Here is a 57,371-nt window from a genome sequence, read left to right on the forward strand (position 1 = left end):
GCGGCGCACCACGATCAGGTGCAGTGGCTTGTCGTGCACGATCGCGAAGTCGGTGACCGGCCGCTGCCCGCTGTCGACGATCCGGAAGGCGAGCTCACCGGCCCGGCCCGGGGTGAAGGTGGTGGCCTCCGGCACCAGCGTGTACCCGTTCGCGCTGATCTCCAGGCCGCCCGCGGCGGCCCCGCTCCCGCCCCCGGTCGAGTGGGTGTGCGCCCCGGTGCCGGGTGAATGGGTGTGGTCGGCGGTGGCGGTCGGCGCCGCGACGGCCGCGGTGGGCCGGGCCGTGTCTCCGCCGGTCAGCCGGCCGAGCCCGAAGCCACCGATCACCGCGACAACCAACCCGGCGACGATGAAGGCGACCCGGCTGTTGTTCACGCGTACCAGTATTGCGGTTCGATGTGATCCAATGCCTCTGGCGTATTTCGCCCCATTTGCCGGCCGCCGCTTCCTCCCCGCTGCCCGTGATCAAAGCTCCCTTGAAGTCGTTCTAGCGACTTGGAGGGAGCTTTGATCATGGGCGGGCACCCTGCTAGCCGCTCACGGCCAGTGCCAGCGGGAGGACCAGCGGGGCGCCGGCCAGGCGGAGCTGGCGGGCGGCCATCGTCATCGTCCAGCCGGAGTCGACCAGGTCGTCGACGAGCAGCACCGGACCGTCGAGTGTGGCCAGCCGCGCGGCCAGGTCGTCCGGCGGGGCGAACGCACCGTGCAGCGCGCGCACCCGCTGGGCGCTGTTTCCCCGCGCCCCACCAGCGTCGCCGGCCGGCGGGAGCAGGCCGAGCAGCGGCAGCCGGCCGACCGTCGCGATGTGCTCGGCCAGGCCGCGAACCAGCTCCGGATGCCGGCGCGAGCCGATCGCCACGATGCCGACCGGGCGGGCCGGCCACGGGTCGTCGCCGCGGGCCCAGGTCTTGAGCACCTCCACCACCGCGCCGGCGACGTCGGCGGGGAGCGGGGCGTCGGGCGAGTCGGCGCTGGCGACGGTGCGCAGCCGCGAGCCCCAGCCGAGGTCGGAGAGGCGCCCGACCGCGCGCCCGCCCGCCGCCTGCTCGCCCGGCGGGATCTTGCCGCGCAGGGAGACGCCGACCTGCTCCAGGCCGGTGGGCCAGAGCTTCTTCGGCGGGATCTCGACGCCCGCCCGCCCCAGGAACGCCTGCGCCGCTCTCATCGCGGCTTCGGAGACCGCCGTGTCGTACCGCCGGCCGGCGCAGTTGTCGCACCGTCCACAGGGGACCGCACCGGGGTCGTCGAGGCACCGGCGCAGGAACTCCATCCGGCACTCACCGGTGGCCGTGTAGTCGCGCATCGACTGCTGCTCGGCCGTACGCGCCTCGGCGACGCGGCGCAGCCTGGTCGCGTCGTACGTCCACGGGTCGCCGGTCGCGAGCCAGCCCCCGCGCACCCGGCGCACCGCACCGTCGACGTCGAGCACCTTGAGCATCAGCTCCAGCCGGGTGCGTCGCAGATCGACGATCGGCTCCAGCGCGGGCGTCGAGAGTGGACGGTCGGTGGAGAGGGCGGCCAGCACGGCGCGCACCTGGTCTTCCGGCGGAAACGCGAGCGAGGCGAAGTAGCGCCAGATCGCCGCGTCCTCCGGGCCGGGCAGCAGCAGTACCTCCGCCTGCTCGACCGCCCGGCCCGCGCGCCCCACCTGCTGGTAGTACGCGATCGGCGAGGGCGGCGCGCCCAGGTGGACCACGAAGCCGAGGTCGGGCTTGTCGAAGCCCATGCCCAGCGCCGACGTGGCCACCAGCGCCTTGACCTTGTTGTCCAGCAGGTCCTGCTCGGCCGAGCGGCGGTCGGCGTCGTCGGACTGCCCGGTGTACGACGCGACCGCGTACCCCCGGGAGCGGAGGAACTCGGCCGTCTCGCCCGCCGCCGCGACCGTGAGCGTGTAGACGATCCCCGAGCCGGGGAGCCGGTCGAGGTGGTCGGCGAGCCAGGCGAGGCGGTGTGCCGGCGTACCGAGGTCGAGCACGGCCAGGCGCAGCGAGTCGCGGTCGAGCGCCCCGCGCAGCACGAGCGCGTCGCCAAGCTGCTCGGCCACGTCGGCGGTGACCCGGGCGTTGGCGGTAGCGGTGGTGGCCAGTACCGGCGTGCGCTCGGGCAGCCCGGCCAGGAACGTGCGCAGCCGCCGGTAGTCGGGCCGGAAGTCGTGCCCCCAGTCGGATACGCAGTGTGCCTCGTCGACCACGAGCAGCCCGGTGGTCGCGGCCAACCGGGGCAGTACCGAGTCACGGAAGTCGGGGTTGTTGAGCCGCTCGGGGCTGATCAGCAGCACGTCGACCGCGCCGGAACGGATCTCGTCGGTGATCTGGTCCCACTCGTCGAGGTTGGCCGAGTTGATCGTGCGGGCGTGGATGCCGGCCCGGGCCGCCGCCTCGACCTGGTTGCGCATCAGCGCCAGCAGCGGCGACACGATGACGGTGGGACCGGTGGTGCCCTGCTGGCGCAGGAGCGCTGTGGCCACGAAGTACACCGCGGACTTGCCCCACCCGGTGCGCTGCACACAGAGCACCCGCCGCCTCCCGGCGACCAGCGCCTCGATCGCCCGCCACTGGTCGTCGCGCAGCTTGGCGTGATCGCCGGCCAGGCGCTGGAGGATGGCTTCCGCTCGTTCCCGCATCGCCCCTTCCTATCAGCCGCACCCGACACCGGCAGCCCGCCGCACGCCGATCAAGGCCCACCGCCCGGTCAAGGATGGGCGTGCTCGGCCGGCGTCCGGGTGGGCAGGCCGCGTAGCAGCACGTCGAGGAAGAGGTCGAAGCGCGGCTCGGTCGGCCCCATGTCGTGCGGGGCCTGCCGCGCGCCGAGCCACTGCACGACGCCGAGCCCGAAGACCAGCCAGCTCTGCTGCGCCATCGCGGGCGTCGCCCCGGCGGCCCGGAACGCCTCGATCACCCGGTCGCGCAGCCGCCCGAAGGACTCCGGGTTGTGCCGGTGCGGCCGGGCCACGTGTGCCGCGTACCCCGGCACCGCGAGGAACTCGTCGTGCATCGCCCAGGCGAGCCGGGCCAGCCAGTCTCGCCAGCCCTCGGCGGTCGGGGTGGTCGTGGGGAGGATGCGCTCGACCATCACCTCGCTGATCAGGTCGAACAGCTCGTCGCGGTCGGCGACCCACCGGTACAGCGCCGAGTGGGACACCTCCAGCCGGGCGGCGAGGTCGCGCATGGTCAGCGTGCCGAGGTCGGACTCCAGCGCGGCGGACACGATCAGCTCGCGGCTGAGCCGGGCCGGCCGGCCGAGCTTTGATCGCTGGTCAGGCATCCCGGCGAGCCTAATCCACCACAGAGATAGTGACCGGTGGTCACAAATGCTGTTAGGGTCACCTTACCTAGTCCGTCCGAGGTGAGGACCGATGTGTTGATCGCCGCTGTCACGACCGCCGCGCTGGCCACCGGCACCCGTCGCCAGGCCACCCCGACCCTGCTGCTGGCCGCCCTCGCGGTCGCGGTCTGCCAGACCATCGTGGTCGCCGCGCTACCCGTCTTCGGCCGCGAGCTCGGCGTCAGCGCCACCGCGGCGACCTGGCTGCTGACCGCGTTCATGCTGGCCGCGGCGGTGGCCACGCCGATCGCGGGCCGCCTCGGCGACCTGTACGGCCACCGCCGCGTCCTGGTCGCCGGCCTCCTCGCGCTAGCCGCCGGCAGCCTGCTGGCCGCCCTCAGCGACCACGCCGGCTCGTTCACCGGCCTGCTGGTCGGCCGGGCCGTCCAGGGGCTCTCCGCCGGAGTGTTTCCCGTGACGTTCGGCCTGGCCCGGCTCACGGCACCGGCGGAGAAGCTGAACGGGCTGGTCGCCGCCCTGAGCGCGATGTTCGGGATGGGCGGCGCGGTTGGCATGGTCGTCGCGGGCCCGATCGTCGCCGTGAGCGGTACCGCGTGGCTCTTTTGGCTCGGTCTTGTCCTCGCGGGGGCCGCGCTCGCCGGCGCGGCCGGCCTCCCCGCGGGGCGGCCGGCCACCTCGCGCCAGGGACGGCCGGACCTCCTCGGCGCCACGTTGCTCTCCGGGACGCTGGTCGCCCTGCTGCTCGGCATCAGCCAGGGACGCGCGTGGGGCTGGGGCTCGGCGGCAACCGTGTCGACGTTCGCGGGCTGCCTCCTGCTCGGCGCCGCGTTCGTCGCGGTCGAGATGCGGACCGCCGTGCCGATCGTCGACATGCGGCTGCTGCGCCGGCCCGCGCTGGTCGGCACCAACATCGCCACCGTGGTGATCAGCGTCGGCATGTTCGCCGCGGTCACCGTCATCCCGCGGTACTCGCAGACGCCCACCGCGGCCGGCTACGGGTTTGGCGACAGCCCGGCCGAGACCGGCCTGCTCATCGCCCCCACCGCGGTACTGATGGTGGTCGCCGCGCCGGTGGCGGCCCGCCTGTCCCGGCGTACCGGCGGGCGAGCGACGTTCCAGCTGGGCGCCGCGCTCGCCGTGGCCGGGCTCGGCCTGCTCGCGTTCGCGCACAGCCAGCCGTGGCACTTCTACCTGGCCGGGGCGGTCCTCGGCGCGGCGTACGGCTTCGCGTTCGCCTCGCTCGGCGCGCTCGTCATCGGCGCGGTCGACCACACGCAGACCGGTGCGGCCTCCGGCGTCAACACGATCCTCCGCACGATCGGCGGCGCCCTCGGCGCGCAGCTCGCCGCGGTGGTGCTGGCCAGCTCCGCCCGGCCGCCGTCCGCGTTGCCCACGGAGTCCGGGTACGTCGCGGCCTTTCTCGCCTCGGCCGCTGTCGCCGCGCTCGCGTTCGTGGCCGCCCTGACGATCCGCCGACCGGTTCACTACTCTGAGTAGAATCCGCCGCTTTGATCAGCAGAAGACGACAATAATGCGTTCTTTCCGGACAGGTCGGGTGGCACATAGCGTTGAGGCTGTGAGCGGCGGACGGCGCACCATGATGCGTACGGCCGTGGTGGGCCTCGGGCTCGTCGGGCTGGCGCTGACCGTGCCCACGTTCGCGGCGGTCACCGGCGCTGCGGTCACCGGCGCAGAAAAGCCGCCGGCCGCCGACAGGCAGCCGGCCGCCGCCCCAGCCGGGCAGGCCAAGAAGTGCTGCCTCGTTCAGCTGGACGGGCCCGCCCGCACCGTGACCGCCGGCGGCGCGCCCGCCCGCTTCGAGCTGGTCGTGAGCCACTCCGCCAGGGGCTGCACGCAGACCCGGCGCACCATCGCAGTACGGCTGGAGGGCCTCGCCCCCGAGCACGTCCGGCTCGAACGGGTGGTGGCCGGGCAGGCGCTCGCCCTGCACGGCACCCCGGCCGCGGCCAGCACGGTCGAGGTGGTCGACCCGCTCGTCGACTCGAAGCTGATCTGCGGCGCGGACACCGAGGTGGCGGCGAGCTACCGGATCGCGTTCCTGGACGGCGCGCCGCCCGGGCAGGCCGAGCTCGTCGTCTCGGCGCATGCGGTCAACGGAAGGCTGCTCGACAGCGCCCGCGCGACGACCGTGGTGGTCGGGCCGGTCAGCACGACCGCGCCGCCGCCGCAGAGCACGCCGCCGGCGCCACCGGCCACCGAAGCTCCGGCGGAGACCGCCGCGCCGCCGGTCCAGGAGGAGCCCGAACCACCCTCGGCGGCCCAGCCGCCAGCCGCTGCCCGCCCGCCCCTCGACCCCAGCGCCGAGGCCAACCCGCTCTCGACCACGCTGCTGACGTCGAGCATCGTCTTCGCGCTCTCGGCGATGCTGCTGCTCGGCGTGCTGTGGCGGCTGCGCCGCCCCCGGCCCGAGGCGTCGCCGCGGCATGCGGCATCCACGGGGCACGAACCGCAGACCGCGACGCTCCCGCCCGGGGTGGGCGCGGAGCTGGCCATGCTCACCGAAGACCCCATGAGGCCAGGGTCGTGATCAAGGCTCCCCCGACGTCGTTGGAACGACTTCAAGGGAGCCTTGATCACAGACGAAAGGGCGGAAGCTACTTCGCGAAGCCCACCCGGGCGGCCACGGCCGTGTCCGGGTGGTCGCTGAAGACGCCGTCCAGGCCCAGGCCGTAGAAGAGCGCGAACTCGGCGAAGATGTCACCGCGCGCGTTCGGGTCGGTGCCGATCCGGAAGTCGGCCGGGAGGAACTGGTTTTCCGCCCGGAAGGTCCACGCGTGCACGATCAGGTCGTTACGGTGCGCGTCGCGGATCAGCGTGGTCGGCGCGAGGAGCTTGCCGGTGGCGTCGCGCGGCACGATGAGGTTCTTCTCCACGCCCACACCGTCGGCGTACCGGCTGATCCACTTCAGACCCTCGGGCTTGACCAGGTCGGCGTAGGTGCGCGGGTCGTTCGCCACGACGAAGTCGTACGGCTTGCCGGAGGAGTTGATCAGCTGGGCGAGCTTGACGTCGATCAACTTGTCGAGCTTGCGGAGGTTGGCCGTCTCGAAGGACTGGACGATCACCGCGTCCTTCTTCTCGGTGAGCCGGTTGCGCTTGAGGATCCGGACCAGCGGCTCCTCCAGCGGCAGCCCGATGCCCTGGAAGTACGTCGGGTGCTTGGTCTCCGGGTACACGCCGATCGTCCGGCCGTGCCGGCGGCTCTCGGCCCGGGCCAGGTCGATGACCTCCTGGAAGGTCGGGATCTCGAGCGTGCCGTCGAACGCGGTGTTCGTCGGGCGCACCTGCGGCAGCCGCTCCTTGGCCCGCAGCGTCTTCAGCTCGGCCAGCGTGAAGTCCTCGGTGAACCACCCGGTCACCGCCACGCCGTCGATCGTCTTGGTCGCCTTGCGGCTGGCAAACTCGGGCTTGGTGGAGACGTCCGTGGTGCCGGAGATCTCGTTTTCGTGGCGCGCCACCAGGACACCGTCCTTGGTGGAGACCAGGTCGGGCTCGATGTAGTCGGCTCCGGCCGCGATCGCCAGCCGGTACGCCTCGAGCGTGTGCTCGGGGCGGTAGCCGCTGGCTCCGCGGTGTCCGATGACGGTCGGCTCTTCGTCGCGGTGTGCGACGGCGCCGGAAGGTACGGCAACGATGGCCGCCAGCATAGCGCCGGCCAAGACCACTACTGGAAGTTTGGTTCGCACGGCCAGAGTCAAGCCGCCCTGGACGAAGGCAGACTTTCCAATGATCGGCCGTGATATGAACATGCCTGATGCGCCGGACCCTGCAGCACCCCGCTCGGATCGTGCCGCTCGCGTTCCTGGGCGTGATCGCGATCGGCACCGTCCTGCTCCTGCTGCCCGTCTCCACCCGCGGGCCGGGGTCGGCGTCGTTCATGACCGCGCTCTTCACCGCGGCCTCGGCGATCTGCACGACCGGACTGTCCCCGGTGGACGCGGCCACCTACTGGTCGGACTTCGGGCACGTCATGATCGCGCTGCTCACCCAGGTGGGCGGCTACGGCATCGCCACGATGGCGACGCTGCTCGGCCTGCTCGTCTCCCAGCGCCTGGGCCTGCGCAGCCGGCTGATGGCGCGGGCCGAGACGAGCTCCGGCCTGGCCCTCGGCGAGGTACGCACGGTGCTCGTGCTCGCCGCGGTCGTGATGCTCGCCAGCGAGGCGGTGATCGCGACGATCGTGGCCGGCCGGCTCTGGCTCGCGTACGACATGCCGCTGGGGTCGGCCATCTGGGAGGGTGTGTTCAACGCGATACAGGCGTTCAACAACTCGGGTTTCTCGCTGCGCAGTGACGGCCTCTTCGGGTTCGTCGGCGACTGGTGGATTTGCGTGCCGCTGGCGCTCGGCGTGATCATCGGTGGCCTGGGCGTGCCCGTGCTGTACGAGCTCTTCCACGAGCTGCGCCGCCCGTCCGCCTGGTCGACACATACCCGGCTGACCGTGTGGGGTTCGCTGGTGCTGCTGGCGGCGGGCTTCGCGACCGTGCTGGTCTTCGAGTGGACCAACCCCGGCACCCTCGGTCCGCTCAGCGTCACGCAGAAGATCCTGGCCGCCTTCGTACAGGGCACGATCCCCCGTTCCGGTGGCTTCAACACGGTCGACTACGGCGCGATGGACGCCGACACGACCACGCTCATCACCGGCCTGATGTTCATCGGCGGCGGCAGCGCGAGCACCGCCGGCGGCGTCAAGGTCACCACGTTCTTCCTGCTCGCGTACGTGATCTGGACCGAGGTGCGGGGCGAGCGCGACGTCGTGGTCGGCCGCCGTCGGATCGCCGAGGCCACCCAGCGGCAGGCGACCTCGGTCGCCCTTCTCGGCGTGGCGACGGTCGCCGCCGGTACCTCGGGGCTGCTCGCTCTCAGCGAGGGTGTTTCGATGGACCGGGCCCTGTTCGAGGTGACGTCGGCGTTCAGCACCGCGGGCATCACCGTCGGCCTGACCCCCGAGCTGTCCAGACCGGGACAGCTCGTGCTGATCGTGTTGATGTTCATCGGCCGGGTGGGGCCGATCGCGGTCGCCGCGGCGCTCGCGCTCAACACCCGCCACCGGCTGTACCGATACCCGGAGGAGCGACCCATCGTTGGCTGAGAAGACCAAGGCGCCGACCGCGTACGAAAACGTGGCGGTGATCGGCCTCGGCCGCTTCGGCGGTCAGGTGGCCGAGTCGCTGACCCGGCTCGGTCACGAGGTGCTCGGCGTCGACGAGGACCCCAACCTGGTGCAGCAGTGGTCCGACCGGCTCACCCACGTCGTACAGGCTGACGCCACCGACGAGGAGGTGCTGCGGCAGATCGGCATGACCGAGTTCGCCCGGGCGGTCGTCGGCATCGGCACCGACATCGAGGCGAGCGTGCTGACCGTACTGGCGCTGACCGAGATCGGCGTGCGCGAGATCTGGGCAAAGGCGATCTCGGTAAAGCACGGCAAGATCCTGCGCTCGGTCGGCGCCCACCACGTCATTTACCCCGAAGCGACGATGGGCGAGCGGGTGGCCCACCTGATCACCAGCCGCATGCTCGACTTCATCGAGCTGGACGACGACTTCGCCATCGCCAAGACCCGCGCCCCGCGCCAAGCGGTCGGCCGCACGCTGGCCGAGGTCGCCCTCCGCACGAAGTACGGCGTCACGGTGGTCGGGGTCAAGACGCACGGCGCCGACTTCATCTACGCCACGCCCGACACCGTCGTACCCAGCTCGGCGGTGCTCATCGTGGCCGGCACCACCGAGCAGGTGCAGCGCTTCGCCGCCACGACGTAGCCACCAATGAGCTACCGCGACGTCCGCGGCGGTCCGGACCGTTGCGGTCTACAGCTGCTGCGGACCGGGGCAAGATCCCGTCTGAAGAAACGTCGAACCCCTTGTGCGGGTGATCGCGGTATTTAGGTGCCCCTCCGGGGGCACTCATGTACCACGATCTGATCCTGCGGCTGATCTCGGGCGCCGATCAAGGGAAAGGGGCGGCCTAGCGCGGAGCGCCCGGGTGGTGGCGCGGTGCGGGGTTGGGGTTGTGGACCGCGCCTACGCGCCGGTCGACCCCAGGCTGCGGAATTGGCGGGCGACTACCAACGAAGCCGCGCTCGCCATCGCGCTAAGTGCCGAAACGCGGGCCGAAGCAAGCTCATCGCCAGCCGTGAAGCTTCGCCAGACGGTGCATAAAGATGGCCCTCACCCGAGCCACCGGGGAGGGCCATCAGTGCACCTGAAGCTCGCCCGCGTCAACAGACAATCCGTCAGGTTATTTGGTGCGGGCCCGGCGGCTTCGCCTTAGCCGTGCCCAGGCCGCCAGTATGGCACGCGCCCCCCGGGCAGGGAAAACCCACGGCAATTCCCGTACGCGAGCGATCAGAAATCAGCCCCGCTTTGAATTCGAAACCAGCGCCGACAAGCACATCGGATAAGGCACCACCGGGTAACGAATGGCCACTTGGCTTCTCTCATCAAATCGTTGGCACCAAGGCGACCGGATCGATTTTGGCACCTTCGCGACCAGCCCTTGGCGGCTCACACCCAAGCAAGCGCAGCGTTGGGCACCCTATGCCAAACCCGGTTTGCCTTGGGGTGGTCCCCCCAATCGGCGCGCGTAGGAGGCAAAATTGCAAAGGCGGGCCGAAAGTTGCGCAGGCGACGATTGGTGGGTCACTATGACTGTCGCGCCACACGCTTCCCGCATCTTTCGCCGTCGACGCTTCGGAAGCCACTCCGCGGCTGGATACCACGGGATGACCGATGTGTAGGAGGCCGTGCGGCGTTCGTAGTCCCGCGTCAACCGAAAATCCGGAGGGAGGTGAGGTGGATATGAGCGCGGAGCTTGATGTACGGGTTCGGATCACCAGGACGATCCTGGTCCCGGCCGTCATCCTGATCATTCTGATCATCGTGACGGTTCGGTCCGGCTGGACGCCCGGCTGATCTCGCGCCAGCGCCCGCCGGGGTTTTCCTCGCCTCGGCGGGCGTCACGGACCGGAGTCTGCCGGGCCAACGGCTTGCCGACCACCCCGAGCCGGCGCGGGTGTGGACGCTCACGTCACCCCCTCGCCGCGCGGACAACAACCCGCGCTGACCACCCCAAGACGCGGACGGCAGCCGATGTGCTCTGCCTGACGCGGCGCCGCGTCAGGCAGAAGCACCTACGGGCGGCGCCGCCGCCATGCGAACGCCAGTCCGGCACCCAACGCGCTGAGGCACACACCGGCGCTGGTCGCGAGGACGGCCCAGTAGGGAGCCTGCGCGCCCAGGCCGGCAGCGGCCGGTCCCGTCGCGAGCAACGCCGCTCCGACGCAGATGAGCAGGTAGGTCACGGCGTCGTCGAGCGACTGGTTGGCCTTGAGGCGCAGCCCGAGCCGCCGTTGCTCCAGGTCGGCGTTGAGCGTGAGCTGGTTGGGCTCGGGCGCCCGGACGAAGGTGGGATCGTTCGGACTGTAGCTGTTCGGCTCCCGGGTGAGGTCAATCGACCGGGCGACCTGTCGCTTCCGGGATGTCATCTTGCACCTCGCTCACTGGTTGCTTGCCGGATGTTGAGCGCTCCGGTTCGGGGGTGCCCGGGAGTGTCGGATGCGACCGAAGACCTGACAAACACAGTACGAAAGGCTGTTGTTGTGCAGCTCGTGACTGCTCTTTAGTCACAGTACCTGCACTCGGGCCGGTTGCCTCTAGACGCCGGTCGGCCACGTGGTGAGCAAGTTGCCAACGGCGAATGCGGTCGGCAAGTCAGCCCGACAGCCGCCCTGGCCAGGTCCTTAGGAGATCCGGAAGCCCAGCCGGCTAGGCAGGACAGGGGCGATTTGCCGGATTCGCCAGAGCATCTCGGTCGATGGGGTGACACGAATCACTCCGCCCGTCGCGGCATGTCCCCATCAAGTCGGGCGAGGTTCCGCCTAGCTGGGACTTGACGATCGCTGCGCGCTGGTCGATGGTGGAGTCATGACCGATACATACATCGCTCAGACGATGGGCATCAGCCATTCGTATCATGTCGCTAGCGGCCCCCTGGGCTATGGTGGGCCGTAGCGGTACAAGCTACATGCGAACGCCATGTCAGGTCAGGATGGTCCGCGTACGATGGTGATCGCAGGCACGGATGGCAGGCGCCGGCGCCCCCAGCCCCAGGTGCTGGGTGCCACCGCGTCCGTGTCTCTTTGGCGCCACGGAGGAGTGTGTCCCGAATGGATACCAACAAGAATCGTGCTGTCGCCGTGCGGGAGCAGACCGAGGAAAAGACAGTAGAGCCCGAGACGACCCCGCCGTCCGTGCCTCCGACGGCCGCCAGTGGTAGCCCAGGGGGTCTGGTCCGGGTAACAGTCAACCTGACGCCGAAGTCGGCGGACGCGCTGGAGGCGATCAGCGGCGCGACCGGTCTGTCGAAGACCGATGTGATCAACCGGTCGTTGCAGGTCTACCAGCTGGTCGAGGAGCTGCTCGACCGGGGTGGCGGCAGCATTCTCATCAAGCACCCGAGTGGCGAGCTGGAGCGGGTCTACATCCTGTGAGGATCGGGCGTCTCGCTCTGTCGCCGCACGTGGATATCGGCGAGCGCGGTTAATTCGGCCGGCGGCAGGTCGACGTCGCGCCGGTCCGACGCATTTGTGGATTCCGCGGTGGATGCGGACTCCGTGCCAAATGCGATTCTCGCGTCGGCGTGGTGCGTAGGCATCTGCTCCGACAAGTCCAGCCTGTCGCCTATCATGCCGTGACCCCTCTAGACATGCTGACTCGCCAAAGTCTGCCAGGAACGCCCTTGGAGCAGCTGATCCGTTTGGCGCCACCTCGCGTAACGTTCGGGTGGGGTGCCCAAGTCGGCCGGTGGATTAACGGCGCCCTCGTGTCAGATTGGCGTCAGTCATGACCGGGGCGACGTGATGTACGGCTCAATAGCCGGCCGTCGCTTCGCCCATTAAAATCCGCCTGTGTCCGCATACCTGGAGCGTCTTTTCTCGCTGGATGGGCGCGTGGCGGTCGTGACCGGTGGCAGCTCGGGGATCGGCCGCGCGATCGCGGAGGCCCTCGGTCGCGCGGGCGCCAAGGTGGTGCTGGTCGCGCGGCGCGAGGCGCCGCTGGCCGCGGTCGTCGCCGAGCTCGCCGCCGTCGGGGTGGAGGCGGCGGCGGTCTGCGCCGACCTCGGCGACCGCCAGGCACTGCGGGCGGCGGCCGAGGCGGCCGCCGGGTGGTACGGCGAGCCCGACATCCTGGTCAACTCCGCCGCCATCAACCGGCGCCCGCACCTGTCCGACCTCACCGAAGACGACTGGGACGCGACGATCTCCGCCAACCTCGCCGCGCCCTTCCTGCTCGGCCAGCGCTTCGGCCCGCCGATGGCGGCCCGGGGCTGGGGCCGGATCATCAACATCGCCTCCCAGCAGTCGGTACGGGCGTACGGCAACAGCGGTGCGTACGGGGCGGCGAAGGCGGGGCTGGCCGGGCTGACCCGCGCGCAGGCCGAGGCGTGGTCGCGGCACGGCGTCACGTCCAACGCGATCGCGCCCGGCATCGTGCGCACGCCGCTGACCGCGGAGTTCTTCGCCGACCCGGCGCGGGTGGCGTCGGCGGCCGCCCGCACGATGGTGGGGCGCAATGGCGAGCTGGGCGACTTCGCGGGTGCGGCGGTGTTTCTGGCGAGCGCGTCGAGCGGATACGTGACCGGCCAGACACTCTTCGTGGACGGCGGCTTCTCCGTCGCGTGATCGGTCCGTCCTATACCACAGCGGTGCCTTAATTCTGAGGCTCGTGTGACTAGCGGGGCTGCTGGTTCCGGTAGGCTCTCGCACCGTGCTTCGTCGTCCGCTAGCGGTGCTGCTCGGTCTGGTCCTGGCTTGGATCGCCACGGGGCCCGCGGCGGCAGCGCCAAACACCGACGACGAGGGCGCCTCCAAGACCCTCCGGGTGCAGTTGGAGGCAGCCAACAAGGGGCACATCGAGGCCAAGGCCAAGCTCGCCAATTCTAAAAAGCACCAGCTCGAGCTCAACCTCCAGCTGCGCAAGGTCCAAGAGCAGCTGGCCGTGGTCAGCGGCGAGGTGGCCGTGCTCGCCGCGGAGTCCTACCGGGTCGGCCGGCTCACGCCGATCAACATGATGCTCAACAGCGCCACGCCCAACGAGTTCCTGCAGCGGGCCTCCGGCCTCGAGCTGCTGGCCCAGCGCGACGGCGCGGCGATGCGCCGGCTCACCGAGGCGCGCGAAGAGGTCGCGCGCACCAAGGCCGCGATCGACAACGAGGTCCGCGAGCAGGCCAAGCAGGTCGCCATCATGGCCGCGAAGAAGAAGGACCTGGAGAAGGCGCTCGGCATCGGTACGGCCGGCGGTTTCGTCGACGCCAGCTCGCCGCTCGCCCAGCCGGCGCCGCGCAACTCCGACGGTTCCTGGCCGAGCGAAAAGTGCATCGTCGACGACCCGACCACGAGCGGCTGCATCACCGCGCGCACGCTGCACGCGTACAACCAGGCGCGGGCGGCCGGCTTCAAGCGGTACACGTCCTGCAAGCGCAGCGGGGGCGGTGGTGAGCATCCGTTGGGCCGGGCATGTGACTTCTCGTCAGCGGAGTCGACCTTCAAAGACAGTGACGCGACCGGTGACGACCGCACATATGGCAACCGGTTGGCCGCGTTTTTCGTGAAGAACGCCGACCGTCTGGGCGTGCTCTACGTGATCTGGTTCCGGCAGATCTGGTCGCCGGCGTCGGGCTGGAGGGCGTACAGCGGGAGTGGTAGTGCGGCGGCACGGCACACGAATCACGTGCACCTCTCGATAATCTGATTACCCTTTCTCCTTGATGGAGACAATTCCGCAGACCACCACACCCCTGCCGCCCAAGCTCGCGGCCGCACTCGTCTTCCTGGCGAGCGGCGCCGTCCTCGTGCTGGAGACGGTCGCGTTACGCCTCGTGGGGCCGTACGTCGGCGTGACCCTCCAGGTGACCAGCGCGGTCATCGGCGTCGCGCTGGGCGCCATCGCCTACGGGGCGTGGCTGGGCGGCTACCTCGCCGACCGGCAGGACCCGCGCCGCCTCCTCGCTCCGGCGCTGGTGCTCGCCGCGATCGCCACGGCCGTGACGCTGCCGGTCGTACGGTGGGCCGGCGAGGGGCTGCGCGGCAGCGCCGACACCGGCATCATCCTGCTCACCGCGCTGGCCGTCTTCCTTCCCGCCGCGCTGCTCTCCGGCGTCAGCCCGCTGGTGGTCAAGCTCCAGCTCGGCGACCTGCGGCGCACCGGCCAGGTGGTCGGCAAGCTGTCCAGCATCGGCACGCTGGGCGGCATCACGGCCACGCTGGTCACCGGCTTCGTGCTGGTCGCCGCCCTGCCCACCACCGTGATCATCCTGGGGCTGGCCGGGCTGCTCGGCGCGATCGGCATCGGCCTCGGGGTGTACCTGCACCGCCGGGACCCCGTGCCGAGCCCGCCCCGCGCCCGCGCGCTGCTCGCCGCGGTCGGGCTGGCCGGCGCCGGACTCTCCACTGTGGCGCCCAACCCCTGCGACGTCGAGACGGCGTACCACTGCGCGACGGTCGTCGAGGACCCGGCCTACCCGTTCGGCCGCACCCTGATGCTCAACTCGGCCCGCCACTCGTACGTCGACCTGGGCAACCCGGAGCACCTGGAGTTCGCGTACACCCAGTGGATCGCTGCGGTCGCCGACAAGATGGCGCCGGAGGGCAGGCCGCTCGACGCGCTGCATCTGGGCGGCGGCGGGTTCACGATGCCGCGCTACCTCAACGCCACCCGCCCGGGCGGCACCAACGAGGTGTACGAGATCGACGGCGGGCTCGTCGACCTGGCCCGCGACGAGCTGGGGCTACGCACCGGCCCCGACCTCACGCCGGTGGTCGGTGACGCCCGCGTGCTGCTCACCGCCCGCCCCGCGGCGAGCGTTGACTTCGTGGTGGGCGACGCGTTCGGCCACCTGGTGGTCCCCTGGCACCTCGCCACCCGGGAGATGGCCGAGCAGATCCACCGCACGCTGCGTCCCGGCGGCGTGTACACGCAAAACGTGATCGACTACCCGCCGCTGCGCTTCATCCGCGCCGAGATGGCGACCGTCGCCGAAGTCTTCCCGCACGTCGCGCTGATCGCCCCGCCCAACGCGCTGGCCGGCAACCAGGGCGCCAACTTCGTGATCGTCGCCTCCGACCGGCCGCTGCCCCTCGACGCGATCCACGCCCAGCTCGTCAGCGCCTCGCTGGAACCGGTCACGCTTCTTTCCGGCGCCCAGCTGAAGGAGTTCGTGGCGGACGCGCGGGTGCTGACCGACGACTTCGCACCGGTCGACCAACTCCTTGCCGGACCGTGACCGTTCCCAGGTGTAGCCGCTGACGGGCGGGGCAATTGATTTGGCATGACGGTGCTGGGAGGGCGGTACCGCCTTGTTGAACGGCTCGGCGCGGGCGGCATGGCGGTGGTCTGGCGGGCGTACGACGAAGTGCTCGACCGACCGGTCGCCGTAAAGGTGCTCGCGCCCCGGCTCGCCGCCGACCCCCACCGCCGCCGGCAGCTGCGCGCCGAGGCGCAGGCGGCCGGAAAGCTCTGCCACCCGCACATCACGAACGTGTACGACTACGGCGAGCGGGACGAGTCCCCGTACGTGGTCATGGAGCTGATCGACGGGCAGTCGATGGCGACGGCGCTCGACCGCGATGGCCCCCTGCCCTGGCCGGAGGCGGTCAAGGCGTGCGGCGAGGTGGCGTCCGCGCTCGCCGTCGCGCACGCGCACGGCGTCGTGCACCGCGACGTGAAGCCCTCCAACGTCATGCTCACCGCCGCCGGGGCGAAGGTGGTCGACTTCGGCATCTCCGCGCTGGTCGGCGCGAGCGACGCGACACCCGACGGCAGCCTTCTCGGCACTCCCGCGTACCTCGCGCCGGAGCGGCTGGAGGGTGGGCAGGTCTCGCCGGCCACCGACGTGTACGCGCTGGGCCTGCTCCTCTACCGCGCGCTCACCGGGCACCTGCCGTGGGAGGCGGCCACCACGACGCAGATGCTCCGCGCCCACCGGTACAGCGACCCCGGCCCGCTGCCACCCGTCGAAGGGCTGCCCGAGGCGGTCGCCCTGCTCTGCCGGCGGTGCCTGGCCAAGCGGCCGGAGAACCGGCCGAGCAGCGCGGAGGCGGCGGGCGTGCTGGCGTCGTTCTCGTCGCCCTCGTGGGTCCCGGTCGCCACACCGGCCCCACCGGCACGCGGGCGCCAGTGGACCGGCGCGGCACTGGCCGCGGCCGCGCTGCTCGCCGTCGTCGGAGGGCTGTGGGTCCACGGCAGCAGGAGCCCATCGGGTACGGCCGGCGCGGGCGCCGCCGCCGCCGCGGTGGTACTGCCCGAGGCCTCGACCCGGCCCGCGCTGGCCTGCTCGGTGGCGTACGCGCTGAAGCGGGACTCCGGTCGCGAGTTCCACGCTGACCTGACCGTCACGAACGCCGGTGGGCAGCCGGTCGACGGGTGGCGGCTGACCTTCGCGTTCCCGGGCGACCAGCGGCTCGTCGGCGCCCGCTCGGTGAAGTTCGCGCAGGCCGGCCGCGACGTGGTGATCGAACCGTCGGGCCAGCGGGCGATCGCGGCCGGCGACTCGGTGGCGATGGGCCTGACCGGCCGGTACGAGAAGGGGAATCCGCTACCCACCGCGTTCGCGGTGGACGGCACCGAGTGCGAGGCGTTGGTCTCCGGCGCCCCGCCGGCGCCAGCCAGCCCCGGCTCGGGCCCCGGCTCGGGCTCCGGCGCGTCCGACGGCGACAACTCCGGCAAGGGCAACGGCAAATCAGGAAAGGGCAACGGCGACGAAGAGAACGACTAAAGACCTCTCGGGTCGGGTCACGGTTCGGGCCGCCTGGGTGATCGTGGTATCTGGGTGCCCCTATCGGGGCACTGAAATACCATGATCTGCGCCTGGGTCGATCTCGGAAGGTGGTCGCCTCCGCAGGAGGGCTCGGACCACCCGGACGGGGAGCGGTGCCGCAGGCGGGCCGGGTCGTTCGGCCGGGGTGGGGTGGGTTGTGAACCGCGGAGGGCGAGGCCGCGGAAACGCAGCCGCGCAACGGTCTGGACCACCAGCGGACGTCGCGGTAGCTCGGGTCCGCGTCAGCTGAGCAGGGTGGCGTGGACGCGGCGCCAGGTGGCCTCGTTGGCGGCGGCGAGCAGGCCGTGGCCGTCGCCGGTCAGGTCGTACGGCGAGCCGTCCAGCCGGTGCACGACGCCGCCGGCCTCCTGGACCAGCAGCGTGCCGGGCATGTGGTCCCACGGGAGCGTGCGCCAGAAGAGCACGAAGTCTTGGGCGCCGGTGACGATGTCGACGTACTCGCGGCCGGCGCAGTGCAGGCCCGGCAGCACCTCGTCGATGGCCGACAGGCCGCGCTGGACGCGGGCCTTGATGTCGGCGGGGAGGAAGCGGCTCAGTGCGGCCCCGCGCAGCGGGCCGGAGGCACCGTCGGGCAGGGTGGCGCGGGTGCCGTCGACGTACGTGCCGGAGCCCGCCTCGGCCACCGCGAGCGTGCCGGCCAGCGGGTCGAGGATCCAGGCCGCGATCGGCGCACCGCCGCGGACCAGGCCGGCCATGATGGCGAACGGGCCGTGGCCGGCCGCGAAGTTGCCGGTGCCGTCGATCGGGTCGACGATCCAGACCGAGCCCGGCTCGTGGAGCAGCTCCAGCAGGGACGGGTCGGCGGCGACGCCCTCCTCGCCCACCACGAGCGAGTCCGGCAGGAGCGCGCGGAGGCCGTTGGCGATCAGCGTCTCGGCCCGCCGGTCGGCGACCGTGACCACCTCGCCGGGCGCCTTCTCCTCGACGTCGCCCTCGGCCAGGTGCTGAAAGGAGGGCAGCACCACGGTGGCCGCCGCCTCGCGCAGCAGCTGCCCGACCGAGTCGATCAGGTCAGCCACGAGGCGGCAGCTTCACCACGCTGACGAAGAACTCGTCGATCTGGCGGACCACGGCGATGAACCGGTCGAAGTCGACCGGCTTGGTGACGTACGCGTTCGCGTGCAGCTCGTAGCTGCGCAGGATGTCTTCGTCGGCCTGCGAGGTGGTGAGGACGACCACCGGGATGCGGCCGAGCTTTTCGTCCTTCTTGATCTCGGCGAGCACCTCGCGGCCGTCGCGGCGGGGCAGGTTGAGGTCGAGCAGGATGAGGTCCGGCGGGACGGCGTCCTTGTACTCCCCCTGGCGGCGCAGGTAGGCGAGGGCGGCGTCGCCGTCGGTGACCACGGTGAGCTTGTTGCGGAGCTTGTGCTCCTCGAATGCCTCCTGCGTCATCAGGACGTCGCCCGGATCGTCTTCGACCAAGAGGACCTCGATCGGGCTCCTCCCGTCGGCGGGGACCGTCACGCGTTCACCTCGCTGTCTCGCACCGGCTCATTCTCGCCCGCCGGCTCATCCTCCCTCCCGGCAAGCACCGGGAGCGTGAACCTGATCACCGTACCCTCGTCGACGTCCGGCGCGACCCAGATCCGGCCGCCATGGTATTCGACGATCTTCTTTGCGATGGCGAGGCCGATGCCGGTGCCCGGGTACGAATCCTTGGCGTGCAGCCGCTGAAAGATCACGAAAATCTTGTCGGCGAACTCCTGCTCGACGCCGATCCCGTTGTCGCGGCAGCTGATCTCCCACTCGTCGTCGACCCGCACCGCGGAGATGTGCACGCGAGGCGGGCGGTCGGGGTGGCGAAACTTCATCGAGTTGCTCACCAGGTTGGCCAGCAGCGTGGTCAGCAGCGCCTGCTCGCCCAGCACGGTGGGGAGCTCGTCCCAGGTCAGCTCCCCGCCGGCGTAGTTGCGGGCGGACTCGGTCTGGCTCGCCACGTCGGCCATCAGCACGTTGAGGTCGACCTCGGTAAAGCCAGCGGTCATCCGCCCGATCCGGGAGAACGCGAGCAGGTCGTTGATCAGGCGCTGCATCCGCTGCGCGCCGTCGACCGCGAACGCGATGTACTGGTCGGCGCGCTCGTCGAGCTGGCCCGCGTACCGCCGCTGGAGCAGCTGGCAGAAGCTGGCCACCTTGCGCAGCGGCTCCTGGAGGTCGTGCGAGGCCACGTACGCGAACTGCTCCAGGTCGCGGTTGGAGCGCATCAGCTCCTCGGCTTGGCTCTGGAGCTGGCCGTTGACCCACTCGACCCGCTCCCGCGCCTCGCGTACCTCGGCGAGGTCGGCGGCGATCTTCCGGCGCATGCCCTCGACGTCGACGGCCAGCGTGGCGAGCTCAGGCGGGCCGGTGGTCTCGATCGGGTGGTCGTACTGGCCGCCGGCCACCGCCCGGACCTGCTCGGCGAGGCCGGTCAACGGCTCGATCACCATCCGGCGCAGCGAGACCAGCAGCGCGACCCCGGCCAGCAGCACGATCAGGGTGGCCGCGATGAGCAGTACGACCAGGAGGTTGCTGCTGCTCTTGGCCTGATCGGCCGTCTCGTTGCGAAATACCCGGATCTCGGCCTGCAGCGCCTCCACCGTGGCCCGGAGCTGGTCGAACTGCTGGCGGGACGCGTCGTTGACGAGCGCCTGGCCGGCCGCCGCGCCCTGGCTCCGGACCGTCGCGATCACCGGCTCGGCGACGTCACGCCGCCAGGCGGAGGCGCCCTCGGTCACCCGCTGCAGGCGATCCCGGATGCCTTGCTCGTCTTCGACCAGGGCAAGCATGGCGTCGGTCAGCCGGCGCTCCTCGGCGATCCCGTTCGTGTACGGCTGGAGGTCCTGCTCGTTGCCGTTGAGCGCGAAGCCCCGCACCGACGTCTCCTGGTCGACCAGGGCGGTGAGCAGCGCCTCCGACTCGGTGCGCAGCGGGGTGGCGCGGTTGGCCAGCGTGTCGACCTGCGAGCGGGTGGCCGCGGCGGTGCCCGAGGCGGCGATCGCGACCAGCGCCAGCATCCCGCCGACCACGGCACAGAGTGCGGTCACCCGCTGCCGCAGGCTCCAGGATCGCTTCACCGTCCGGCGCCCCTCGAGATCAGCAGCATCGCGACGTCGTCGGCGAGCGGGCCGTCGTTGGCGTCCTCGGCCCGCCCGATCAGCCACTGCGGCAGGGCGCGCAGGTCGACGTCGCGCGCCTCCCGCTCGCCGAGCAGCGCGCACAGGCCACTCACGTCGAGCCGCTCGTTGCCGCGCCCCACCCGCCCTTCGATGAGGCCGTCCGTGTACATCAACAGGGACCAGTCCTCACCGTCGAACTCCAGGTCGTAGGGGCGGGGCGGCCGGGGCTGCACGCCGAGCAGCAGCCCGTGCGGCGCCGGCACCGGCCGTACCTTGCCGCCGGAGAGCAGCAGCGGTGGCGGGTGGCCGGCCAGCCGGAAGGTCGCCCGGTTGCCGGGGAGGTCGAGCGTCACGGCGGCGACGGTCGCGAAGATCTCGCGGGCCTTGCGCTCGCTCATCAGCACCTGCTCCAGCGCCGGCAGCACCGCGTCTTCGGGGACGCCGGCGAGGATCAGGGCCCGCCAGGCCACCCGGAGCTCGACGCCGAGCGCCGCCTCGTCGGCACCGTGGCCGCACACGTCGCCGACGATCAGGTGCAGCCGATGGTCCGCCTGCACCACGTCGTAGAAGTCGCCGCCGATGACGGCGGCATGCCGGCCCGGCTGGTAGAAGGGGTGGGTCTGGACCAGGTCGGTGGTCATCAACGGCTGGGGCAGCAGGCCGCGCTCCAGCCGGGCCGACTCCTCCGCGCGAAGCTCCACCTCGCGCAGCCGCCGGGCGTTTTCGTCGGCCCGCTTGCGCTCCACCGCGTAGCGCAGCGCGCGGGTCAGCAGCACCCCGTCGACCTGGCCCTTGAGCAGGTAGTCCTGTGCGCCCTCGGCGACCGCGCCGACGCCGAGGTGCTCGTCCTGGCGGCCGGTCAGCACGACGACCGCCGCGTGCACGGCCATCATCAGCACCTGGCGGAGCCCGTCGAGCCCCTGCGCGTCGGGCAGGCCGAGATCGAGCAGGACGCAGTCGACGCCGGCCACCCGCTCGCGCGCGTCGGTGAGGCTGCTGGCCACCACGAGGTCGACCTTGGCGTCGGCCTCGGCGAGCAGCTCGCCGACGAGGAACGCGTCGGCCTCGTCGTCTTCCACGAGGAGCACGCGCAGCCGCTCGCCGCTGGGCATGCTGGCACCCGGATCGGCCCCTCCGTACGGATATGCCCGCGGAGGCACGACGGTCATCGCGCGCCTCCGCGGGAGCGCGGCGATGACACCCGTGCGACAGACATGCCAACACGCTAGGCCACGTGTGGCAGTACCGGCGACCCGCCGTGCCCCAGGATGCCAGGGCGGCGTTCCGGCCGCATGATGTCAGCCATGGTCGTGGATCTCGAACGCCCCGCGGACCGCGCTCTCACCCGCCCCCGCCGCCGCGGTCTGTCCGCGCTCGCGGCCGTCGCCGCGCTGGTCGCGGTCGGCGCGATCACCTTGCTCGACCTCCGGCCGCCGGAGCCCCGCCCCGCGGACGCGCCGGCGGCGGAGTTCAGCGCCGGTCGGGCGTACCCGCATGTGGCGGCGCTCGGCGCGCATACGCACGTGGCCGGCAGCGCCGCGAACGACCGTAACCGCGAGCGGATCGAGGCGACGCTCCGCGATCTCGGCCTGTCCCCGGCGGTACAGGACACGGTGGGCACCGAGGCGGGGCAGCTCTCCGGCGGCTCGGGCGGCGCGACGTTCGCCCGGGTGCGCAACGTGGTGGCCACGCTACCCGGCACCGACTCGACGGGCCGGGTCTTCCTGGTCGCCCACTACGACTCGGTACAGGTGGGGCCGGGCGGCAACGACGACGGCGCGGGCGTGGCCACGATCCTGGAGGTGGCGCGGGCGCTGACCAGCGGGCCGCGCCCCCGCAACGACGTGGTGTTCGTGCTGACCGACGCCGAGGAGGCGTGCCTCTGCGGCGCCTCGGCGTTCGTCTCGGCGCACCCGCTCGCCGCGAACGGTGGCGTGGTCCTCAACCTCGAAGCGCGCGGCAGCGGCGGCCCGGTCATCACGTTCGAGACGTCCCGCCGCAACGCCGGGCTGGTGAACGCCTTCGGGCGGGCCGCGCCGCACCCGGTGGGCACGTCGTTCGCGGTCGAGGTGTACCGGCTGCTGCCCAACGACACCGACTTCACCCCGTTTCTCGACAAGGGTTTCGCCGGCCTCAACTCCGCGTACATCGACGGCGCGGCCGTCTACCACACCCCGCTGGACACGCCCGCCACGATGGACCGGGCGAGCCTGCAGCAGCACGGCGACAACGCGCTGGCGCTGGCCCGCGAGTTCGGCCGGGTCGATCTGTCCACTGTGGAGGCCAGTGGCGACGCCACCTACTTCCCGGTCCCCGGCGGCCTGGCCCGCTACCCGGGCTGGCTGACCTGGCCGCTGGCGCTCGCCGCGCTGGTCGCGACCGCCGCGCTGGCCTGGCTCGCCCGCCGCCGCGGCCGCACCACCTGGCCGCGGGTGGTCGCCGGGCTCGGGCTGGGACTCGTGCCGGTGCTGCTCGCGCCGGTGCTGGCCCAACTGCTGTGGGCGCTGCTCGCCGCGATCCGGCCGGGATACACCGAGATGATCGACCCATACCGCCCGCTGTGGTTCCGGCTCGCGGTGATCTCACTCTCCGCGGCGGTCCTTTTCACCTGGTACGCGTTGCTGCGTCGCCGCCTCGGTCCGGCGGCTCTGGCCATCGGCGGTCTCGGCTGGCTTGTGGTGTTCGGCCTGGCGCTGGCGTTCGTGGCGCCCGGCGGCTCGTACCTGGCCGCGCTCCCCGCCCTCGCCGCCGCTCTGGCTGGGATCCTCGCGCTCGCCGTCCCGCGGATCGCGGTCGTGGCGGTCACCGCCGGCGCCGCCGTGGCCACCGTGATCCTGGTACCCACGGTCACGCTCCTCTTTCCCGCGCTGGGGTTGGCGATGGGCGCGGTGGGTGCCCTCTTCGCGGTACTGCTCGGGCTCGCCGCGCTGCCCGTGGTCGACCTGCTCTTCGCCGAAGCCGGCGGGCAGCGGGCGCTGGCCGCGATGCTGGCCCGGCGCCACGCGATCTACCCGGGGCTGGCCGGCGCGCTGGCCGCGGTCGCGTTCACGGTGACGGGGTTCTCGGCGAACGGCTTCGACGCGGAGCACCCCTCGCCGACCCACCTCATGTACGCGCTGGACGCCGGCACCGGCAAGGCGACCTGGCTCAGCCTGGAGCGCGGCGAGCAGGAGTGGACGTCGCGGTACGTCTCCGGCGAGCCCGCGCCCCTGCCCGACTTTCCCGCCCTGGGCGACGGCGAGTTTCGCACCGGGCCGGCGCAGGCGGCCGCGCTGCCAGCGCCCACAGTGGACGTTCAGCCGCTCACCAGCGCGCCGGGCGAGCGGCACCTGCGCCTGCGCGTCCGGCCGCAGCGTCCGGTACGGCTGCTGTCTTTGCACGTGGACGCCGCGACCGCGACGGTCGTCTCGGCCCGGGTCGCCGGCCAGGCCGCGCCGGTGGGCCGGGAGGGCGAACGCTGGTCCTTCGGCATGGTCTTCCACGCCCCGCCGCCGGAGGGCGTCGAGGTGGAGCTGGTGCTGCGGCCGTCCGGCGGCCCGGCGGGCCAGGTGAGCCTGCGGGTGATGGACGGCAGCGACGGGCTGAGCGGCCTGCCGGGCTACCGCCCCCGCCCGCCGGACGTGGGGATCGCCGGATCCCACACCAGCGAGCTGGTGGCGGTAGCCACGACAGTCCCTATCTAGCCCTCGTCGTTGTGCGCTCTAGCCCTCGTCGTTGTCCCCGCTCTAGCCCTCGTCGTTGTCCCCGCTCTAGCCCTCGTCGTTGTCCCCGCTCTAGCCCTCGTCGTTGTCCGCGATGAACGCGGAGATCCAGGCCAGCGGCGAGTTCCAGTTGATGGTCAGCTCGTTCGTCGACCACGACTCGATGTCGTCGATGTAGCAGAACTGCGGGGCGCACCCCTGCAGCTTCTGCTGTGCGACCGGGTCCTGGATGGACGAGTTCGGGCCGCCGGAGAGCGTGCCCACCGGCGGGTTGGGCAGGTCGGGGTTGAGCTGCCGGGCGTACCAGCGGCTGTGCTGGTTCTTCGAGGCCACCTCGCCGTACCCGGTCACGTAGGACTGGTTGAGCGCGTTGCGGCCGAGGATGTAGTCCATCCCTTGGAGCACGCCGTCGAGGTAGCGCTCCTTGCCCGTCAGGTCGTACGCGGTCGCGATGACCGCCAGGTTGTTGATGACGAGGTTGTTGGAGCCCCAGTCGTACACGTTGTCGCTCGGCGCGTACGGGATGCCGTACGGGTGCGCCTTCTGCGTCGCCAGGTACTTCTCGGCGCCCTGCACCACCGAGGCCCGCACGCGGTGCCGGTCGGGCAGGTGGTTGGGGCGGGTGGCCAGGTCGAGCCGGCCGAGCTGGGCGGTGTTGCCCCAGTCGAAGCCGCGCTCGCGCCAGACGTCGGCGGTGTGGTGTGGCGAGGCGAGCACGAAGTCCTTGAACTCGCGGGCACCGGTCGTGATGTACAGCTCGGCGGCCGCCCAGTAGAACTCGTCGCTGACGTCCGGGTCGCTGTAGGTACCACCGCCGTTGCCGTCGGCCGGGTCGGCGATGAGGTCCGGGTGGGCCTTGGCCGCGGCCCACGCGGTCTTCGCGGCCGCGAGGTTGCGCAGGGCGAACGCCCGGTCGTACGGCCAGTAGACGCGCGCCGCCTGTGCCGCGGTGGCGGCCAGGTTGAGCGTCGCCGCGGTCGACGGCGGGTGCAGCTCGCGCAGGCGGTCGTCGAGGTGCGGCAGCAGCGGCAGCCCGGTCCAGGTCTGATCGTGGATCTTGTGGTGGGCCATGCCGGCGAGCGGCTCGCCGGCCGGCACCTGCATGCTCAGCAGGAACTCCTGCTCCCAGCGCGCCTCGTCGAGGATGTCCGGCACCCGGTTGCGGCTCTCCGGGATGCCCAGCGTGCCGTCGCGCAGGGTCCACGGCTCGCGGGAGCGCTCGTACTCGCCGAGCAGCTGCCACACCGAGATGCCACCGTTCACCACGTACTTGCCGTGGTCGCCGGCGTCGTACCAGCCGCCGGAGACGTCCAGCGTGTAGTCGCAGACGCCGGGCTGGCAGGGCACGTTGGTGTCACCCTGGTTGGGCGCGACGCCGACGTGGCCGGCCGGGCGGCCGTAGCCGGGGCGCAGGCTGTCGAGGATCTCGATCCCGCTGCGCTGCGTGTAGTAGAACTTCAGCGCGTCGGTGCGCAGCTTCTCCCAGAAGCCCGCACCGATGTCGAACGGGTGGCTGGTCTCCCCGTCCGCCACGATCGTGTAGCCGGTGCCCGCCCTGGTGTAGCGGCTGAAGTCGAGGCTGTGCACGTTCTGCCCCGAGGAGGCGTCCACCCCGCGCGGCGTGGTACGCCCGGAGGCGACCACCTTGCCGGACGCGCTCTTCAGCTGCCACGGCAGGGCCGCCGTGGCGTCGGTGACGAGGGTGGCGTTCTTGGGACCCTTGGGCAGGTAGCCGACCTGGTTGACCCGCACCCGCGGCCCGGTGTCCGGCTCGTACGGCTCCTGCACCGCTCCGCCGGTCAGCGAGATGTTGTCGACGCAGAAGCGCCACGGGTCCGCGCTGCCGCCGATCTGGAAGGCCACCTGCGCGTTCGGCAGATCCACGGGCGAGGTGAACGTGTACGTGTACTGGTTACCGGAGACACTCAGCTCCGGGTTGGCGCTCAGGTACTGCGTCCACGGGTCGACCGGCAGCTGGATGAGCGCCTTGGCCACCTTGGCGGGGGTGGCGGTGGCGAAGAAGGTGTATGCGTAGGTCTCCCCGCTGACCAGCGGCACGTTGTCCTGCCCGATGATCACGTCCCACGGGTTGACGGTGCCGCCCGGTACGTCGGCGCAGAGCTGGCCGCCGCTCGAGTCGAGGGCGATGTTGGCAGTCCCCCACCAGGGGGCATGCCCGTTGTCGAAGGTGCCGTTGACGATCTGCTCGGGCCCCTCAGCGGACGCGGAGGAGGCCGTGGCGCCTGTGACGCCGCCGGTGGCGAGCAAGGTGCCCGTAACGGCGATGGCGAGCCGTCCGATGGGTCTGGTCACGTTGATCCTTCCCGATGGGTGGGGCATCGGTGGGTGGGAGCGCTCCCAACCATCCGCCCATGTTGTCAACGCGTTTCAGACGTGTCAATGGACCGATCTCCCGACCCAATACCACTAACCCTAAGTCGATCAAGGACCAAACCCGTCGACGCGCGGCGATCGTGGTATTTCAGTGCCCCTCCGAGGGCACCCAGATACCACGATCTCAACGATCACCGCCCCAGGCTCGTCCCACGATCTGCCGCGACACCCCCGAAAGGTCGATCCGGCGGTGGTCATCCCGGGTCGAACGCCGCAGCAGTGGGCAATGTCGGGGACTTTGCCCACTGCAAGGCGGCCGCAACGAGCATGTCCCCGACATTGCCCACTCACCCGGTGGCCGTCAGGCCGCCCTTTTCGAGGACACCCTCCTCGCGGCCGCAGGCCCCGAGGCTGTCGGCGCGGACCCACGCACCGCCGACCAGCGGGGGCCTGTCAAACGTGGACGGTGAGGCTGCGGGAGTCAGACCTGCTGACCGGTCATGATCGGTGCGACATGGCGCCGCGAAAACAGATCGGTCTCGGAGGTGAAGGCGGCGCGGAGCGATGCGGCACTGTCGAACGCCGCAGCACGGGCATGAATCAGCGGGCTATTTCCACCTGAAGTGGACGAAGAGGCGGCCGAAGTTCTTGGAGTCCTTTTCCACGCGGTGGTACAGCTCCTTGATCTCCTTCTGATCCAGAAACCGCAGGACGCGCTTCTTCAGCTGACCCGAGCCCTTACCCGGGATGATCTCGACCAGGGTGGCCTTCTTCGCCACGGCCTCGTCGATGATGCCGCGCAGCGCGCGGTCGATGTCATGGCCACGGTTGAAGATGTCGTGCAGGTCCAGCTTCAGCTTCATCGCGCCCGATACTAGCGAGCAGCGGGCTTTGGAGAACGCGTGCGCTCAGGTCAGGTCGGCTGGCGAGAGGCCGAGCAGGTCACGCAGGCCGGCCTGGCCGTCGGGGGTGACCCGTACGGCGCGTTGGGTGCCGATGCGCACCAGCCAGCCCCGCTCGTGCAGGCGCCGGCACAAAGCCGCACCGGCCGCGCCGGCGAGGTGGGGGCGGCGTTCGGTCCAGTCGAGGCAGGCGCGCACCAGCGGTCGACGGCCGCCGCCCAGCGTGGCGCCGACCTCGGTCTCCAGCCAGGCTCGGCCGCGTTCGGTCAGCGCGAAGCCCGCCTCGGCCTCCAGCAGGCCACGTGCGGACATCGCCTCCGTCACCCGTACGCCCAGCCGTCCGGCGAGGTGGTCGTAGCAGGTGCGGGCGCGTGCCATCGCCTCGCTGGCGACCGCGCCGCGCAAGGACTGGTGCGGTGCCGGCGAGCCCGCGTCCGCGTACCCGGAGATCTCTTCGATGAGCTCAGCCACCCTGGGCGTGGCCAGGCGCACGTAGCGGTGGCGGCCCTGGTGTTCCTCGGCCAGGAGGCCGCCGGCGACGAGGAGGGTGAGGTGTTCGCTGGCGGTGGATGCGGCGACGCCCGCGTAGCGGGCAAGCTCGCCCGCCGTCCAGGCGCGGCCGTCGAGCAGCGCCAGGCAGAACGTGGCCCGCGTGCCGTCGGCGAGCAGCCCGGCGAGCCTGGCCAGGGGTGGCGTCATGGGCCCCATCATGCGCGCCGGAGGCTTCGGCGGGCACCGAAGGCATGGAACGGCCGCCGCGCGGTAACTAACACCTGACGATGATCGAGCAGAACGAACCGGGCGGCATCGCCGGCTGGGCCACCGGACTGATGGAGACCCTGGGCGCGCCCGGCGCGGGGCTCGCCGTCGCGCTGGAGAACCTCTTCCCGCCGCTGCCCAGCGAGTTGATCCTGCCGCTGGCCGGGTTCACCGCGAGCCAGGGCGAGATCAGCCTGGTCGCCGCGATCGTGTGGACCACGCTCGGCTCGCTCACCGGCGCGCTCATCCTCTACTGGCTCGGCGCGCTGCTCGGCCGCGACCGCATGCGGGCGATCGCCATGCGCGTGCCGCTGATCGAGGTTTCGGACGTCGATCGCAGCGAAGCGTGGTTTGGGCGGCATGGTGCCAAGGCGGTGTTCTTCGGGCGGATGTTGCCGGTGTTCCGGAGCTTCATCTCCATCCCGGCGGGGATCGAGCGGCTGCCGCTGGCGACGTTCGCGCTGCTCACCACGCTGGGCAGCGCCATCTGGAACACGGTCTTCATCCTCGCCGGCTACCTGCTCGGAGAGAACTGGCACGTGGTCGAGCGCTACGCCGGCTGGTTCCAGTTGGGGGTGGCCGGCGCCGTCGTGGTCGCGGTGGGATGGTTCGTCACCGTCCGCATCCGAAGGATCAAGAGCCGAGATACCTGAGTACGGCTAGCACGCGCCGGCTGTATCCGGTGACGTGAGACAGGTCGAGCTTGTCGAAGATCGCGTTGACGTGCTTCTCGACCGCGCTCTGTGACACGTGCAGCTGCCCGGCGATCGTGGCGTTGGTGTGGCCCTGCGCCATGTGGTCGAGCACGGTGCGCTCCCGCTCGGTGAGGCGCCCGATCGGGTCGGTGTGCGTCGTGCGGGCCAGCAGCTGCCGCACCACCTCCGGGTCGAACGCGGCTCCCCCACCGCCCACCCGCACCAGCGCGTCGAGGAACTCCCCCACCTGCGCGACCCGGTCCTTGAGCAGGTAGCCGACCCCCTCAGGCTGGCCGGTGAGCAGGTCGACGGCGTAGCGCTTCTCCACGTACTGGGACAGCACCAGCACACCCACGCCCGGCCAGCGCTCGCGGATCCGGAGCGCGGCGCGGAGGCCCTCGTCGGTGTGGGTGGGCGGCATGCGTACGTCGACCACCACCACGTCCGGCTGGTCGGCGGCGACGGCGGCGAGGAGCGCGTCACCGTCGCCCACCGCGGCCACCACCTCGTGCCCCTCCTCGGCGAGCAGCCGCACCAGGCCCTCGCGCAGGAGGGTGGAGTCTTCGGCGAGCGTCACGCGCACGGCAGCTCCGCCACGATCACGGTCGGCCCGCCCGCCGGACTGTCCACAGTAAACTCCCCGTCCAGCGCGGCCACCCGCCTAGCCAGGCCGGACAGGCCGCTCCCGCTCGGGTCGGCGCCGCCCACGCCGTCGTCCTGTACCCGGACGGTCAGCTTGTCAGCGCGCGCGACGTCCACGGTCACCTCCTGGGCGTAGGCGTGCTTGGCCGCGTTTGTGACGGCCTCGGAGACCACGAAGTACGCGGCCGTCTCGACCGCGGTGGGCGGCCGCTCGTCCAGCTCGTAGCGGAGCCGTACCGGGATACCGGCCCGCTCGGCCACGCGCAGCAGCGCCTCGTGCAGGCCGAGGTTGTCCAGCGCCGCCGGGTACGCCCGCCACGCCACGTCACGCAGCTCGTCGAGGATCTGCTGGGTCTCCTCGTGCGCCTGGGCGACCAGCTCGGTACTGCCCGGCGCCCGGCGAGCCCGGCCGAGCAGCATGCCGAGCGCGACGAGACGCTGCTGTACACCGTCGTGGAGGTCGCGTTCGATCCGGCGGCGTTCGGTGTCGACGGCCGCGACCACCCCGGCCCGGCTGGTGGAGAGCTCGGTGATCCGCCGCTCCAGCGCCTCACGCCGGCTAGGGCCGAGAAATCGCCGGGCCAGGTGCCGCTCGATCGCCGCGATCCCGGCGAACCCCTGCACGCAGAGAAACAAGCCCACCGCGCCAAGCAGGACCTGGGCCACCGCCAGGAGCAGCGTGCTCCGGCCGACGAGCAGGTCGCGGACCCAGACGACGCCGACCGCCGCGCCGTAGAGGAACAGCAGCAGGACCAGCCCGCCCAGCAGGCCGACCGCCCAGCGCAGCACGAGGTACTCCACCGCGCGGGCGCCGGTGTAGTCGCTGGCGTTCTCCGCACGCAGGAACGCGGCGAGCCGCCACCGCTCCACCTCGGCGAGGTTGCGGGCACCGGCCTGGATCCGCTGCACCGCCGCCCGGCGAGCGCGCGGCTGCGGCCAGGCCGGGACGAGGATGATGCCGGCCCAGATCAGGTAGACGAGCTCGACGAGCCCGGTGACGGCGCCGAGCAGCACGCCGACACCCACCCGTACCCACGTCCAGACCACAAGGCGAGGCTAGCGTTGCGGTTTTCCCCAGGTCGTTTTCTGGGGTTTCTCGCTTCGCGGCGCGCCCCCTTCCTTTGCGGGTGCGGGCCGCTTTGCGGCGCGCCCCCTTCCTTTGCGGGTGCGGGCCGCTTTGCGGCGCGCCCCTTTCGCGGCGCGGGCCGCTCTTATGGCCTCTTATGGCAGTGAGACCGCGACAAGCTCGACCGGGCTCTCCTCACCCGCGTTGGCCAGCACCTCCGCGACGTCGACCCAGTTGAGCCCGCCCAGCCCCGCCCCGATCCGGGGAACGCCGAGCCGCGGCAACCCACGGCTGGCCGCGTCGGAGAGCGCCGTCCGGATGCTGGTGTCGATCGCGTCGAGGGTGGCCGGTGGGCGCGGGATCGGCTGGGTGGCCAGGTTGTAGACGACCACGTCGGGCGCCTCCCAGACGAGGATGTCGCCGAGTTGGAAGTCGCCCTTCTGGCAGAGCTGGCGATACTCCTCGTACATGTCGGGAAACCGCCGCCGAAACTCCGCCGCGATGCCCGCCCCCATCGCCCCGGCACAGTTACAGCCGTGCCCGACCGCCGGCAGGCCGAGCTGGAAGAGATCGCCGGTCACCATGGTGAACGTCATGCCGCAGAGTCTGCCCGCCGCGCGGGTGGCCGTGTGAGGGGGCGCGACGCGTGGGTGAAGAATGTGCCCATGACTCCGGACAATGAGCTCGATCCCGGGCAGATGCTCGCAGACGTACTCGACGGTGTCGCAGCCCTGGCCGAGAGAGAGGACGCGCTCGACGCGGAACTGGCCGGCGCGACGGTACTGGCCACCGTGTCCACCTTCGGCGAGGACGTCGTACCCCTGCTCGTCAAGGAGCTCATCCCTCAGGTCGAGAGCCGCCCGAACCGTGGCGCGCTGGCGCTGCTGCTGTCGATCGGCTCGGTGGCGTCCGGGACGCAGGACCAGATCGCCAGCGCCGCGGCAGCCGCCGCCGAACGCGTCGCGGCCGCGGGCGTACCCAAGCCGCGGTGGGCCGCCGAGCTGTCCGAGCCGCTCCGGGCCGGTGACCGCGTACGGCTGAAGGACCGCGCGGGGACGCTGTCGGTGCTGGTCGCCTCGTTCGAGCGGGCCGGTCGCCGGCACGCCTTCCTCGTCACCGTCGACCACCAGGACTGCGGCGCCGCTTCGGACATCTTCTTCGTGGACGCCGACGATCTACCCGAGATGCTGGACGAGCTCCGCGCAGACGGCATGGTCGCCGGGACCCAGGCGGTCGATCCGGCCGAATTCCGCTGGTACGTCGAGGACGCGCTGGGCGCACGGGCCGTACACGACGGGGAGGATCCCGACACCATCCTCGTCGAGGGGCTGGATCCCGACCTGTCCGAGGAGGACGACGAGGACGAGGCTGGACCGCCGTACCAGATCCTGGCGGCGCTGGTGCGGACCAGGCTGACCGCCCTGCCACCGGCGCGCAAGCCGGCCGGCGCACGCGAGCACCACGAGGCAGGCCCCGCGGACGGTTTCCTGTCGCTGCTACAACGACCGGCGCGGGCGAAGCTGCCCACCAAGCGCAAGAAGTCGGATGGCCCAGCCCCGATCTACCAGATCAAGATCGGATTGCAGGGCGCCAAGCCACCCATCTGGCGGCGCCTGCTCGTACCGGCGGACGTGAGCCTGGCCAGCCTGCACCACGCGATCCAGCTCTCGTTCGGCTGGGAAGACAGCCATTTGCACGTCTTCGACACGCCGTACGGCGACTTCGGAATCGCGAACCGGGAGCTCGGGCACCGGGCCGAAAAGCCCGTCACGCTGGAGCAGGTTGCACCCCAAGCCAAGGACAAAATCCGATACGTGTACGACTTCGGCGACGACTGGGTGCACGACATCCTGGTGGAGAAGGTGCTCGACCGGGATCCCACACTGACGTACCCCCGCTGTGTGGGCGGCCGCCGGGCAGCTCCACCAGACGACTGCGGCGGCATCTGGGGCTACGAGGAGCTGGTGGAGATCCTCGGTGACCCGAGCCACCCCGACCACGAGGAGCGGCTGGAGTGGCTGGGATGGGACGACGCGGCACACTTCGACCCGGCCGCCTTCGACCCGGACGAGGTAAACCAGGCGTTCACGAAGGCACGGTGACATCGACCGGCGGGCAATGGCGCGCTAACGCAGGAGACCTGGACGAGATCGCGACGGCGCTGTCGGACCAGGACAGCTACGAGCACCGGTACCTGGTAAACAGGAAAACCGGTGAAATCGTCTTCTGGACCGTCAGCGACGAACAGGCCCAGCGAAGACTGGCGCGCCATCCGCGGCCGTGGCGCGTTCCGGCACTTCAGGGACGAGCTACATGAGGAGTACCCGGACCTGCTGCCGGTCTGGAACGCCTTCCGGGAGAGCCGCGCTCAACGACGGGCCGTCGAGTAGCTGGTCGACCGCCACCTAGTGCGGTGGCCCCAACGTTCACCGGGTGACCGGCGGCCTTCGGCCGCTGGTCACCCGGGCCCGGCGAAGCCGGCAAAAGGTTAGTGGCCCACCGCACTGACTAGTCAGCGACGAGGCGGCGGAGCGCTACTTCGCCGCCCACCCCGAACCCACGCTGCCCTGACCACGGTGGGCGCGACCGGCAAGCGTGCCCCCGGCAAGATTCGAACTTGCGACACACGGTTTAGGAAACCGTTGCTCTATCCCCTGAGCTACGAGGGCGCGGCTCCCCAGGGTACCTGCCAGCGGTTGCTGGCGGGCGCCGGGGAGCGCCGATGGCCGCCGACCGTCCCAACGGCGACCGGCGGAGCACAAACCGATCGCACAGCCCGGCATGATCTTGGTGTGTGCCGGTCGTCGCTGATCATCACCGACGGGCGCCGGCCGGCGCTGATCTCCATTGCTGCCACATCCGAGCACACATGTAAAACCGCTGCTCTTGGGTCGAGCGCGCGCCGTGGCGCGCCAGGCCAGCTCAGCCGGCGAACGAGGCGCACGTTTCGCTGGCGCGGTCAGCGCGGCCCGCCTTCGTAGACGCCAACGGCTGGCTGGGGTCACCACCCGGAACAACAGCCCGGGGCCTGGAAGACTTCGTCCTACGGGCAGCCGGGTGGTGACCGCACCTATCGACGCCTCACTTTCCCCGCAAGGTCAAGTTGCCCGCTGCGCTCGGTCCGGGCGGCCTCGGCGGCTCTGGCGGACAACGGCAGCTGTCACCTATTGACAGCAGCAGTCGCCACCAAGATCCTCGGCAGTACCAAGCCGGCTTCCCGGGAGTACGGCCTGCCGGCCGTCGTCGGCGTCGCGCGGGCGACCCGCCCGATCCGTGACGGCCAGCGCATTCGCTGGTACGGGACCGACGGCTTCGTCGAGCTCCTGCCGTAGGCCGCCCGCTTCGGGTTCAGTGCAGGTCGGGTTCGCCCTCGGCGGCGAGTTCGCCGAGCACGCTGAAGCCGCCGTCGACCACGCCGTTCGGGTCGTCGGTGTCCTCGACAACGACGGCTTCGATCGGTTCCTCGTCCAGAAGCTGAGGGTACTTTTCCAGCAGGAACCGGCGCCGGTACGCCATTTCGGCGGTGTCGACGATTCCCTCCAGAGTGGTCCAGTTGAGGGTGCCGCCGACCAGGATTCCGGCTACCGGCACGACCTTGCCGAGGCCCTTCTTGGTGAGAGTGTGGCCGACCGCTTCCGCGAACCGTCCGGCGATCCGGGCGACAACCGAGTCGTTCAGAACCTTCCACGTCTTACCGCGGACGAGTGCCTGGGTGAGGCGCGAGATGTCGGCGAAGGCGGCGTTCTTCGCGCCGACGGACGCGGCCGTCCCGGCGTTGACGACGGACAGCACGAAGAGCTTCTCGGCTGGTTCTTCGGGGTCGTAGCCGTACAGCAGCGAGACATGGCCGACCGCGCGGGACGCGAGTCCGATGACGATGGCGGCGTCGCCGGCGAAAGCGCTGACGATGGCGCCTCCCGACGGCGCCGCCGCCGCGCCGCCAGAGACCGCGGTGACCAGTTCGCCTCCCGAGATCACCAGTCCCGCACCCATCCCCGAGACCGCGGCGGTAGCCGGGTAGTACCAGCTCAAGGCCCGTCCGCGGACCGCGTGGATCTGCTCGAGGTCGAGGCGCCGTAGGTCGGAGAGCGTGGTGACGTCGTGCCCGCGCTTCTGGTGGAGTTGCACTACCCGCTTGGGCGAGAGCCCCGCCCGTGAAATCCTCGCCACCGTTCGCTGCATTGAGCCCAGCGCACTGCCACTCCAGTTCGCCGCGCTGACGGGGAGGACGCCTGCCGCCTTGCGAGCCCCGGTGCCGATGGCGCTCGCACCCTTGGCGGCGATGCCGCGCCCCCGCGACACGACTGATTGGGCTCCCGGGTGGTTTTCCAGGTACGTCGCCGCACGCCGGCCCAGTGCCGCGACACCGTTTGACACGCCCTCGCCGGCGCTGCGCAACGCGGCCGACAACGGCCGGCCCTTGAACCGCTGAATGTCACGCCACGCCGCTAGCTCGTACTCGGAGGGTTCTGCCATGTCTCCCACGTTAGGGCCCGAACCGCCGCTTCATGAACAGGTGGGCGGCCGAGTTGGCGTTGGCCCGATCGGCTCAAACCAAGCGGCGCAGAGCTATGAATCGAGCCAGCCTTGTCCCATCCACCGAATCGCGGCCCTTGACATGATCACGTGCGCGGATTTGCCGCCGATCCTGCATTGCTGAATGTGGACGGCGAGCATGAGCAGTCACCCGCGCGCGAGCATCAACGGACTGGATTCCAGGGACAACGAATCACGGTCCTGGGCGCGGTTGCGCTCCCCGCGCTCGGCGCCGCGCTGGCGGTCGGCTCCGACCCGCCGGCCGCAGAAGAGTGTGCCGAGCGTCGCGCGCTGTCGGAGCAGACGCCGGCGTCGCTTTCCTGATGGAGTGGCGCGGGTGCCGGAATGTCCGCTCCGAGCGGCTGTCCCCGTATCGACCGAACGGGGCGTGTACCTCACCGCGCGCACCGGCCGATCGGCAGTGACCTTGATCTGACAGCAGTCCGTTCGGTGTGGCCGTTACCGTGACCGGCCTCCCCAGTAGTGGCGGCTGCCTTATTCGGCACGGTTCGGGGCTGGCCGCCGCCGCCAGGTTGACCCTGCCGTAGGAATCGTGCATTGGAGTGCGCCGTGTCCTATCCGCCGCCCATCAACCCAGGCCCGCCTGAGCCACAGCCATACGAGCCAGCGCCCGTCAGCCCAGGCCCGCAGCAGCCATACGAGCCGGCGCACTTCGCGCCGCCGCCGGCGCCCAAGAAGAGCAACGCTGGTCTGATCATCGGCGTCGCCGTGGCGGTGGTGGCTGTTGCCTTCGGTGCCTTGCTCGTGGTCCGCACAACCGGTGCCGTCCCGGCGGGCGTGCCGCTCGTAGGCAAGGACACCGGCATCGCGGCGTGCGAGGCGATCGCCGAGGACAACGAACTGGCCGGCAACAGCCCGGACGAGACGCTGATCGTCGAGGAGTACAAGCGGGTACGGAAGATGTTTTCCGATTCCCGGCACGATGCGATCCGCGACAACGGCGTGAAGATCATTGACATCGTCTGGCAGATGCGGGATATGAAGGACGAGGACGCGCTGGCGGCGCTGGCGGCGCTGCCACTGGTGGGCACGATGATGGAGGCGTACGCGGGCCTCGCCGGCGGCTGCGCTGAGCACGGCATCACGATCCCGCCAATCACCTCGGGTACCTGACATGACCGATGCTGCCCAGCCTCCGGCCGAGCCCTCCTGGACGGATATGGCCAACCCGACACCGCCAAGGCAGCGGCGCCGCGGACTGCTCGCCGGGGTGGCAGTCGCCGTACTGGTCGTGGCCGCCCTCGGTATCGGCGCTGTACTGGGCCAAGCGGACAGCGACGAGCCGGCGGCCACGTCGGTCGCGGCCTCGCCGAGGTCCAGCTGTTCGGCATACAGCGTGGACGCGAACACCGGCGCGGTCGTGTGCAAGGCGCCCGGCGCCGCGGATGTCATCAACCAGGCTCCGAGCCCCGTACCGTCGAGTGCGTCCCCGCTTCGGGCGCCGGTCATTCTCGAATGCCGCCTGGGAGACGACCTGCTGGCCACGTCGTCCCTTGAAGTGCCGACCGACGCCAAGGGCCGGCCCGACTTCACCGAGGTCTGGCAGGTAAAGCCCAAGAAGTACTCCTGCGACGCCGGCATCATCATCCCGGAGACACCGCTGGAGAAGGCCGCGCATGCGACCTCGAAGTACGACGACCTGGATATTGGCACGCTGTACACCATCTGCGCAGAGGTCGACCCGACCGACCCGTACGCGGAGACCGGCTTCAAAGCGAGCCCAGAGCAGATTCGCGAGATCAACGCAGCGCTCACCCTGTGTTCCAACCACCCACTCGCCGGCAAGTGGCGCAAGTCTGTGCAACGCGGCAAGGTCGACGCGGACCTCGAAGCGCAGGGCCGGATCTTCGGCGCCGGCACCTTCCTGGTTGGCAAGGAAATCAAGGCGGGCACCTACGTCACGACCGACGTGGACGGATGCTACTGGGAACGTCAGAACCGCAACGGCATCATCGACAACAACTTCATCACGGCCGCCCGCCGAGTGCAGGTGACCATCCGATCTACCGACTACGCGTTCCACTCGGAGCGCTGTGGGGAGTGGCGACCGGCGTAGCTCGAGGACCTACGAGTCCGTCGCTGGTCCTGACCACGCAGTGGCTTCGTGTGAGTGTGGCTGTGGGCAAACAGGAAAACGGGCCCGTCCAGGTCACACCTGGACGGGCCCGTTTTGTTCGCTGCGCCCACGCCTGCCGCTGGTGCTCTGAACGCGAAGCGTCTCAGGCGGTCTTGTCACGTCGTTGTTTGATTTTGTTGGCGACGGCGTCGGCGGCTTCGTGGTGGAGGCGTTTGACGACGCTGGTGTAGGTGTCGAGGGTGAGTGTGGTGGTGCTGTGGCCGAGTTGTTCGGAGACGACCTTGATGTCGATGCCGGCGTCGAGGGCCATGGTGGCGGCGCCGTGGCGCAGGTCGTGCAGCCGGATCGGTGGCAGCCCGGCTTTGCGCAGCAGCCGGCGGAAGCGTTGGGTGACCAGGTTGGGATGCCAGGCCCGGCCGTCGGGGCGGACGAAGAACAGACCGGTGTCCGGCCAGTCGGCACCGGCGGCCAGTTTCCAGGCGGCGCGGCGGGCCTTGTAGGCGGTGAGAACCTTGACGGTGTCGTCGTCGAGGACGAGGTCCCGGTTCCCGGCCTCGCTCTTCGGGGGTTTCTGTCGGGTGGTCCGGCCGTGGGTGGCGATCTGGTTGTTGATCGTCACCTCCTTCTTGCCAAGGCGGACTTCGGCGTCGAGCAGGCCGCAGGCTTCGCCACGGCGGGGTCCGCGGTAGGCCATGAAGTGGTACATGGGATGCAGGTCCGGGTCGTGTTCGGCGGCGTACTCCAGGAACTGGGCGAGCAGGTCGTCGGTCCACACCATGACCGGGCCGGGCACCTGCCCGGTTTCCTTCCAGCGGGCGATGCGTTCGGGCTCCCACACGATCGGCCGGGTCCGCCCGCCTGGGGTTTTGACGAGGGTGGCCGGGTTGGTGATCCCGGCGATGACCTCTTCGGCGAGGGCGTCGTTGATCGCCTTGCGCAGGGTGGCGCGGATGCCGTGGCGGGTGGCCGGCCCGGTCAGGCGAACCCCACGAACGCTCGCCCGACGGTGTGGGTCGTCGCTGGCCTTCGCCGCGCGGATCTCGTCGTTGCGGGCCTCGATCGCGGTGAACATGGCCTTGATGTGGCGGGCCTTCAGCTTGTCCAGCCGGATGTCGCCGAGGTGCGGGATCAGGTGGACCCGGACATGCGACTCGTACCCGCGGATCGTGTTCTCGTCGATCTTCAGGCCGGCGAGCCACTCGGTGAGGTAGGCGGCCACGGTCGGGGCTTCGGCCAAGGCGGCGTTGGCGCGTAGCCGCAGCCGGATGGTGTCCAGGTCGGGCAGCGGCTGCTTGGCTTTGACGGCGGCCTGCATGAGGTCCGCGATTTCGGTGCGGCGGTCCCGGTCGCGGCCGGCGAGCGCGATCAGCTGGCGGGCATGGTCGAGTTCGTCGGCTGCGGCGCGGTAGCCCTCGAAGCTGCCGCGGCGTAGCTGCCGCCGCCCGCCGGTGGCGGTGACGGGAAGTTCGAGCTGGTACTGCCAAAGGCCGTGGTCCGGGCTCCAGGTGCCGTTCGGGCGGCGTAGTTTCGGGCAGGTGTTGCCCAGCAGTTTGCGGCTGTCCGGGTCGCGGCAGCCGCAGCGTTTGGAGATGGATCCTTCCGACATCGAGCTTTCTCCTGGTTCAGGATGGGGCTGGCGCTGCCCCTGGTGGGGCAGCGGATTTATCGATTGACATCCACGCGCGCCTCGCCGAGACGATCAAGTCGCCAGGCACTGGCAGGCGTGCACCCGACCGCTCGCCGGACGTTCAGGGTGGTTGGTCGGGTTCGGGCTCAAGGTGGAGGGCGGCGATGATGGGCTGGACCGGTACCCGGTACTGGGTGCCGGCGCGGATGACCGGTACGGGGAACTGGCCGCGTTTGGCCAGGAGGTAGGCGGTGCTCATCGCGAGGCCGAAGATCTGCGCCGCGGTGTGCAGGTCGGTGAACGCGCCGAGGGCGCGGACCGCCTCCGCCGTCCAGACCGGCCCGCCGCCGGTCTGGTGATCGCCACGCCGTGCGGTGCGGCTTCGTCGGTTGTTGCTCACCATGGGCTCCGTGCGGTCTGGTCGAGGTTGAGGTTCGTCGTGGGGCTCTGCCCAGCCGAAGGCCTGGTGGTCGAACGTCGATGTCGCTGCTGTGGTTCGCAGACAGGCGACGCTCAGCCTGACGGCGGGCGGGTGTACAGGGCTGCGCTCTCCGGGGCTCTGCCCGCCGTCCACAGCTGATAGGGGCGACACGCCTGGAGCGGCTTCGAGTCCGGGCCGCTGCCGACCGGTGGGCCCGAGAATCCGGGTGTCGACACGGCTCGGGCCTGTCCGCGTGGTTGGCGGACAGGCCCCGGGGGTGCGGGGTGTTACGGCTGGCGAGTGTAGCTGTATTCGCCGTTGACTATGGCTTCTTCGCCTGGGCGTTCGGGGTCGTGGATGGGGTGTGGGGCCAGGTTCTGGGCGTCGAGGAAGAACGCGTCGTCGTTGGGGTGCACGACCTGCTCGGTGGTCGGGAGCTGGTGCAAGGCGATCCGTTCGCTCCCGCCGGCGGGCTGCCACACGCTGTCGGCGGGGTGGCCGGCGTCGGGGTGGGTGGTGGCGACGGTCAGCTGGCGCAGGTTGAGCCGGGCCAACTTCCTGTGCAGGTCCTGCTCCCGCTGTGGGTCGGTGGTGCGGAACAGCAGCGTGGCCAGCCCGGTCCGCTCGGCGATGGCCGGGTAGTGGTGGACCCGGCCGGCCAGTGCGGCGGCGGAGGTGTCGCCGGGGTCGGGTTCGAGCCAGAAGCCGTGCTGCTGGCCCTGGTGGGCGTACGCGCCGTGCCACGCCTGGCGCCGTTCCGGGGTGGTGACGGCGTGGCAGGTGCGCGGTGACCACCACTCCCGCAGGTCGGTGTGCGCGGTGGTGCGGGCGTGGGCGGCGAGGTCGACGAAGAACTGGTTGGTCTCCATCACCAGCTCCAGATCGCTGCTGGTGCGCAGCCGCTCGCGGCGGCGGTAGGTGCGGGCCGGGCTGGGGCTCGGGCCGGCCGGGGCGGAAGTGATGTCCGCGCCGAGCGGGCCCAGGCACCACACCGTGACGATGTCGCCGGTGCGGGTGATGGTGCCGAAGCGGTCGAGCCAGCCACGGCGGGCCAGGATCCGCAGCCGCCGCTCCGCCACCTGCTGGTCGGGGCGGAAGCCGAGGACGGTGAGCTGGGCGGTGGTCAGGACCTGGTGTTCGGCGATCATCATGACCGCCCACAGGTCCTGCCTGGTGAACCGGCGCACCGACTCGCGGAGCAGCTCCGGTGGGATGGGTTTGGGTGAGGGGACGGTGAACGGGTACGGGTAGGTGGTCGTCACGACCAATACCTCCAGAAAGGCTGCCGCAGACGCGGCAAGGGACAAAGACAGGCCCACCCAGCGCGGCGTCAAGGCCGTGGGGCGGGCATTGGTGCCGGAACAGACAGCTGCCGCCAGCCCCTCGGGCGGGGCGGCGGCAGGCGTACACGCCGGGGTTCGGCGCGAGCTAGAGGATTGCGGTGGCTTGACCCGTGAGGCGCGGGATGGCGGTGGCAAGGTCGGCCAGGGTGAGCAGCCCGGCATGCCGGTGCAGCCACCACACCCGCCCGGCCGGGCCCGCCTCGCTGGTGGTGTCCTCGCGGACGCCGGTGGCCACCGGCACCCGCACGCCCTCGATCTCAGTCAGGAGCTGGTGCAGGTGCACCGCCCGCTCGGCGTTGGTGAGCCAGAACAGCACCGGCCAGGATGCCCCACCCCGCTCGGCGAGGGTGGTGTAGCCGACCAGTTTGTGGCCCAGTTCGGTGATCGGCTCGAAGCCGGTGTCGTACTCCAGGAAGAACGGCACCAGCGCGTCGCCGGCCTGCCAGATGCCGTGCCCGTCCGGGTGGATCGGCATCGTGTGCGTGAGCAATTCCATCGCGTCTTCCTCGATCGCGAACGCGGACGGCTGGCTGCAGCGGGACTCCGGCCACCACCGCAGTAGTGCGTGGTCGGGGTGGGTGCGGGCGTGGCCGGCCAAGTCGGTGAAGAACCCGTTCACGCCCAGCCGGTGCCCGATCGTCCGGGTCGAGGTCCACCTGCGGCGGCGGGCCTTGCCGTAGCCGGGGCGCGGTGGCGGTTCGTCGCGTTGGGCGGCGATGACCTCGGCGCCGAGTTGGTCGATGACGTAGTGGTACGGGAACGAGCCGCCGTCCAGCTTGAACGGACGGAACCGGTCCACCACCCCAATCGCGACAAGGCGGGTCAGGCGGCGCTGGGCGAAATCCAGCGACGGGAACAGGGCATGGGCGATCTGGAAGCTGGTCAACACGCCGTGGTCGACCAGCCATTCCAACAGGGTCAGGTCGCGGGCGGTCAGGACCGACTGCACGCGCAGGACACGATCAGACATCAGCGAATTCCATTTCTTGGTTAGCTGCGCGGGGATATTTTTAAGCCGCCTTGGGGAGACCCTGACAAGGGTCTTTATGAGCAGCGCCGGAATCTGTCACAGCCCCGTGTGCTGCACCGACAGAAAAGAAGAGGTCCGTGTCGGGGTCAGTCTCAAGACCGACCCGGAAAGCGACGGCAACACTGACGGCAGCACCGACCCCAACCGGACCGCCACCAGCCGGCACCACCGACCGGGGCCTCGGGCACGGCGCCAGCCGGCGTAACGGCAGCCGCGGGCACAGCGCCGGCACACGCTGGCGACGGGCGCGGCGCCACAGCGTTGCCGCGGCCAGCGGCACTGTCGCCCGAAGTGCCGCCAACCCCGAAACGCCAGCACCGGCACAGCAAACGCCGGCAGTGCCGGAGTGCCGGCACCGCCGAAACTGCCGAAGTGCCGGCATTGCCGGCGCGGGCAACCGGCGCTGGCGTGATGTGCCGGCACGTGCCATCCGTTGTGCCGGCAATGCCGGCACAACGATCGCCGCTGGCCCCACATCCCCCAGGGCTCGCCCGAGTTCGACGTCACCGACGCTGGCGGACACCGTGCCAGCGCCACCGCCGGACCAGTCGCCGTCCGCACGTGGCGGCGTCGGATGCCCGCCCGTGCCGACCGAGCCTCACCCCGGCCGGCAAGTGCCGGTCGTCGGCCGTTGTCGCCTACACCCACCAACCGGGGTTTGTCAGACGAGGCGAACACTCCCCAATCTGACAGCGATCTGACAAGCCGCGACCCCGCATCGGCGGATACCCCTGTCAGACACGGAGCGTATCTGACAGGGCCGCCACGACTCTGACAGGGCAGCTCATGGCCCTCCAGCCACTACAAACTCATTACAGATCGTAATGTATGTTCGAACGTACGCCGGACCGCGCGGCCACTTGCTCGCCCGGTGCGTGCGGCCGCTGTCAGATCGCGGTGATCGTTTGTCAGATCCGGCCGCCGCACCCACCAACGCCCCCGAGAACCGCCGACATGGATCTGACAGGGCAGGAAGAGCGGCACGAAACATAGTGCAACTTCGATTCAGAAGATCGCTTTCCTGTCAGACGAGTGTGGTATGGGGTCGCCCCCGACGCGACCGCTTAGCGTGGCCGCACGCCGGGCCACCACCCCGCTGCCACTCGTCGCGGCGGGCGCCGGCCCCACACCAGCGGCGCGCCAGACCCGGCACTGCCGGCAGAACGCAAGTGCCGAACAACAGCGGCTCCCGCCGGCACAAACCCCGGCAAGTGCCGGACCGCGCCCGCCGCGGCAGGTTCCGCTGCCATAGCGGAGCGGCGGACGGATCCGGCGGACGGATCTCTGTGCCGGTTCCGGCATTCGTGGCTGTACTTGGGCGGCATCGGCATTTCACCACGGCATCCGCATTACGGTTTAATAGGGCGGCTCAGACTTTCAGACGGAGCCGGCAAAGCGTGCATGCGCATACCAGCGATGGCGAGCGCCGGCACCCGTCCGCCGATCTGACAACGCAGCTCATCCGCCGTCTGCCGGACCAGGATCGCCGTGCGGGCGCGGTCCAGACCGAACGCAGCCTAGCTGACAGCCCTATCCTTGCCGCTGCACGGCCGAGAAACACAGCGCTGCTACATCGCGTCCGGTGGCTGCCAGCAGATCGGAGCCAACAAACCTCAGAAGCCGAGCAGCCCGGTTGTGAAAGAACAGCCTGCCCGTCATCAAGGCAAACGGCCTGTCAGACGGCTGTCAGATCGGGAAGTGTTCGCCACGCCTGACAAACCCCGGTTGGTTGATGAGGACGTGATGTACGGATACGAACAGGGCGAGCCCGGTGGGGAGACCCGACAAGGGTCTTTCTGAGCAACTCCGGAATTGTCAAGGCCGGGTTGTCCTGCACCGACAGACGAGACCGGGTCCGCGTCGGGGCAGGTTCAGACCGACTCGGAAAGGGACCGCAACACTGGCGGCTGCACCGACCCAACCGCGACCACCGCCATCCAGTTCGAACCTGAGAGCCAGTCGACGCCGACCGGGATACCGCCGGCCATCACGTCAAGCCGCACGTCGACCGCCGGCGCCGGGAGCCGCCCGGTTTCATGCCTGAGCAGACGGCCGTAAGCCGCTCCGTTGTCCTCGCGCCCGGTCCGAGAGGGAGAACCGGTGGGTTGCAGGCGGTTCTCGCTCATGGTGCGGCGTCGCGCCGTGCTGGGCTACCTACATCTACCAATCGCGGTTTGGCAGAGCTGACGAACACTCCCCCGCTCTGCCAGCCCTCTGCCAGCGCCGCTTTGTCCATATTGATACCGATCCTGCGGACGCCATCGCCGCAGTGGTGGCCGCGGACGTCTGCCAGAGGCGCGGGAGTGCCTGTCAGATCGCTACCCTGTCGGGCCCGCCTCTAACAAACCGGCCCTGGCCTGCACTGTCAGAGTTCGGCCAACGCCGGGCCACGGGAGCTCGCGCCGTGCCGCAGCGACAACACCGCGCGCCCGGCGTCGGCGCGGCGCGACCGCGCTGGCGGCTCGCGTCAACCGCGGTGAGCGTGACGCAGCGTATCTGTCACTGGATGCGGCCGGCGCGCCGGCACTACGGACACGGGGCCTGCGCCAGTAGGTCAGCGGCGTGTCATGTCATCGGCGGCGTGACATGACACGCCGGCGCCGGACATGTCATCACCAAGCGGCGTGTCCGGCGCTGTCATGCCATGCCAATGACATCGCGGTGTCCGCTGCCCGCGCCGGTGCCGCCAAGGGTTGTCATTGCCGGCGTGCCGGCATCGCCGGCACGGCTGTCGGCGCTGACACGGCAGCCTTGGAAGAGCCGTGGAAGAGTCGCCGACCGCACCGTGACAGACGCCGCGCCAGCATGGCCGGCGCCGTGACAGAGGGCCGCCGGCGGGCCTCTGTCACGGCTATCACAGTGCAGGTCAGCGCTGTTTGACAGAGCCGGACACAGCTATAACAGTCGATGTCAGGCGGTGGCTGCTGATGTCACGTGACACGGCTGGCAGAGCGCGGACACCGGCTTTGACCTGCGTTGTCATAGCTGGCAGAGGCGCGTGGCGCAGTGGGGTGACAAACGCCGCCGCACCGGTGGCAGCGTGTCATCCGCCCGTTGGGGTCATTGGAGCTTTGACATGACCATGTCCGACACCCCGCACTGGCCAACCTCGGCGCTGCACGCCGCGGACACGGCGTTCGCCGCCCTGACATGCGAACCCGACCCGCTGACCCTCGACTGCGACAGCCTCGGCGCAGGCCTGGACCTACCGCCCGGACAACTGCCCCTGCCCACACTGCGTGACTGACTCGCCGGACATCCCCACGATCACCACGCCCGCCAGGCGGTATGGCGAGAACTGATCCTGCGCGCCCGCCTTTGCGGCCCGCAGTGGGTCATCGCCGCGGTTGGGATGGCCATGCCGCTGCTGATGCGGGTGGCCCGCGAGGCGTGCGAGGGCTTCCACGGCGACACCACGGACGTCGACGCGCAGATCCTCACCGGCTTCCTCGACGCGCTCCGCAACCGGATCGACCTGGACCGCGACGACCCGTACATCAAACTGCACGACGCCACGCACCAGGCCGGCCGACGCCACGCACGCCTCTGCCAGCACCCCACGTCATCTCGACCGCCGCCGGCTCTCCCACAACGCCCACCGAACTCTCACATCGACCCGGCCCACGCTCCCGCCGCCGTGGCCCGTGTCCGCGGCGAGCGACGTGTTCCCGTTGACCTACCGTGCCAATGCGGGCAAATCGGCGCTGACAGAGGCTGGCAGAGGGTTGGAAGAGCGGGGAGTGTTCGTCAGCTCTTCCAAACCGCGATTGGTATATGAGGGACTCGACAGTGGCCACCACGCCTTTCGGGTCTCACCCGCCGAACATGACGCACGCGGCAGCCGCCTGGCCCTGTGCGACCTCACCGCCCGAGTCCCGCGCCATGGTCTACACCTGCTGGGTATCGCCACACGCGATCGAATGTGACGACCTGGTAGGGCTAGAGATGCGTGGCCGCGGCCAGGAACGCCAGTTCGTCGGCGCAGAGCGCGATGGCGCGGGAGATGGATCGGGCGGAATGCCCGACGTCACGCTCGCGGCGCAGCAGAATAGCGCCGCTACCAGTGCTGGCGTGTTGCAGCGCCGCGGCGAACTTGCGGGCGTGCAGCGGATCCACCCGGGTGTCGCCGTCGAACACGGTGAACAGCACTGCCGGATACGGCGCACCCTCACGCACGTGGTGGTAGGGCGAATAGCCCAGCAGCCACCCGAATTGCTCGGGATCCTCGGCGGTGCCGTACTCGCCGGCCCAGGTCGGGCCAAGCCCGAACCGCTCGTAGCGCACCATGTCCAACAGCGGCGCCGAGCACACCACCGCTGCGTACGCCTCGGGCCGCTGCGTCAGCGCCGTCCCGACGAGCAGGCCACCGTTGGAGCCACCCATGATTGCGAGCAGCTCCGGCGATGTGACTGCGTTGTCGACGAGCCAGTCGGCGGCCGCGTGGAAGTCGTCGAACACGTTCTGCTTGCCGGCCAGCATCCCGGCGCGGTGCCACTGCTCGCCCTCCTCGCCGCCGCCGCGCACGTTCGCCACCGCCCACACGCCGCCGGCCTCCACCCACGCGGCGGCCGTCGCGGAGAAGTACGGCGTCTGCGAGACGTTGAAGCCGCCGTAGCCGTACAGCACCGCCGGGCGTGGGCCGGCGGGCAGGTCGGCGCGGGAGAGAAGAAACATCCGGACTGCGGTGCCGTCCTTCGACGCGTACTCGGCCTGGCGCGTGGCAAGCGCGGGCATGGTGACCGCGCCCGGCGGCCGAGCCCACACCGTGACGCCGCCATCGCGGCCGTCGAAGCGGTACACCGTGGATTGTGAGGTGAAGTCGGTGTAGGTGAACCATGCCTCGCAGCCGCCGTCGCGACGATCCCGCAGGTCGACCACGCTGCCCATACCGGGCAGCGCCACCGAGCCGCGACGTTCACCGCTGACCAGATCATGCACAGCCAGCTCGCTTACCGCATGTCGGGTGTGGGCCACCAGCAGCGCCGGCGGGTCCAGCCCGACGCCGTCCAGGAACGCGAAACCACCCAGGACCGCCTCCGGGTCCTCCGGGATCAGATCCCGCCAGGACGAGTACGAGAACTCGTCGGTTGGGACGACACACAGCCGGCCGCGCGGCGCATCCCGGTCCGTCCACACATACAGCCGCCCGTTCCGGAACTCCGGAGCGGTGACGGCGTCCACGCCCTCCTGCAGCACCCGCAGGTCCGGCGCCTCGGCCAGCGACGCGGCCAGATCGGCGATCCACACGTCGTTACGCGGGTCGGTACCCTGCCACGCGGTCACCACGAGCCACCGCCCGTTGGCCGACACGTCCGCGTAGAAGTACCGACCACGCGGCGCGCCCTCCCCCGCGATCAGCACATCCTCAGCCGGGTCGCTGCCCACCCGGTGCAGGTACACCCGCCGGTGCAGCCGCGGGTCGTCGCCGTCCACCGAGCCCGGGCCGAGGTAGCGGGTGTAATAGAAGGACTCCCCGCCGGGCAACCACGCGACCGCGGAAAAGCGCACCCGGTCGATCGGCCCCTCGATCAGCGCACCGGACGCTACGTCGACCACCCACAGCTCGGAATCCTCGTCGCCACCCGTCGAGCACGTGTACGCCAGCCGGGTGCCGTCCGGCGACGGGCACCAGTAGTCGAGCGTGGTCGTGCCGGACAGGTCAATCTCCATCGGATCCACCAGCACCCGCTCGGCGCCGCCCGGCTCTACGGCGAGCAGCACCGCGTGCTCCTGGTCCCCGCGGCGGCGCAGGAAGAACCCGCGAGGACCCCGCCACACCGGCGCGGACACCATGCCCACCGACAACAGCTCCGCCAACCTGCCACGCAAATGCTCCCGCGCCGGCCACGCCGCCCGGTGAGCCTCGAACAACTCGTCCTGCGCGGCCGACCAAGCGGCCGTTCGCGGATCGTCCACGTCCTCCAGCCACCGGTACGGATCGGCCACCGGATGCCCGTGCAACTCCTCAACCAGGTCCAGGCGCTCCGCGAAGGGATAGCGGACCGCAGCGCGCTCGACGGCATCAACCATGCGCTCAAGGATGACCGACCCCACGCCGGATCGACCGCACATGGCCTGGCTCGACCACTCGCACGGTGCGCGGTGTAGCAGCAGCCGGCCGGTCCTGTGGTTCAGCCCGGAAAGCAAAGTCGTTCAATCGCGGATGGAGAAGATACACAATGCGGCCGCTCTGGGCCGCCTGCCGCGGGCGGTGCACACTGGAACTCGTGGCGGCGATGGATTACTCAGGTTTGCCCTCACGCCGGTACCTGGTTGATCGGTTCCCGAACCGGCGGGCGGTAGCCGACCTGGTCCAAACCGCAGCGCGCTCACCCGATGGGCACGGGGATGACACGGTCGCGGATGCTCCCACCGATGGACTGGTGCGGGCCGCCTGGTATCTGGCCTACTACCAGGACATCCTGCACAAGCTTGACCGCACCGACAAAAGCGGACTGCCGAAACGCACTGGCCCGCGACCTGGAATGGCCGTTCCAGGGCGGCACGTTCGCTGCCGCCCTTCCGCTCATCCACGACCTGTTCGCGGCCTACCAACGGCACGCCCGAGGACAACTGCGACGCCTGACGCCGGTCGTCGGTGCGGTGGAACTGGTGCCCAAGCAGGCGTACACCGACCTCATCGCCGGCCGCACCTTGGTGGAGATCAAGACCGGACACATGGACGTCGACAGCATCATCGGAGCGATCGACCAGGTCCTCCGATACGTCCTGCTCGACACCACCGAAACGCGGCAGCTCACCCACATCGCCATCTACCTCGCCCGTGCCGGACTGCTCTACCACCAGCCGTTGCCATCGTGGCTCGCGGACCTGTCCGACGAGGCCTCCAGCCTCACATAGCAACATCGGCTGCCCCGCCCGAGTCCACACACCCCTGACCCCGCTGTTGGCACGCGACGCGAGCGACAGCGTCGAGGATTCGTCCCGTTCAAGGAATGACGACGATTGTCACCGGCACGTTGAGGCGATGCCGGATGTGCCGGTAGGCGCGGACGAGGGCGACGCGAGCGAACCCGTGGTCGAGTTCGACCTGGCCCGATACAAGTTCACCGACGAGTTCGACGCCGCGGCTGAGCTGGACGGCCGGTTCGACCTACTGGAGATGGACCCCTTCAAGTTCGAACACCTGATCAGGCAGCTGTTCGAGAAGATTGGCATGAAGTCCTGGGTCACCCAGGCATCCCGCGACGACGGAGTAGACGGCGTCGCCGTACACGAAGACCCCATCCTCGGCGGCGTCTGCGTCATCCAGGCCAAACGCTACAAGCGCGTCGTCGAAGCCGACGCCGTACGCGCACTCTGGGGCGCCATGGAAGACAAACACGCCACCAAGGGAATCCTGGTCACCACCTCCTGGTTCGGCAGCTCCAGCCGCCAGTTCGCCGCCCGACACCAGGAACGGCTACGACTCATCGAAGGCGCCGAACTCAAACACCTGCTCGCCGAACACCTCGGCCTCGACATCCGCATCGGCCTCAACCGACCACCACCACGACGACGGTCCTGACCCGGTTACGCCGGATGTCCCACCTACCCACCCTTCCGGCGCGGGTTCGGATGCCGCCGTGACTGAACCTTGATGGGGTGGGACATCAGCAGCATCTTCGTCGGGCAGTGCACTGTCCTATGTGGTGGGTCGAGCATCCGCGAGGTTCGTTGGACACAACGATCTGGGCTGGGTGACCACCGACGTCAGTGGGGACTGCTGATCAGAAGGTGTAAAGCCTTGCCTCCCACCGCTACGGCAAAACGATGGCGACCATGTCGGTCACGTCCTTGGCGCAGCCCCAGGACAGGGTTACTCCCGCTCCACCGTGCCCGTAGTTGTGGATCACTGTTGTGCCGTTGACGACCGTCGTCTCCAGGCGTACCCGCGGCCGTGTGGGGCGCAGGCCGACTCGGTGGCCCAGAACCTCCACGTCGCGTAACCGTGGGTCGACATCGGCGCAGCGGGCAACGATCGCCGCCGCGACCTCCGGATCTGGCTGCACGTTCCAGTCGTCTGGGGTGGCGAGCCCGCCGAGGACAACTGCGTCACCGTGTGGGTAGATGTGAAGCAGCTCCTCAGACATGCCTGTGTCTTCGGAGAAGAACTCGGTGATGCCCGGGTTCTCCACGACCACGAGTTGGCCCCGAACAGGCGTGAGGGCCGTGTCGGGTACGAGATCGCGAGCGCCGATCCCCGCGCAATTGACGACGACTGGGCTGGCGGCGGCCGCCTCGTCAAGCGTCTCGATTCGCCGGTTGTCGATGACCACGCTAGCGCTGGTGAGGCGCTGCCGGAGGTATGCCAGGTAGGTAGGCATGTCGACCAGCGGGGCGACGAACCGCCAGCCGGTCGCGAACCCCTTCGGCAGCTCGCCGTCCTGGCACATGCGGAAGCCGTCGAGCTGGTCCGCCCACTCCGGCGGGCTCACCGGCGTGCGGGATGCCTCGATTCCGGGCACGAGACGGACGCTGGTCCCGGGTTGGCGGGCCAAGGCGCGGAGCTCCTCCAGCGTCGTACGGCTCCACACGCGGACCCTGTCGAGCGGCTCGACCAGGTATGGCCCCCACATGGCGCCGCCGGCGAAGGAGGTGGTGGCCTCGAGCGGGTCGGCGGCCCAGATCCGCACGCGCAGCCCGGCTTCGGCGAGACATATGGCGGTGGTCAGGCCGGACACGCCGGCGCCGATCACCAGCACGTCAAGGTCGTCGGTCCGCACAGCCCGACCGTACTGTCAGGTCGGCTGCTGAGCGAGCGCGGCTTCCAGGTCTGGCAGAAGGTCCGCGACGGTCTGGTTGCGGTTGCGGCGGCGTAGGTCGTGGGTGAGCTGCGTCAGCAGGGCGACGCTGCGCGGTGAGCGGACTGTGCCGAGCCTTGGCAGGGCGAGCCGTACCACGTTGGCAGCGTCGTCGAGCCTGCCGTGCGCGGTGTAGCCGAGTGCGAGCCAGGCACCTTCGTACAGGGCGCGGCGCTGGGATGGTTCGGTGGCTGGGCGAGCGTACGCGCCGGTCCGTAGCAGCGCTTCGCCCTTGCGCAGCAGTGCCCGGCCGTCGCGGTTGGCGGCCATCCGGCGTCCGGAGAGGATCATCGCGTATCCGGCCTGGCAGTCGAGGTGGTTCGGCGTCAGGTAGTACATCCAAGCGGGGTCCTGGTCCCGGCGCCGGCTGGCCAACTGATCCTGTGCGTCATGCCAGGCCCGTTCGCACTCGGCCGCTCTGCCTGCCGCGGCGTAGGCGAACGCCAGCCGGGACGTGACCGACGCCTGCACGCTCGCGGCGCCGTGGTTGGCGACTCGGCGGGCCGCCTCTGCGAGGGCTACGCCGTCCATGCCGTCACCGAAAGAGGCCGCCTGAAAGGCGAGGTCGGCGAGGATGTGTGCCTCCATCGACCGGTAGCCGGCGTCGTGCGCGGCGCGCAGCCCGGTGAGCAGGTATCGCTGTGCCAGGCCAGGCTGTGCGGCATCCAGTGCTTTCCAGCCGGCGAGCTGGGCGAGGTCGGCCAGGGCGACCAGCAGGCGACGGGTGATGGAGTCGGTGTGCCCGCCGTCGCGCAACACGAGGAGCACCGCGCGGACCTGGGCGCCGACATAGCCGAGGCCGGCCGCCCCGCCTCGCTCGTCGTCCAGCGTCTGCAGGCGCGGGACGGTGGCCTCGATCTGGTCGACCAACGGATCGTCTGGCGATGTTGGAGGAACGGCGGCTGAGGCGGGCATCTGCGTCGCGAGGTAGATGCTTACCGCCTGAGCCAGCGTGGCGCCGGAGACGGAGAGGAACATCCGACGATCCACAAGCCCTCCCAGCAGCCAATCCTCGGCGACCTGCATCGTGGTCGCCAGCGTCCATGGCCCATCTACGCCGGCATTTGCCGGCAAGACCAGAGTCGCATCGTCGGCACCAGGATGTCCGGGCCAAAGGTCCCGGACCGTGACCACCCGGCCCAGGCGCCGGGAGATGGCGTACGCGGTCAGCGCCGGCAACGGCGGACGTGGGACGCCGCCAGCGTCCCGCCAGTGATACGGCGCGGTCTGCGCGACAGTGCCCGGCCCAAACAACCGGTTGAGCTCACGCGCGAGCGCGCGTGGGGTCAGGCCGGCCTTGGCCAGGTGGGCGGCGAGGGCCGAATTGATGCCCTGGTTCGTTCGACGGGACACGCCCTCCACTCACCTCCCCCGCACAACCAGTGCCTAGACGGTAGCGGAACGTACCAATCGAGCACGAGGTCGACGTTGACGAATTTGACGCTTCGATCACCTCCCATCAACTGCCGACGGGGCGATGTCCTTGAAGGCATCAGTCACCGCCGGCGCAGTGCGCCGCCCAATCTGGACGGAAACCCCGATGCGTAGCTCAGCGATGACCCCGGCTCCGGCACCGTGGGAGTGGGAGTTCGACTGGCATCTGACGAACCGGTGCAACTTCTTCTGCGAGTACTGCCACCCGCAGATCCGGTACGTGCTGAACCGCAAGCACCTCGACGAGCCTGACCCGGGCCTGGTCGTGCGGCGCTTCGACGACCTCGGCAAGGTGTGCCTGGTTCACATGTCCGGTGGCGAGCCGTTCATGTTTCCCGGCTTTGTCTCGCTGTGCGAAGGGCTGGCACGGGGGCACTTCATCAGCATCAACACCAACCTGGCCTCGAACGACGTGGAGGAGTTCGCACGGCGTGTACCAGCCAGTCGGGTTGCGAAGGTCGTCGCCGCGATCCATATGCCTGAGCGGGAGCGGCTCGGCGAGGAGCTGACAGCGTACGCGCGGAACTATCTCGCACTCCGCACCGCAGGCTTCGATGCGACCGCGTTGTACGTGCTCTACCCGCCGTTGCTCGACCGGTTTGCCGACGACCTGGACCAGCTCCGGGCGTTGGGCGTCGACCACGTGCGGGCGAAGGTGTTCAAGGGCGTCCACCAGGGGCGGCGTTATCCAGAGGGATACACCGAGCAGGAGAAGGCGTTGATCCTGGCCAACTCCGGTGAGTACGTGTTCAACCGGCCGTACCTGGACGGCGTGCTGTCGTTCCGCGGTCAGCCGTGCACCGCGGGCGTCTCTTCGTTCAAGGTCACCGTGACCGGCGAGGTCCGGCGCTGCGCCTCGGTGCCCACCAGCTACGGAAACCTCTACGACGGCACGTTCCGGCCATCTGCCGTCGATGCGCCGTGTCCGGCCAAACGGGTGCTGGTCCTCTCGCAATGCCTGTCCTACCTGGTTGACCCGCCGAAGTACGCAGGCCAGGCAACTGATCTCGAAGACGAGTAGGAGCGTCCAATGAGGATTGTCGTTCGCCAGGCGTGCGTCGGCCCGGACCGGGCGCCGTTCGATGTGGCGGAGCGCAAGGGGATCGGCCACCCGGACAGCTTGGCCGACCTCGTCGCCGACACGTTCTCCCAGCGGTACGCGGCCTGGTGCCTGCGGCAGTTCGGCGTTGTGCCGAACCACTGGGTGGACAAGGTCAATCTGGTCGGCGCGGTCGCCGAGGTCGCCTTCGGCGGCTTCGCCATCCACAAGCCGATCGACTGTTACCTGTTCGGGAAGATCACGGACGGCGTGGGTTCGACCGCGATCCCGGTCGACGCGCTGTTCCATGAATCGGTTGTCGAGGTACTGCCCGCCGCGCTCGGCGACAGCAGCGTGGTCGACCACCTGCGCCTGCATGTCAACAACACCAGGGGCATAGCGGTCGACCACGATCCGCAGTTCTACCTTCCGGAGGCTGCGGGAAGCCTTGCCGAGGTACTGGCCCGGGAGTCCGTCGCCAATGACACGGTGATCTGCGTTGCCGGTGGCCGGCGCGGCCTCGCCGCCGACCTGGCCGTGCGGCTGGAGCAGCGCATCACCGGAGCTGAGTTCCGCGGTATGTTTCCGGCGGTTGGGACCGACGTGAAAGTCATGGTCGTACGGGTCGGTGCCGACCTGGACATCACCGTCGCGGTGCCTGTTCACCCTGAAGCGGTCGGCTCCTTCGACGCTTATCGGACTTGCCTCGCCGAGGTGCAGACCGCGCTTTCTGGCGACCTCAAGGCCATGTTGGACGGTGAACCGCGGGCAAGTGCGGTCGCGGCAGCGGCGCTCCACCTCAACACCAAGGACGCCCCGGGACGGGGGTACCTCGCCCCGTTCGGCACGTCGCTCGGCAAGGGTGACTGCGGGGCTGTGGGGCGGGGCAACCGGTACAGCGGCGTGATCGAGCCATTGCGTCCCGCCAGTTGCGAGGCACCGGCGGGCAAGAACCCCGTCCACCACGTAGGCAAGATCTACACTGCCGTGGCCGCTGAGGTTGCACGGCATGTCATGGCCGAGACCTCTATGTACGCGGAGGTCACGATCGCGGCCCGGAACGGCGGCGCGCTGGGCGAGCCGGCGTTCGTCCTCGTCGCACTGGACCACCTACCCGGCACGGCCATCACCGCCGAGGTTGAGCGGATCGTGCGGCGCCACATTGCCGGCGCGGCCGATTTCGCGGAGCGATTCCTGGCGACCGACGCCGTCGCCCGCTTCCGTGATGGTGGTGACCAATGAGGGCGGCGTTCCTGTCCCCAGTGCACCGACGGCACATCGCGACGCTGCGGAGCTCGCCCGCCGCCATCGATGAGGAAGGGCTGCGTATCGGTGGCCAGTACGTCATGTTCTTCGCCGAGGCGAAGCTCATGCGACAGCACGCCCTCCGTCTGGTCGCCGGCGTAGCCAAGCCGGAGGTGCTGGAGGTCGGCCTCGGTTTGGGTGTGTTCGCCGCACAACTGGCCAGCATGAGCGTCGGCTCGTACACCGCGATCGAACCGCACGAAGACCTCGCACACCTCGCGGAGCGGCGCGTACTCCACGAACTCGGTAAGGCAACTGTCATCACCGAACCGTGGCAGGTCACGAACCTTCCGGCGGATGCCTATGACGCGATCATGTACGACACATGGCCGCCGGACGGCCACGCCGACAGCGACTTCGCCGCCTTCGTGGAGCACGTCGCCGTCCCCTGTCTTCGCCCCGGCGGCAGGTTCAGCTTCTTTCACAGCGGCAGCGCCATCAACGACAGCCGTCGTCAGGTACTCGATCGCCACTTCGCCGGGTGGACGGCGCACCCGTACACCATGCCGGCGGAGCAGACCCCAGTGCACTGGACGAAGCCCACTCGGGATTTCCTGATCCCGATCGCTGTCAAGGGAGGCAAGTGACATGGCGATACCGACGCTCATCGACCGCCTCGCTGAGGAGGGTTACATCGTCCTGCCAGACCTCATACCGACCAGCACGCTCCAACGACTGCGTGTCGAAGCCGATGCCGTCCTTACCTGCCTCCTCGACCAGATGGAAGTCGCCAGGACCACCGATCCCCGGGTGACCTGGTGGCGCCTGGCAACCGGACGCATGTACGTGCTGAAGGTCAAACCCGTCCTCGACCTCGCCCCGATGGCAGCGGGTGTTGCCGCCTGCGACGTGCTGCGCGGTCTGATGGCTGAGCTGCTCGGCGGGCGGCCTCAGCTCATGGAGGACAAGTTCATGTACAAGCAGGAGGTCGATGTCCTCGCCCGATGGGCGACGCTGCCCGTGCTCGGTGAGGAGGTGTGCAAGCACACCGACGCGGCCTACTTCGCCGCCCGCGGGTTCAGCCGGGTCCTGACGGTGGCCGTGTGCCTCGACGACTGTACGGAGGCGACCGGGGCGCTGCGGGTCTGGCCAGGAACCCACCGCCAAGCCATCGAACACATTCCGACGGCTAACCAGGGACCCGTAGTCCCCGACGACGTGGCGCCCGACCGCGCCGCCGTCCTCCTCGAGGCCTTCGCCGGCGCGGTGATGATTTGGGATTCGGCACTGGTCCACGCCAGCGGGCCGAACACCACCAGCCGCCCGCGACGACTGCTCGTCCTCGGGTACACCTGCTCGACCGAGCGGTGAGTACGCCATGCGGATCCTGCTGCTGGGCGGTACCAGATTCGTCGGCCGGCACATCGTCACCGAATGCCTTACCCGAGGGGACGACGTGACCGTGCTGTACCGGGCGCAGTCACCGTCACCGTTCGTCGGCCTGCTCCGCCACGTCGTCACCGACCGCCGCGCACCAACGCCCGAAGCCGCGACAGTGCTCGCCGAGCCGTGGGACGCCGTCATCGACACCAGCGCCAGTGACCTGGATGATCTGCAGGCCACGACCGCGCTCCTGAGCGACGTCGCGACGTACGTGATGCTGTCGACGTGCGGCGTCTACAGCCGCAATCGCCAGCGTGGAGAAGAGATCACGGAGCTGTCACCGACCGTCCAGGCCAGGCCAACCGACCCGGTCCGCGCGTCGGCAACCCGCAAGCTGCGCTGCGAACGATTCCTGCAGCGCTGGTTCGAGAGGAGCGGCGTACCGCTGCTGATCGCACGACTGGGCCTCATCGTCGGCGCCTACGACTACAGCGACCGACTGGCGTACTGGCTGGAGCGCGCCCTGCGCGGCGGCGACACGCTCGTGCCGATGGGTCCAGACCAGCCCGTACAGCTCATCGACGTGGTTGACGTGGCTCGGTTCCTCCGCACTGCGATTGACCAGGCTGTCGCAGGCGTGGTCAACCTCGCGGGATGCCGTATCAGCGCGCTGGACATGGTGGACGCCGTCTTCAACTGCACCGATGGCGGCGCCATACCGAGGTGGGTGGGCGAGGACTTCGCCCTCGCCAACGGCCTACGCCCCTGGACGCAGGTGCCGTTGTGGCTGCCCGCGCACAGCCCCGAGCGGGCCCTGATGTGTGTCAGCAGCGACCGAGCCGTACAGGCCGGCCTGGTCCGGGCTCCCCTCGTCGATACGGTGACTGCCTGCCTCGCTTGGCAAACCGTGCGGCGGGGTTGGTCGCAGCAGTGGCTGGATCGCACTCGCGAGCTTCAGATCCTCCAACAATGGCGCGGATGAGTCGCCATGCTGCCATACGCGCAACCGCCGCCGTACCACTCCCAGTGGGGCGAGGACCGCTGGCTGGCCGAGCGCTACGAGATCCCCACCGGCGGGGTCTTCGTCGACGTCGGCGCGGGCGACGGCGTCCGCGGCAGCAACAGCCTCTACTTCGAGAACCTCGGCTGGCGCGGGCTGTGCGTGGACCCCGAACCCCGCAACCACCAGCTGCTGCGCCGGCGGCGCTGCACCGTCGAGACGTGCGCGGTCTCCGCCACACCGGGCCTGCGGCCATTCGGCATGTACGCGTACAAACCATCGTGGTCTGGCCTTGCTCGACACGGCGCCAACTACCGCGACGTCCTCGTTACGTGCCGCCGCCTCGACGACCTCCTCGTCCAATACGGCATTACCGAGATCGGTCTGCTCAGCATCGACGTCGAGGGCACCGAACTCGACGTGTGGGACTCGTTCAACGACGCCGTCCACCACCCCGCGATCGTCATCATCGAGTACGACGACTCCCATCCCGACCGGTGCGAGTCGACAATCAAGGGGCGGCTCGGCGACAACATGTACAGGGTCGTGCACCGGACGCCGGCCAACCTCATCCTGCAACGGGTCGATCGGCGTTGGCGGAGGAAGCGTGCCTGACCTCGACAACCAGATCAGCCGGCATCTGCCGGATCGGAAGATCATTGTCATATGTGGACGCGAGGACGACGCCGAGGCATGGCGGGACCTCCTCGGCAACGCACGCTGCCTGGCCGTGCCCCTCGACGCGGTCCCGCAGCAGGAACGACCGGAACCGCTCGCCGGGGCCTCGGGACATCTGGTCTGGCAGCACAGCATCATCGCCGGCCTGGAGGGCGACGGTTGGCTCCGACGAGAGGCCGACCGGTTCGACCCAGACGGACACGCCCTGCTGCTCATCCCCGACCCGCTCGACCCGCCCCGGGCGGGCGACCGCCCCCGGCTGGGGCGACGCCATCCGACCTGGCGCGTGTTCGAAGACAAGACCGTGGTCGACACCCTCTGGGATCTGCTCGGTGTGCCGCGAGCGACATCCGTGGTTGCCGACAGCAGGCAGGATCTCGCTACGCTCGGACCC

At 70.1% G+C, this 57,371-nt stretch carries 52 protein-coding genes and 1 tRNA gene (2 of these 53 only partly in view); 27 read left to right on the top strand and 26 right to left on the bottom strand.

Translation table 11 applies throughout. The annotated features are described in order from the left end of the window. The 3 genes from RB614_RS02850 to RB614_RS02860 form a co-directional block, all read right to left on the bottom strand. On the bottom strand, nt 1-375 hold the start of the coding sequence (locus RB614_RS02850; RefSeq protein ID WP_308710724.1) for a hypothetical protein. It extends 510 nt beyond the left edge of the window; 375 of the gene's 885 nt are visible here — the first part of the coding sequence; the start codon lies at nt 373-375; its stop codon lies off the left edge, out of view. 154 nt (nt 376-529) lie between these two features. Beyond that, complete coding sequence (locus RB614_RS02855) at nt 530-2,623, bottom strand: RecQ family ATP-dependent DNA helicase (RefSeq protein WP_308710725.1); 2,094 nt, start codon at nt 2,621-2,623, stop codon at nt 530-532. Between the two features lie 68 nt (nt 2,624-2,691). Continuing rightward, nucleotides 2,692-3,264 (bottom strand): TetR/AcrR family transcriptional regulator, encoded by a 573-nt coding sequence (locus RB614_RS02860; protein WP_308710726.1) that lies wholly within the window; start codon nt 3,262-3,264, stop codon nt 2,692-2,694. Between the two features lie 93 nt (nt 3,265-3,357). On the opposite strand from RB614_RS02860, the gene RB614_RS02865 reads away from it, so the two are divergent. Both RB614_RS02865 and RB614_RS02870 read left to right on the top strand, forming a co-directional pair. Beyond that, entirely contained in the window at nt 3,358-4,782 is a 1,425-nt protein-coding gene (locus RB614_RS02865) for an MFS transporter (protein ID WP_308710727.1), read from the top strand. A 79-nt stretch (nt 4,783-4,861) separates the two neighbouring features. Next, nucleotides 4,862-5,833: a hypothetical protein gene (locus tag RB614_RS02870; protein WP_308710728.1), complete on the top strand. Its 972-nt coding sequence runs from the start codon at nt 4,862-4,864 to the stop codon at nt 5,831-5,833. Between the two features lie 67 nt (nt 5,834-5,900). Here RB614_RS02870 and RB614_RS02875 read toward each other — a convergent pair whose 3' ends face one another. Continuing rightward, a complete protein-coding gene (locus RB614_RS02875) occupies nt 5,901-6,953 on the bottom strand; it encodes a glycerophosphodiester phosphodiesterase (RefSeq protein ID WP_428982918.1) in 1,053 nt (350 codons plus the stop codon). A gap of 107 nt (nt 6,954-7,060) precedes the next feature. On the opposite strand from RB614_RS02875, the gene RB614_RS02880 reads away from it, so the two are divergent. Both RB614_RS02880 and RB614_RS02885 read left to right on the top strand, forming a co-directional pair. Beyond that, entirely contained in the window at nt 7,061-8,398 is a 1,338-nt protein-coding gene (locus tag RB614_RS02880) for a TrkH family potassium uptake protein (protein WP_308710730.1), read from the top strand. Further along, the gene (locus RB614_RS02885; protein ID WP_308710731.1) at nt 8,391-9,068 is read left to right on the top strand and encodes a potassium channel family protein; all 678 of its coding nucleotides are present in this window, start codon (nt 8,391-8,393) and stop codon (nt 9,066-9,068) included. The genes RB614_RS02880 and RB614_RS02885 overlap by 8 nt, the downstream gene beginning before the upstream one ends. 1,370 nt (nt 9,069-10,438) lie before the next feature. Here RB614_RS02885 and RB614_RS02890 read toward each other — a convergent pair. Then, nucleotides 10,439-10,792, bottom strand: coding sequence for a hypothetical protein (locus tag RB614_RS02890; protein ID WP_308710732.1), 354 nt, complete (start codon nt 10,790-10,792; stop codon nt 10,439-10,441). A 681-nt stretch (nt 10,793-11,473) separates the two neighbouring features. Between RB614_RS02890 and RB614_RS02895 the strand changes: the two genes are divergently transcribed. The 5 genes from RB614_RS02895 (at nt 11,474) to RB614_RS02915 (ending at nt 17,079) form a co-directional block, all read left to right on the top strand. Beyond that, nucleotides 11,474-11,797, top strand: a complete 324-nt coding sequence (locus RB614_RS02895; RefSeq protein ID WP_308710733.1) for a ribbon-helix-helix domain-containing protein — start codon at nt 11,474-11,476, stop codon at nt 11,795-11,797. 417 nt (nt 11,798-12,214) lie between these two features. Beyond that, the gene (locus tag RB614_RS02900) at nt 12,215-12,988 is read left to right on the top strand and encodes an SDR family NAD(P)-dependent oxidoreductase (protein WP_308710734.1); all 774 of its coding nucleotides are present in this window, start codon (nt 12,215-12,217) and stop codon (nt 12,986-12,988) included. A gap of 85 nt (nt 12,989-13,073) precedes the next feature. Further along, nucleotides 13,074-14,057: a coiled-coil domain-containing protein gene (locus tag RB614_RS02905; protein WP_308710735.1), complete on the top strand. Its 984-nt coding sequence runs from the start codon at nt 13,074-13,076 to the stop codon at nt 14,055-14,057. Nucleotides 14,058-14,073: 16 nt separating this feature from the next. Further along, a complete protein-coding gene (locus RB614_RS02910) occupies nt 14,074-15,588 on the top strand; it encodes a fused MFS/spermidine synthase (RefSeq protein ID WP_308710830.1) in 1,515 nt (504 codons plus the stop codon). 45 nt (nt 15,589-15,633) lie between these two features. Further along, complete coding sequence (locus RB614_RS02915; RefSeq protein WP_308710736.1) at nt 15,634-17,079, top strand: serine/threonine-protein kinase; 1,446 nt, start codon at nt 15,634-15,636, stop codon at nt 17,077-17,079. Nucleotides 17,080-17,363: 284 nt separating this feature from the next. On the opposite strand, the gene RB614_RS02920 is transcribed toward RB614_RS02915, so the two are convergent. Genes RB614_RS02920 through RB614_RS02935 form a run of 4 tightly spaced genes read right to left on the bottom strand, consistent with a single transcriptional unit; the run spans nt 17,364 to nt 21,409 of the window. Further along, the gene (locus RB614_RS02920) at nt 17,364-18,161 is read right to left on the bottom strand and encodes an inositol monophosphatase family protein (protein ID WP_308710737.1); all 798 of its coding nucleotides are present in this window, start codon (nt 18,159-18,161) and stop codon (nt 17,364-17,366) included. Next, on the bottom strand, nt 18,154-18,606 hold the full coding sequence (locus RB614_RS02925) for a response regulator (protein WP_308710738.1): 453 nt from the start codon (nt 18,604-18,606) through the stop codon (nt 18,154-18,156). Before RB614_RS02925 ends, RB614_RS02920 begins: the two co-directional genes overlap by 8 nt. Beyond that, nucleotides 18,603-20,198 carry a sensor histidine kinase gene (locus tag RB614_RS02930; RefSeq protein ID WP_428982911.1) on the bottom strand — a complete coding sequence of 532 codons (1,596 nt, stop codon included), beginning with the start codon at nt 20,196-20,198 and terminating at the stop codon, nt 18,603-18,605. Before RB614_RS02930 ends, RB614_RS02925 begins: the two co-directional genes overlap by 4 nt. Continuing rightward, entirely contained in the window at nt 20,195-21,409 is a 1,215-nt protein-coding gene (locus RB614_RS02935) for a PP2C family protein-serine/threonine phosphatase (protein WP_428982912.1), read from the bottom strand. The genes RB614_RS02930 and RB614_RS02935 overlap by 4 nt, the downstream gene beginning before the upstream one ends. Nucleotides 21,410-21,544: 135 nt before the next feature. Here RB614_RS02935 and RB614_RS02940 point away from each other — a divergent pair, with 135 nt between their 5' ends. Further along, nucleotides 21,545-23,923, top strand: a complete 2,379-nt coding sequence (locus RB614_RS02940; protein ID WP_308710739.1) for a M28 family peptidase — start codon at nt 21,545-21,547, stop codon at nt 23,921-23,923. 90 nt (nt 23,924-24,013) lie between these two features. Here the strand turns inward: RB614_RS02940 and RB614_RS02945 are convergent, their stop codons facing one another. From RB614_RS02945 to RB614_RS02955, 3 genes are all read right to left on the bottom strand, one after another. Beyond that, a complete protein-coding gene (locus RB614_RS02945) occupies nt 24,014-26,281 on the bottom strand; it encodes a glycoside hydrolase family 9 protein (RefSeq protein WP_428982913.1) in 2,268 nt (755 codons plus the stop codon). Nucleotides 26,282-26,883: 602 nt separating this feature from the next. After that, nucleotides 26,884-27,138, bottom strand: a complete 255-nt coding sequence (locus tag RB614_RS02950) for a Smr/MutS family protein (RefSeq protein WP_308710740.1) — start codon at nt 27,136-27,138, stop codon at nt 26,884-26,886. Nucleotides 27,139-27,183: 45 nt separating this feature from the next. Further along, complete coding sequence (locus RB614_RS02955; protein ID WP_308710741.1) at nt 27,184-27,876, bottom strand: ArsR/SmtB family transcription factor; 693 nt, start codon at nt 27,874-27,876, stop codon at nt 27,184-27,186. A gap of 80 nt (nt 27,877-27,956) precedes the next feature. On the opposite strand from RB614_RS02955, the gene RB614_RS02960 reads away from it, so the two are divergent. Continuing rightward, nucleotides 27,957-28,589, top strand: coding sequence for a DedA family protein (locus tag RB614_RS02960; protein ID WP_428982914.1), 633 nt, complete (start codon nt 27,957-27,959; stop codon nt 28,587-28,589). On the opposite strand, the gene RB614_RS02965 is transcribed toward RB614_RS02960, so the two are convergent. From RB614_RS02965 to RB614_RS02975, 3 genes are all read right to left on the bottom strand, one after another. Next, a complete protein-coding gene (locus tag RB614_RS02965) occupies nt 28,570-29,214 on the bottom strand; it encodes a response regulator (protein ID WP_308710742.1) in 645 nt (214 codons plus the stop codon). The two genes, RB614_RS02960 and RB614_RS02965, sit on opposite strands and share 20 nt — an antisense overlap. Then, nucleotides 29,205-30,320 carry a sensor histidine kinase gene (locus RB614_RS02970; RefSeq protein WP_308710743.1) on the bottom strand — a complete coding sequence of 372 codons (1,116 nt, stop codon included), beginning with the start codon at nt 30,318-30,320 and terminating at the stop codon, nt 29,205-29,207. The genes RB614_RS02965 and RB614_RS02970 overlap by 10 nt, the downstream gene beginning before the upstream one ends. A gap of 174 nt (nt 30,321-30,494) precedes the next feature. After that, a complete protein-coding gene (locus RB614_RS02975) occupies nt 30,495-30,935 on the bottom strand; it encodes a macro domain-containing protein (protein ID WP_308710744.1) in 441 nt (146 codons plus the stop codon). A 69-nt stretch (nt 30,936-31,004) separates the two neighbouring features. On the opposite strand from RB614_RS02975, the gene RB614_RS02980 reads away from it, so the two are divergent. Further along, a complete protein-coding gene (locus RB614_RS02980) occupies nt 31,005-32,441 on the top strand; it encodes a plasmid pRiA4b ORF-3 family protein (RefSeq protein WP_308710745.1) in 1,437 nt (478 codons plus the stop codon). Further along, nucleotides 32,438-32,656, top strand: coding sequence for a hypothetical protein (locus tag RB614_RS02985; RefSeq protein WP_308710746.1), 219 nt, complete (start codon nt 32,438-32,440; stop codon nt 32,654-32,656). The genes RB614_RS02980 and RB614_RS02985 overlap by 4 nt, the downstream gene beginning before the upstream one ends. A 279-nt stretch (nt 32,657-32,935) precedes the next feature. On the opposite strand, the gene RB614_RS02990 is transcribed toward RB614_RS02985, so the two are convergent. Next, nucleotides 32,936-33,008, bottom strand: a tRNA-Arg gene (locus tag RB614_RS02990). Nucleotides 33,009-33,506: 498 nt separating this feature from the next. Here RB614_RS02990 and RB614_RS02995 point away from each other — a divergent pair. Next, on the top strand, nt 33,507-33,671 hold the full coding sequence (locus tag RB614_RS02995) for a hypothetical protein (RefSeq protein WP_308710747.1): 165 nt from the start codon (nt 33,507-33,509) through the stop codon (nt 33,669-33,671). Between the two features lie 16 nt (nt 33,672-33,687). On the opposite strand, the gene RB614_RS03000 is transcribed toward RB614_RS02995, so the two are convergent. Further along, the gene (locus tag RB614_RS03000; protein ID WP_308710748.1) at nt 33,688-34,815 is read right to left on the bottom strand and encodes an EcsC family protein; all 1,128 of its coding nucleotides are present in this window, start codon (nt 34,813-34,815) and stop codon (nt 33,688-33,690) included. Nucleotides 34,816-34,965: 150 nt separating this feature from the next. Between RB614_RS03000 and RB614_RS03005 the strand changes: the two genes are divergently transcribed. From RB614_RS03005 to RB614_RS03015, 3 genes are all read left to right on the top strand, one after another. Then, complete coding sequence (locus RB614_RS03005; protein WP_308710749.1) at nt 34,966-35,199, top strand: hypothetical protein; 234 nt, start codon at nt 34,966-34,968, stop codon at nt 35,197-35,199. A 246-nt stretch (nt 35,200-35,445) separates the two neighbouring features. Beyond that, nucleotides 35,446-36,009, top strand: coding sequence for a hypothetical protein (locus RB614_RS03010; RefSeq protein WP_308710750.1), 564 nt, complete (start codon nt 35,446-35,448; stop codon nt 36,007-36,009). 1 nt (nt 36,010) lies between these two features. Beyond that, the gene (locus RB614_RS03015) at nt 36,011-36,952 is read left to right on the top strand and encodes an Rv1352/Rv1906c domain-containing protein (protein WP_308710751.1); all 942 of its coding nucleotides are present in this window, start codon (nt 36,011-36,013) and stop codon (nt 36,950-36,952) included. 163 nt (nt 36,953-37,115) lie between these two features. On the opposite strand, the gene RB614_RS03020 is transcribed toward RB614_RS03015, so the two are convergent. The 6 genes from RB614_RS03020 to RB614_RS03045 all read right to left on the bottom strand — a co-directional run bounded on the left by RB614_RS03020 (nt 37,116) and on the right by RB614_RS03045 (nt 44,950). Next, nucleotides 37,116-38,579 (bottom strand): tyrosine-type recombinase/integrase, encoded by a 1,464-nt coding sequence (locus RB614_RS03020; RefSeq protein ID WP_308710752.1) that lies wholly within the window; start codon nt 38,577-38,579, stop codon nt 37,116-37,118. A 142-nt stretch (nt 38,580-38,721) separates the two neighbouring features. Next, nucleotides 38,722-39,000: a DNA-binding protein gene (locus tag RB614_RS03025; RefSeq protein ID WP_308710753.1), complete on the bottom strand. Its 279-nt coding sequence runs from the start codon at nt 38,998-39,000 to the stop codon at nt 38,722-38,724. Between the two features lie 308 nt (nt 39,001-39,308). Further along, nucleotides 39,309-40,283 (bottom strand): replication-relaxation family protein, encoded by a 975-nt coding sequence (locus RB614_RS03030; RefSeq protein ID WP_308710754.1) that lies wholly within the window; start codon nt 40,281-40,283, stop codon nt 39,309-39,311. 166 nt (nt 40,284-40,449) lie between these two features. After that, a complete protein-coding gene (locus tag RB614_RS03035) occupies nt 40,450-41,334 on the bottom strand; it encodes a replication-relaxation family protein (RefSeq protein WP_308710755.1) in 885 nt (294 codons plus the stop codon). A 1,931-nt stretch (nt 41,335-43,265) separates the two neighbouring features. Continuing rightward, nucleotides 43,266-43,520, bottom strand: a complete 255-nt coding sequence (locus tag RB614_RS03040) for a hypothetical protein (protein ID WP_308710756.1) — start codon at nt 43,518-43,520, stop codon at nt 43,266-43,268. Between the two features lie 1,079 nt (nt 43,521-44,599). Beyond that, the gene (locus RB614_RS03045) at nt 44,600-44,950 is read right to left on the bottom strand and encodes a hypothetical protein (protein ID WP_308710757.1); all 351 of its coding nucleotides are present in this window, start codon (nt 44,948-44,950) and stop codon (nt 44,600-44,602) included. A gap of 184 nt (nt 44,951-45,134) precedes the next feature. Here RB614_RS03045 and RB614_RS03050 point away from each other — a divergent pair, with 184 nt between their 5' ends. Beyond that, nucleotides 45,135-45,320 carry a DALR anticodon-binding domain-containing protein gene (locus RB614_RS03050; protein WP_308710834.1) on the top strand — a complete coding sequence of 62 codons (186 nt, stop codon included), beginning with the start codon at nt 45,135-45,137 and terminating at the stop codon, nt 45,318-45,320. 13 nt (nt 45,321-45,333) lie between these two features. Here the strand turns inward: RB614_RS03050 and RB614_RS03055 are convergent, their stop codons facing one another. Next, entirely contained in the window at nt 45,334-47,424 is a 2,091-nt protein-coding gene (locus RB614_RS03055; protein ID WP_308710758.1) for a prolyl oligopeptidase family serine peptidase, read from the bottom strand. 402 nt (nt 47,425-47,826) lie between these two features. On the opposite strand from RB614_RS03055, the gene RB614_RS03060 reads away from it, so the two are divergent. After that, complete coding sequence (locus RB614_RS03060) at nt 47,827-48,255, top strand: hypothetical protein (RefSeq protein ID WP_308710759.1); 429 nt, start codon at nt 47,827-47,829, stop codon at nt 48,253-48,255. 127 nt (nt 48,256-48,382) lie between these two features. Further along, entirely contained in the window at nt 48,383-48,922 is a 540-nt protein-coding gene (locus RB614_RS03065) for a restriction endonuclease (protein ID WP_308710760.1), read from the top strand. A 232-nt stretch (nt 48,923-49,154) separates the two neighbouring features. On the opposite strand, the gene RB614_RS03070 is transcribed toward RB614_RS03065, so the two are convergent. Further along, nucleotides 49,155-50,120 carry an FAD-dependent oxidoreductase gene (locus RB614_RS03070; RefSeq protein WP_308710761.1) on the bottom strand — a complete coding sequence of 322 codons (966 nt, stop codon included), beginning with the start codon at nt 50,118-50,120 and terminating at the stop codon, nt 49,155-49,157. Nucleotides 50,121-50,135: 15 nt separating this feature from the next. After that, entirely contained in the window at nt 50,136-51,560 is a 1,425-nt protein-coding gene (locus RB614_RS03075) for an NsdA family TPR-like regulatory protein (RefSeq protein ID WP_308710762.1), read from the bottom strand. A gap of 193 nt (nt 51,561-51,753) precedes the next feature. On the opposite strand from RB614_RS03075, the gene RB614_RS03080 reads away from it, so the two are divergent. The 7 genes in view from RB614_RS03080 to RB614_RS03110 are tightly spaced (at most 9 nt apart) and all read left to right on the top strand, a layout consistent with a single transcriptional unit that may run on beyond the window. Next, nucleotides 51,754-52,653, top strand: coding sequence for a radical SAM protein (locus RB614_RS03080; RefSeq protein WP_308710835.1), 900 nt, complete (start codon nt 51,754-51,756; stop codon nt 52,651-52,653). Nucleotides 52,654-52,662: 9 nt separating this feature from the next. After that, entirely contained in the window at nt 52,663-53,913 is a 1,251-nt protein-coding gene (locus RB614_RS03085; RefSeq protein ID WP_308710763.1) for a methionine adenosyltransferase, read from the top strand. Further along, nucleotides 53,910-54,563, top strand: coding sequence for a class I SAM-dependent methyltransferase (locus RB614_RS03090; protein WP_308710764.1), 654 nt, complete (start codon nt 53,910-53,912; stop codon nt 54,561-54,563). Before RB614_RS03085 ends, RB614_RS03090 begins: the two co-directional genes overlap by 4 nt. Before the next feature lies 1 nt (nt 54,564). After that, nucleotides 54,565-55,287 (top strand): phytanoyl-CoA dioxygenase family protein, encoded by a 723-nt coding sequence (locus tag RB614_RS03095; protein ID WP_308710765.1) that lies wholly within the window; start codon nt 54,565-54,567, stop codon nt 55,285-55,287. Between the two features lie 7 nt (nt 55,288-55,294). Beyond that, nucleotides 55,295-56,281, top strand: a complete 987-nt coding sequence (locus RB614_RS03100) for an NAD-dependent epimerase/dehydratase family protein (RefSeq protein WP_308710766.1) — start codon at nt 55,295-55,297, stop codon at nt 56,279-56,281. Nucleotides 56,282-56,287: 6 nt separating this feature from the next. After that, nucleotides 56,288-56,914, top strand: a complete 627-nt coding sequence (locus RB614_RS03105) for an FkbM family methyltransferase (protein WP_308710767.1) — start codon at nt 56,288-56,290, stop codon at nt 56,912-56,914. Beyond that, nucleotides 56,907-57,371 carry the beginning of a hypothetical protein gene (locus RB614_RS03110; protein ID WP_308710768.1) on the top strand. Its footprint extends 1,002 nt past the window's final position, so 465 of the gene's 1,467 nt are visible here — the first part of the coding sequence; its start codon is at nt 56,907-56,909; its stop codon lies beyond the right edge, outside the window. The genes RB614_RS03105 and RB614_RS03110 overlap by 8 nt, the downstream gene beginning before the upstream one ends.

It is taken from the genome of Phytohabitans maris, assembly GCF_031085175.1.
GTDB classification, from domain to species: domain Bacteria; phylum Actinomycetota; class Actinomycetes; order Mycobacteriales; family Micromonosporaceae; genus Phytohabitans; species Phytohabitans maris.

What these genes read in the sequence shown, in the direction of transcription:
- RB614_RS02855 (WP_308710725.1), bottom strand. Translation starts at nt 2,623, where the DNA reads ATGCGGGAACGAGCGGAAGCCATCCTCCAGCGCCTGGCCGGCGATCAC.
- RB614_RS02860 (WP_308710726.1), bottom strand. Translation starts at nt 3,264, where the DNA reads ATGCCTGACCAGCGATCAAAGCTCGGCCGGCCGGCCCGGCTCAGCCGC.
- RB614_RS02875 (WP_428982918.1), bottom strand. Translation starts at nt 6,953, where the DNA reads ATGCTGGCGGCCATCGTTGCCGTACCTTCCGGCGCCGTCGCACACCGC.
- RB614_RS02880 (WP_308710730.1), top strand. Translation starts at nt 7,061, where the DNA reads ATGCGCCGGACCCTGCAGCACCCCGCTCGGATCGTGCCGCTCGCGTTC.
- RB614_RS02890 (WP_308710732.1), bottom strand. Translation starts at nt 10,792, where the DNA reads ATGACATCCCGGAAGCGACAGGTCGCCCGGTCGATTGACCTCACCCGG.
- RB614_RS02895 (WP_308710733.1), top strand. Translation starts at nt 11,474, where the DNA reads ATGGATACCAACAAGAATCGTGCTGTCGCCGTGCGGGAGCAGACCGAG.
- RB614_RS02910 (WP_308710830.1), top strand. Translation starts at nt 14,074, where the DNA reads ATGGAGACAATTCCGCAGACCACCACACCCCTGCCGCCCAAGCTCGCG.
- RB614_RS02915 (WP_308710736.1), top strand. Translation starts at nt 15,634, where the DNA reads ATGACGGTGCTGGGAGGGCGGTACCGCCTTGTTGAACGGCTCGGCGCG.
- RB614_RS02935 (WP_428982912.1), bottom strand. Translation starts at nt 21,409, where the DNA reads ATGACCGTCGTGCCTCCGCGGGCATATCCGTACGGAGGGGCCGATCCG.
- RB614_RS02940 (WP_308710739.1), top strand. Translation starts at nt 21,545, where the DNA reads ATGGTCGTGGATCTCGAACGCCCCGCGGACCGCGCTCTCACCCGCCCC.
- RB614_RS02945 (WP_428982913.1), bottom strand. Translation starts at nt 26,281, where the DNA reads ATGCCCCACCCATCGGGAAGGATCAACGTGACCAGACCCATCGGACGG.
- RB614_RS02950 (WP_308710740.1), bottom strand. Translation starts at nt 27,138, where the DNA reads ATGAAGCTGAAGCTGGACCTGCACGACATCTTCAACCGTGGCCATGAC.
- RB614_RS02955 (WP_308710741.1), bottom strand. Translation starts at nt 27,876, where the DNA reads ATGACGCCACCCCTGGCCAGGCTCGCCGGGCTGCTCGCCGACGGCACG.
- RB614_RS02960 (WP_428982914.1), top strand. Translation starts at nt 27,957, where the DNA reads ATGATCGAGCAGAACGAACCGGGCGGCATCGCCGGCTGGGCCACCGGA.
- RB614_RS02975 (WP_308710744.1), bottom strand. Translation starts at nt 30,935, where the DNA reads ATGACGTTCACCATGGTGACCGGCGATCTCTTCCAGCTCGGCCTGCCG.
- RB614_RS02980 (WP_308710745.1), top strand. Translation starts at nt 31,005, where the DNA reads ATGACTCCGGACAATGAGCTCGATCCCGGGCAGATGCTCGCAGACGTA.
- RB614_RS03000 (WP_308710748.1), bottom strand. Translation starts at nt 34,815, where the DNA reads ATGGCAGAACCCTCCGAGTACGAGCTAGCGGCGTGGCGTGACATTCAG.
- RB614_RS03015 (WP_308710751.1), top strand. Translation starts at nt 36,011, where the DNA reads ATGACCGATGCTGCCCAGCCTCCGGCCGAGCCCTCCTGGACGGATATG.
- RB614_RS03020 (WP_308710752.1), bottom strand. Translation starts at nt 38,579, where the DNA reads ATGTCGGAAGGATCCATCTCCAAACGCTGCGGCTGCCGCGACCCGGAC.
- RB614_RS03035 (WP_308710755.1), bottom strand. Translation starts at nt 41,334, where the DNA reads ATGTCTGATCGTGTCCTGCGCGTGCAGTCGGTCCTGACCGCCCGCGAC.
- RB614_RS03040 (WP_308710756.1), bottom strand. Translation starts at nt 43,520, where the DNA reads ATGAGCGAGAACCGCCTGCAACCCACCGGTTCTCCCTCTCGGACCGGG.
- RB614_RS03055 (WP_308710758.1), bottom strand. Translation starts at nt 47,424, where the DNA reads ATGGTTGATGCCGTCGAGCGCGCTGCGGTCCGCTATCCCTTCGCGGAG.
- RB614_RS03065 (WP_308710760.1), top strand. Translation starts at nt 48,383, where the DNA reads ATGCCGGATGTGCCGGTAGGCGCGGACGAGGGCGACGCGAGCGAACCC.
- RB614_RS03080 (WP_308710835.1), top strand. Translation starts at nt 51,754, where the DNA reads ATGACCCCGGCTCCGGCACCGTGGGAGTGGGAGTTCGACTGGCATCTG.
- RB614_RS03085 (WP_308710763.1), top strand. Translation starts at nt 52,663, where the DNA reads ATGAGGATTGTCGTTCGCCAGGCGTGCGTCGGCCCGGACCGGGCGCCG.
- RB614_RS03090 (WP_308710764.1), top strand. Translation starts at nt 53,910, where the DNA reads ATGAGGGCGGCGTTCCTGTCCCCAGTGCACCGACGGCACATCGCGACG.
- RB614_RS03095 (WP_308710765.1), top strand. Translation starts at nt 54,565, where the DNA reads ATGGCGATACCGACGCTCATCGACCGCCTCGCTGAGGAGGGTTACATC.
- RB614_RS03100 (WP_308710766.1), top strand. Translation starts at nt 55,295, where the DNA reads ATGCGGATCCTGCTGCTGGGCGGTACCAGATTCGTCGGCCGGCACATC.
- RB614_RS03105 (WP_308710767.1), top strand. Translation starts at nt 56,288, where the DNA reads ATGCTGCCATACGCGCAACCGCCGCCGTACCACTCCCAGTGGGGCGAG.